70 protein-coding genes (1 of these 70 cut by a window edge) are annotated in these 56263 nt (G+C 32.1%); 33 read left to right on the forward strand and 37 right to left on the reverse strand.

Annotated features, from left to right (window positions below; translation table 11 throughout):
- The first annotated feature begins 825 nt into the window (after positions 1-825).
- The 11 genes from ASJ80_RS07685 (at position 826) to ASJ80_RS07735 (ending at position 10092) form a co-directional block, all read left to right on the forward strand.
- Positions 826-1278, forward strand: a complete 453-nt coding sequence (locus ASJ80_RS07685; protein ID WP_069584848.1) for a hypothetical protein — start codon at positions 826-828, stop codon at positions 1276-1278.
- A gap of 143 nt (positions 1279-1421) precedes the next feature.
- Complete coding sequence (locus tag ASJ80_RS07690; protein WP_069584850.1) at positions 1422-3164, forward strand: DUF2341 domain-containing protein; 1743 nt, start codon at positions 1422-1424, stop codon at positions 3162-3164.
- A gap of 259 nt (positions 3165-3423) precedes the next feature.
- Positions 3424-4248, forward strand: a complete 825-nt coding sequence (locus ASJ80_RS07695) for an outer membrane protein assembly factor BamB family protein (protein ID WP_048080195.1) — start codon at positions 3424-3426, stop codon at positions 4246-4248.
- Between the two features lie 68 nt (positions 4249-4316).
- Positions 4317-4889, forward strand: coding sequence for a hypothetical protein (locus ASJ80_RS07700; protein WP_069584853.1), 573 nt, complete (start codon positions 4317-4319; stop codon positions 4887-4889).
- 32 nt (positions 4890-4921) lie between these two features.
- Positions 4922-5680 carry a transglutaminase-like domain-containing protein gene (locus tag ASJ80_RS07705; protein ID WP_069584855.1) on the forward strand — a complete coding sequence of 253 codons (759 nt, stop codon included), beginning with the start codon at positions 4922-4924 and terminating at the stop codon, positions 5678-5680.
- The gene (gene hjc / locus ASJ80_RS07710) at positions 5677-6105 is read left to right on the forward strand and encodes a Holliday junction resolvase Hjc (protein ID WP_069584857.1); all 429 of its coding nucleotides are present in this window, start codon (positions 5677-5679) and stop codon (positions 6103-6105) included. Before ASJ80_RS07705 ends, hjc (ASJ80_RS07710) begins: the two co-directional genes overlap by 4 nt.
- Before the next feature lies 1 nt (position 6106).
- Positions 6107-6730 (forward strand): hypothetical protein, encoded by a 624-nt coding sequence (locus ASJ80_RS07715; RefSeq protein WP_069584860.1) that lies wholly within the window; start codon positions 6107-6109, stop codon positions 6728-6730.
- Between the two features lie 14 nt (positions 6731-6744).
- Positions 6745-7767 carry a metal-dependent hydrolase gene (locus tag ASJ80_RS07720; RefSeq protein ID WP_069584862.1) on the forward strand — a complete coding sequence of 341 codons (1023 nt, stop codon included), beginning with the start codon at positions 6745-6747 and terminating at the stop codon, positions 7765-7767.
- On the forward strand, positions 7764-9029 hold the full coding sequence (locus ASJ80_RS07725) for a CARDB domain-containing protein (protein WP_069584864.1): 1266 nt from the start codon (positions 7764-7766) through the stop codon (positions 9027-9029). The genes ASJ80_RS07720 and ASJ80_RS07725 overlap by 4 nt, the downstream gene beginning before the upstream one ends.
- 322 nt (positions 9030-9351) lie before the next feature.
- A complete protein-coding gene (locus ASJ80_RS07730) occupies positions 9352-9747 on the forward strand; it encodes a hypothetical protein (protein WP_069584874.1) in 396 nt (131 codons plus the stop codon).
- 27 nt (positions 9748-9774) lie between these two features.
- Positions 9775-10092: a hypothetical protein gene (locus ASJ80_RS07735; RefSeq protein ID WP_069584876.1), complete on the forward strand. Its 318-nt coding sequence runs from the start codon at positions 9775-9777 to the stop codon at positions 10090-10092.
- A 63-nt stretch (positions 10093-10155) separates the two neighbouring features.
- Here the strand turns inward: ASJ80_RS07735 and ASJ80_RS07740 are convergent, their stop codons facing one another.
- Complete coding sequence (locus tag ASJ80_RS07740; protein WP_069584878.1) at positions 10156-11286, reverse strand: phosphoadenosine phosphosulfate reductase domain-containing protein; 1131 nt, start codon at positions 11284-11286, stop codon at positions 10156-10158.
- 326 nt (positions 11287-11612) lie between these two features.
- On the opposite strand from ASJ80_RS07740, the gene ASJ80_RS07745 reads away from it, so the two are divergent.
- The 8 genes from ASJ80_RS07745 to ASJ80_RS07765 all read left to right on the forward strand — a co-directional run bounded on the left by ASJ80_RS07745 (position 11613) and on the right by ASJ80_RS07765 (position 16358).
- The gene (locus tag ASJ80_RS07745) at positions 11613-11960 is read left to right on the forward strand and encodes a hypothetical protein (protein ID WP_069584880.1); all 348 of its coding nucleotides are present in this window, start codon (positions 11613-11615) and stop codon (positions 11958-11960) included.
- Positions 11924-12082: a hypothetical protein gene (locus ASJ80_RS17030; protein WP_176720308.1), complete on the forward strand. Its 159-nt coding sequence runs from the start codon at positions 11924-11926 to the stop codon at positions 12080-12082. Before ASJ80_RS07745 ends, ASJ80_RS17030 begins: the two co-directional genes overlap by 37 nt.
- Positions 12079-12300 carry a hypothetical protein gene (locus ASJ80_RS07750; protein WP_069584882.1) on the forward strand — a complete coding sequence of 74 codons (222 nt, stop codon included), beginning with the start codon at positions 12079-12081 and terminating at the stop codon, positions 12298-12300. Before ASJ80_RS17030 ends, ASJ80_RS07750 begins: the two co-directional genes overlap by 4 nt.
- Positions 12301-12545: 245 nt before the next feature.
- Complete coding sequence (locus ASJ80_RS17665; protein WP_255360711.1) at positions 12546-12674, forward strand: hypothetical protein; 129 nt, start codon at positions 12546-12548, stop codon at positions 12672-12674.
- Positions 12675-13144: 470 nt separating this feature from the next.
- The gene (locus ASJ80_RS17670; protein ID WP_255360712.1) at positions 13145-13267 is read left to right on the forward strand and encodes a hypothetical protein; all 123 of its coding nucleotides are present in this window, start codon (positions 13145-13147) and stop codon (positions 13265-13267) included.
- 134 nt (positions 13268-13401) lie between these two features.
- Positions 13402-13809: a Holliday junction resolvase Hjc gene (gene hjc / locus ASJ80_RS07755; RefSeq protein ID WP_069584884.1), complete on the forward strand. Its 408-nt coding sequence runs from the start codon at positions 13402-13404 to the stop codon at positions 13807-13809.
- 267 nt (positions 13810-14076) lie between these two features.
- A complete protein-coding gene (locus tag ASJ80_RS07760) occupies positions 14077-14457 on the forward strand; it encodes a CARDB domain-containing protein (RefSeq protein WP_095652057.1) in 381 nt (126 codons plus the stop codon).
- A 284-nt stretch (positions 14458-14741) separates the two neighbouring features.
- Positions 14742-16358 (forward strand): B12-binding domain-containing radical SAM protein, encoded by a 1617-nt coding sequence (locus tag ASJ80_RS07765; RefSeq protein WP_069584888.1) that lies wholly within the window; start codon positions 14742-14744, stop codon positions 16356-16358.
- Positions 16359-16371: 13 nt separating this feature from the next.
- On the opposite strand, the gene ASJ80_RS07770 is transcribed toward ASJ80_RS07765, so the two are convergent.
- Genes ASJ80_RS07770 through ASJ80_RS07780 form a run of 3 tightly spaced genes read right to left on the reverse strand, consistent with a single transcriptional unit; the run spans position 16372 to position 19260 of the window.
- Positions 16372-17451, reverse strand: coding sequence for an AI-2E family transporter (locus tag ASJ80_RS07770; RefSeq protein WP_069584890.1), 1080 nt, complete (start codon positions 17449-17451; stop codon positions 16372-16374).
- Positions 17452-17506: 55 nt separating this feature from the next.
- Complete coding sequence (locus ASJ80_RS07775) at positions 17507-18301, reverse strand: dihydroorotate dehydrogenase electron transfer subunit (RefSeq protein ID WP_069584892.1); 795 nt, start codon at positions 18299-18301, stop codon at positions 17507-17509.
- A 56-nt stretch (positions 18302-18357) separates the two neighbouring features.
- Complete coding sequence (locus ASJ80_RS07780; RefSeq protein WP_069584894.1) at positions 18358-19260, reverse strand: dihydroorotate dehydrogenase; 903 nt, start codon at positions 19258-19260, stop codon at positions 18358-18360.
- A gap of 505 nt (positions 19261-19765) precedes the next feature.
- Between ASJ80_RS07780 and ASJ80_RS07785 the strand changes: the two genes are divergently transcribed.
- The 3 genes from ASJ80_RS07785 (at position 19766) to ASJ80_RS17035 (ending at position 21928) form a co-directional block, all read left to right on the forward strand.
- Entirely contained in the window at positions 19766-20977 is a 1212-nt protein-coding gene (locus tag ASJ80_RS07785; protein WP_069584896.1) for an NOP5/NOP56 family protein, read from the forward strand.
- A gap of 76 nt (positions 20978-21053) precedes the next feature.
- Positions 21054-21719 carry a fibrillarin-like rRNA/tRNA 2'-O-methyltransferase gene (locus ASJ80_RS07790; protein ID WP_069584898.1) on the forward strand — a complete coding sequence of 222 codons (666 nt, stop codon included), beginning with the start codon at positions 21054-21056 and terminating at the stop codon, positions 21717-21719.
- A gap of 65 nt (positions 21720-21784) precedes the next feature.
- Positions 21785-21928: a hypothetical protein gene (locus tag ASJ80_RS17035; RefSeq protein ID WP_169740457.1), complete on the forward strand. Its 144-nt coding sequence runs from the start codon at positions 21785-21787 to the stop codon at positions 21926-21928.
- A 34-nt stretch (positions 21929-21962) separates the two neighbouring features.
- Here the strand turns inward: ASJ80_RS17035 and ASJ80_RS07795 are convergent, their stop codons facing one another.
- Positions 21963-22412 (reverse strand): DUF6773 family protein, encoded by a 450-nt coding sequence (locus ASJ80_RS07795; protein ID WP_069584900.1) that lies wholly within the window; start codon positions 22410-22412, stop codon positions 21963-21965.
- Between the two features lie 2 nt (positions 22413-22414).
- A complete protein-coding gene (locus ASJ80_RS07800; RefSeq protein ID WP_245837527.1) occupies positions 22415-22633 on the reverse strand; it encodes a helix-turn-helix transcriptional regulator in 219 nt (72 codons plus the stop codon).
- 319 nt (positions 22634-22952) lie between these two features.
- Between ASJ80_RS07800 and ASJ80_RS07805 the strand changes: the two genes are divergently transcribed.
- Entirely contained in the window at positions 22953-23255 is a 303-nt protein-coding gene (locus ASJ80_RS07805; protein WP_069584903.1) for a DUF3892 domain-containing protein, read from the forward strand.
- A gap of 245 nt (positions 23256-23500) precedes the next feature.
- Here the strand turns inward: ASJ80_RS07805 and ASJ80_RS07810 are convergent, their stop codons facing one another.
- The 3 genes from ASJ80_RS07810 to ASJ80_RS07825 all read right to left on the reverse strand — a co-directional run bounded on the left by ASJ80_RS07810 (position 23501) and on the right by ASJ80_RS07825 (position 26439).
- On the reverse strand, positions 23501-23887 hold the full coding sequence (locus ASJ80_RS07810; RefSeq protein ID WP_069584905.1) for an FxLYD domain-containing protein: 387 nt from the start codon (positions 23885-23887) through the stop codon (positions 23501-23503).
- A 378-nt stretch (positions 23888-24265) separates the two neighbouring features.
- Complete coding sequence (gene coaBC / locus ASJ80_RS07815) at positions 24266-25414, reverse strand: bifunctional phosphopantothenoylcysteine decarboxylase/phosphopantothenate--cysteine ligase CoaBC (RefSeq protein ID WP_069584907.1); 1149 nt, start codon at positions 25412-25414, stop codon at positions 24266-24268.
- A 527-nt stretch (positions 25415-25941) separates the two neighbouring features.
- Positions 25942-26439: a transcription elongation factor NusA gene (locus tag ASJ80_RS07825; RefSeq protein WP_069584912.1), complete on the reverse strand. Its 498-nt coding sequence runs from the start codon at positions 26437-26439 to the stop codon at positions 25942-25944.
- A 441-nt stretch (positions 26440-26880) separates the two neighbouring features.
- On the opposite strand from ASJ80_RS07825, the gene ASJ80_RS17675 reads away from it, so the two are divergent.
- Positions 26881-27009, forward strand: coding sequence for a hypothetical protein (locus tag ASJ80_RS17675; RefSeq protein WP_255360713.1), 129 nt, complete (start codon positions 26881-26883; stop codon positions 27007-27009).
- Positions 27010-27057: 48 nt separating this feature from the next.
- Here the strand turns inward: ASJ80_RS17675 and ASJ80_RS07830 are convergent, their stop codons facing one another.
- The 19 genes from ASJ80_RS07830 to ASJ80_RS07920 all read right to left on the reverse strand — a co-directional run bounded on the left by ASJ80_RS07830 (position 27058) and on the right by ASJ80_RS07920 (position 43310).
- The gene (locus ASJ80_RS07830) at positions 27058-27759 is read right to left on the reverse strand and encodes a PsbP-related protein (RefSeq protein ID WP_069584914.1); all 702 of its coding nucleotides are present in this window, start codon (positions 27757-27759) and stop codon (positions 27058-27060) included.
- 139 nt (positions 27760-27898) lie between these two features.
- Positions 27899-28465 carry a PsbP-related protein gene (locus ASJ80_RS07835; RefSeq protein WP_069584916.1) on the reverse strand — a complete coding sequence of 189 codons (567 nt, stop codon included), beginning with the start codon at positions 28463-28465 and terminating at the stop codon, positions 27899-27901.
- Between the two features lie 178 nt (positions 28466-28643).
- Positions 28644-29189 (reverse strand): PsbP-related protein, encoded by a 546-nt coding sequence (locus ASJ80_RS07840; RefSeq protein WP_069584917.1) that lies wholly within the window; start codon positions 29187-29189, stop codon positions 28644-28646.
- A 228-nt stretch (positions 29190-29417) separates the two neighbouring features.
- Positions 29418-29648, reverse strand: coding sequence for a hypothetical protein (locus ASJ80_RS07845; protein WP_095652058.1), 231 nt, complete (start codon positions 29646-29648; stop codon positions 29418-29420).
- A gap of 497 nt (positions 29649-30145) precedes the next feature.
- On the reverse strand, positions 30146-30991 hold the full coding sequence (gene pheA / locus ASJ80_RS07850; RefSeq protein WP_069585109.1) for a prephenate dehydratase: 846 nt from the start codon (positions 30989-30991) through the stop codon (positions 30146-30148).
- 486 nt (positions 30992-31477) lie between these two features.
- Positions 31478-31813: a hypothetical protein gene (locus ASJ80_RS07855; RefSeq protein WP_069584919.1), complete on the reverse strand. Its 336-nt coding sequence runs from the start codon at positions 31811-31813 to the stop codon at positions 31478-31480.
- 301 nt (positions 31814-32114) lie between these two features.
- On the reverse strand, positions 32115-33140 hold the full coding sequence (locus tag ASJ80_RS07860; RefSeq protein WP_069584921.1) for a hypothetical protein: 1026 nt from the start codon (positions 33138-33140) through the stop codon (positions 32115-32117).
- 491 nt (positions 33141-33631) lie between these two features.
- Positions 33632-34768, reverse strand: a complete 1137-nt coding sequence (locus ASJ80_RS07865; protein WP_245837528.1) for an RNA ligase — start codon at positions 34766-34768, stop codon at positions 33632-33634.
- A 117-nt stretch (positions 34769-34885) separates the two neighbouring features.
- Positions 34886-35710: a CBS domain-containing protein gene (locus tag ASJ80_RS07870; protein WP_069584923.1), complete on the reverse strand. Its 825-nt coding sequence runs from the start codon at positions 35708-35710 to the stop codon at positions 34886-34888.
- A gap of 42 nt (positions 35711-35752) precedes the next feature.
- The gene (locus ASJ80_RS07875; RefSeq protein WP_069584925.1) at positions 35753-36595 is read right to left on the reverse strand and encodes a CBS domain-containing protein; all 843 of its coding nucleotides are present in this window, start codon (positions 36593-36595) and stop codon (positions 35753-35755) included.
- A gap of 49 nt (positions 36596-36644) precedes the next feature.
- A complete protein-coding gene (locus ASJ80_RS07880; protein WP_069584926.1) occupies positions 36645-37586 on the reverse strand; it encodes a CBS domain-containing protein in 942 nt (313 codons plus the stop codon).
- An 85-nt stretch (positions 37587-37671) separates the two neighbouring features.
- Positions 37672-38484, reverse strand: a complete 813-nt coding sequence (locus ASJ80_RS07885) for a CBS domain-containing protein (protein ID WP_069584928.1) — start codon at positions 38482-38484, stop codon at positions 37672-37674.
- A complete protein-coding gene (locus ASJ80_RS07890; protein WP_069584929.1) occupies positions 38481-39056 on the reverse strand; it encodes a CBS domain-containing protein in 576 nt (191 codons plus the stop codon). The genes ASJ80_RS07885 and ASJ80_RS07890 overlap by 4 nt, the downstream gene beginning before the upstream one ends.
- A gap of 11 nt (positions 39057-39067) precedes the next feature.
- On the reverse strand, positions 39068-39769 hold the full coding sequence (locus ASJ80_RS07895; RefSeq protein ID WP_069584931.1) for a 7-carboxy-7-deazaguanine synthase QueE: 702 nt from the start codon (positions 39767-39769) through the stop codon (positions 39068-39070).
- A 26-nt stretch (positions 39770-39795) separates the two neighbouring features.
- Positions 39796-40278: a 6-carboxytetrahydropterin synthase gene (locus ASJ80_RS07900; RefSeq protein WP_069584933.1), complete on the reverse strand. Its 483-nt coding sequence runs from the start codon at positions 40276-40278 to the stop codon at positions 39796-39798.
- Between the two features lie 239 nt (positions 40279-40517).
- Positions 40518-41090, reverse strand: coding sequence for a DUF366 family protein (locus tag ASJ80_RS07905; RefSeq protein ID WP_069584935.1), 573 nt, complete (start codon positions 41088-41090; stop codon positions 40518-40520).
- Positions 41091-41132: 42 nt separating this feature from the next.
- Positions 41133-41513, reverse strand: coding sequence for a PPC domain-containing DNA-binding protein (locus ASJ80_RS07910; RefSeq protein ID WP_069584936.1), 381 nt, complete (start codon positions 41511-41513; stop codon positions 41133-41135).
- Positions 41514-41629: 116 nt separating this feature from the next.
- Positions 41630-42379 carry a hypothetical protein gene (locus tag ASJ80_RS07915; protein ID WP_069584938.1) on the reverse strand — a complete coding sequence of 250 codons (750 nt, stop codon included), beginning with the start codon at positions 42377-42379 and terminating at the stop codon, positions 41630-41632.
- A gap of 4 nt (positions 42380-42383) precedes the next feature.
- Positions 42384-43310, reverse strand: coding sequence for an ABC transporter ATP-binding protein (locus ASJ80_RS07920; protein WP_069584940.1), 927 nt, complete (start codon positions 43308-43310; stop codon positions 42384-42386).
- 251 nt (positions 43311-43561) lie between these two features.
- Here ASJ80_RS07920 and ASJ80_RS07925 point away from each other — a divergent pair, with 251 nt between their 5' ends.
- The 4 genes from ASJ80_RS07925 to ASJ80_RS07940 all read left to right on the forward strand — a co-directional run bounded on the left by ASJ80_RS07925 (position 43562) and on the right by ASJ80_RS07940 (position 47692).
- A complete protein-coding gene (locus ASJ80_RS07925) occupies positions 43562-44572 on the forward strand; it encodes a DNA polymerase subunit beta (RefSeq protein ID WP_069584942.1) in 1011 nt (336 codons plus the stop codon).
- A gap of 87 nt (positions 44573-44659) precedes the next feature.
- Positions 44660-45949, forward strand: a complete 1290-nt coding sequence (locus ASJ80_RS07930; RefSeq protein ID WP_069584944.1) for a homoserine dehydrogenase — start codon at positions 44660-44662, stop codon at positions 45947-45949.
- 256 nt (positions 45950-46205) lie between these two features.
- Positions 46206-46475, forward strand: coding sequence for a hypothetical protein (locus ASJ80_RS07935; protein WP_069584946.1), 270 nt, complete (start codon positions 46206-46208; stop codon positions 46473-46475).
- Between the two features lie 407 nt (positions 46476-46882).
- Positions 46883-47692, forward strand: coding sequence for a Dna2/Cas4 domain-containing protein (locus tag ASJ80_RS07940; RefSeq protein ID WP_069584948.1), 810 nt, complete (start codon positions 46883-46885; stop codon positions 47690-47692).
- 260 nt (positions 47693-47952) lie between these two features.
- On the opposite strand, the gene ASJ80_RS07945 is transcribed toward ASJ80_RS07940, so the two are convergent.
- From ASJ80_RS07945 to hcp, 4 genes are all read right to left on the reverse strand, one after another.
- Entirely contained in the window at positions 47953-48273 is a 321-nt protein-coding gene (locus ASJ80_RS07945) for a cupin domain-containing protein (protein WP_069584950.1), read from the reverse strand.
- Between the two features lie 17 nt (positions 48274-48290).
- Complete coding sequence (locus ASJ80_RS07950; RefSeq protein WP_069584952.1) at positions 48291-48506, reverse strand: ferredoxin; 216 nt, start codon at positions 48504-48506, stop codon at positions 48291-48293.
- A 28-nt stretch (positions 48507-48534) separates the two neighbouring features.
- Positions 48535-48723, reverse strand: coding sequence for a hypothetical protein (locus ASJ80_RS07955; RefSeq protein ID WP_048082067.1), 189 nt, complete (start codon positions 48721-48723; stop codon positions 48535-48537).
- A 92-nt stretch (positions 48724-48815) separates the two neighbouring features.
- Positions 48816-50300 (reverse strand): hydroxylamine reductase, encoded by a 1485-nt coding sequence (hcp, locus tag ASJ80_RS07960; protein ID WP_083241034.1) that lies wholly within the window; start codon positions 50298-50300, stop codon positions 48816-48818.
- A gap of 285 nt (positions 50301-50585) precedes the next feature.
- Between hcp and ASJ80_RS07965 the strand changes: the two genes are divergently transcribed.
- The 3 genes from ASJ80_RS07965 (at position 50586) to ASJ80_RS07975 (ending at position 52018) form a co-directional block, all read left to right on the forward strand.
- A complete protein-coding gene (locus ASJ80_RS07965) occupies positions 50586-50876 on the forward strand; it encodes a hypothetical protein (RefSeq protein WP_069584954.1) in 291 nt (96 codons plus the stop codon).
- A 360-nt stretch (positions 50877-51236) separates the two neighbouring features.
- The gene (locus tag ASJ80_RS07970) at positions 51237-51536 is read left to right on the forward strand and encodes a hypothetical protein (protein ID WP_069584957.1); all 300 of its coding nucleotides are present in this window, start codon (positions 51237-51239) and stop codon (positions 51534-51536) included.
- A 197-nt stretch (positions 51537-51733) separates the two neighbouring features.
- Complete coding sequence (locus tag ASJ80_RS07975) at positions 51734-52018, forward strand: hypothetical protein (protein WP_069584960.1); 285 nt, start codon at positions 51734-51736, stop codon at positions 52016-52018.
- A gap of 7 nt (positions 52019-52025) precedes the next feature.
- On the opposite strand, the gene ASJ80_RS07980 is transcribed toward ASJ80_RS07975, so the two are convergent.
- The 4 genes from ASJ80_RS07980 to ASJ80_RS07995 all read right to left on the reverse strand — a co-directional run bounded on the left by ASJ80_RS07980 (position 52026) and on the right by ASJ80_RS07995 (position 54610).
- A complete protein-coding gene (locus tag ASJ80_RS07980; protein ID WP_069584962.1) occupies positions 52026-52682 on the reverse strand; it encodes a DUF5612 domain-containing protein in 657 nt (218 codons plus the stop codon).
- Between the two features lie 250 nt (positions 52683-52932).
- Positions 52933-53748, reverse strand: coding sequence for a DNA-formamidopyrimidine glycosylase family protein (locus ASJ80_RS07985; protein ID WP_069584964.1), 816 nt, complete (start codon positions 53746-53748; stop codon positions 52933-52935).
- A gap of 31 nt (positions 53749-53779) precedes the next feature.
- On the reverse strand, positions 53780-54379 hold the full coding sequence (locus tag ASJ80_RS07990) for an NAD(P)H-dependent oxidoreductase (protein WP_069584967.1): 600 nt from the start codon (positions 54377-54379) through the stop codon (positions 53780-53782).
- Positions 54380-54388: 9 nt separating this feature from the next.
- Positions 54389-54610, reverse strand: coding sequence for a pyridoxamine 5'-phosphate oxidase family protein (locus ASJ80_RS07995; protein ID WP_069584969.1), 222 nt, complete (start codon positions 54608-54610; stop codon positions 54389-54391).
- Positions 54611-54938: 328 nt separating this feature from the next.
- Between ASJ80_RS07995 and ASJ80_RS17040 the strand changes: the two genes are divergently transcribed.
- Positions 54939-55091 carry a hypothetical protein gene (locus tag ASJ80_RS17040; RefSeq protein WP_176720310.1) on the forward strand — a complete coding sequence of 51 codons (153 nt, stop codon included), beginning with the start codon at positions 54939-54941 and terminating at the stop codon, positions 55089-55091.
- Position 55092: 1 nt separating this feature from the next.
- Here ASJ80_RS17040 and ASJ80_RS08000 read toward each other — a convergent pair whose 3' ends face one another.
- Complete coding sequence (locus ASJ80_RS08000; protein ID WP_141705207.1) at positions 55093-55359, reverse strand: hypothetical protein; 267 nt, start codon at positions 55357-55359, stop codon at positions 55093-55095.
- Between the two features lie 486 nt (positions 55360-55845).
- Between ASJ80_RS08000 and ASJ80_RS08005 the strand changes: the two genes are divergently transcribed.
- Positions 55846-56263: the 5' portion of a TetR/AcrR family transcriptional regulator gene (locus ASJ80_RS08005; RefSeq protein ID WP_069584974.1), read on the forward strand. It continues 224 nt past the right edge of the window; the window shows 418 of its 642 coding nt (coding positions 1-418); its start codon is at positions 55846-55848; its stop codon lies beyond the right edge, outside the window.

Consider the following 56263-nt stretch of genomic DNA (forward strand, 5'->3'; position numbering starts at 1 on the left):
TAATTAATGGTTTAATGAGAAAAAAGAGCCTATTCTATAAGAAAAAAATAGAGTTGATTCTTTAAAAAAACCATAATAAAAGATGTAGGAGGATAAGAATTTATTAATTTTACCACGGGACCTGACATATAATTAAGGTAGTTTTATTGTAATAACGTTTTATCTTTAAAAAAGGGTTAAATAGCAGGTACACAAGTATTTAAGACCAATTCAAGTAAGTTGATAAAAAAAATAAATTCAAGGTGTTTGATAGATAACTTATTCTTTAATAAAAAGGTAAGAAAGTCTTTTTTAAAAATTGCAATCTGTTTAATAAATATAAATGTTAATATATCCCCTAAGAGCTATTTTTTATCTCCGTTAGCAGTTAAACAGGAATATTTTTTTATGAAATCCAAATGAACCAATTAATAGAGTAAATAAATGATATTTACCTTTTAAAAAAGTTCCATCGGAACACACACCCCATCTTTATAAAAAAAGCTCATTAAGCATAATATTAACCCCTTACGGGGTTAATAATATTGCAAATGACCTTTAGAAAAATTATAAGATGGGGCGTAGGCTTATACCGATGAGAACTTAAATTTTTTTTTGTAAATATCGGATAATTAACGATTTCATTAATGAAGCCATAAACGAATTCTAAACAAAAAGGGTTCATTCTACGTAATGGGGCATAAACTTACCCAATGAGAACAAAGAAAGGATCAAACAAGTATATAAGCGTAACGGAGGACATAAAAAGAGTTAAATATATAAGTAAGAACTTACATAATATTAAACAGAGTAGGAATACTCTAAAAAGGTATAATTGGTGAAAACATGAACAAAAGAGATATAAAAGCCGAAAGACTTTTTAAAAATGGTGGAGTGAAAAAAATAGGTAAAGACAAGTACGAAGTACAGGGAAGCAGAAGAGTACACACAGTTAAAAAAATAGCGGGTTATTGGATCTGTCCTTGCGAAGACCATCAGTTTAGATTTGAAAAATGTTATCACATCAGAGCCTGCATACTTTACGAAATAGAAGAAAAACGCCGAACCAGTCACGGAAATTTCTTTAATAACAAATATAACACACTAAAACTAAAAAAAAGAGCCATAGAAGAACAAATAAACAAAATAATAAATCAGAATAAGGTCTATATGAAAGTAAACGGGTTCAAGGATGAGGAACTAAGGCAAAAACACCACAGACTAAACAATACGTTATCAGAAGTCGAAAAAGAGCTTAAAAAAATGAGTCCAGCACCCAGAACTGTAATAATAGGATAATTTTTTAGGGTATAATTGGTGCAACATGAACATTGCACCATCATTTATTATGAATTCTATTTTTATTTAAATTTTTTGTAAGGACAAATCAACACCCATGATCCCCCTGAATATTTAATCAAAAATAAACAGGAGGTGAAACGGTGAAGATTAAAATAATTCTACTTTTATGTATAATAGCAAGTTCTATAATTACAGTTGGGGCAATACAAGAAGTTTGGCACTCTGGAAACAGTGAAATAAAATCATTAAGCAGTGATGGAATTAACATATACGCTGCAACACCTGATAACTTAAAATGTTTAAATCCTGACGGATCTCAAAAATGGTCAAAAACTTATACAATTAATGATAATGGACAAGCCATAAAACTAAGTAAATACGCATTAATAGGAACAGATAACGATTTAAGAGCTTTAAATTTAAGTGATGGTTCTCAAAGATGGATAAACTATGAAACATTGGGAGTAAACCAAGTAATTAAATATGTTTTCGCAAAACAAGGGTATGTAATAGCTTCAAATGATAATAAAGCAATAGTTATTGATAGAGAAACAGGAGAAAACAAAACACAAGTAATAGAAGCTAATACATTATGTAAACCTTATTCAACACAAGGACTTTATTTAACAGGCACAAGCGAAGGAATACAAGCATATAAAAGTATTTTATTACCTGATTTATACATTAAAAATACTAAATTAGAATCTGGAAAGGTTACAGCAACAATAGAGAACAAAGGATTAAGCACAGCAAAAAACGTAGTAGTAAAATTCTTTTATAGAAAATCTGATGGATCTTTAAAAACACTTCATAGGAATTTAGGAGATATTCAAGAAGGACAATCAAGAGACACACCACTTTATGGAAATATAACTGCTGGTTATGTGAATGTAGACCCTTATTATACAATTAAAGAACTAAACGAAGATAATAACCAGAAATATTTTACATACAATCAACAAAATAATACAAACCCTGGAGATAACCAGTCAGAGAATACAACAACACCAGAGGAAGAATTTTGGCTTGAAGGATTTAATTATAAATCAAATGCAAATATACAGTATTCAGGAACAACCGATTTAATTGATTATACAATAACAAAGATATTAGTCAATTTTGAAGCAGGGAAAATGAAAACTAATTTTGATGATGTAAGGTTTGTATCAGGAAATCAAGTATTAAATTATACTTTAAAATCTAAAATAGACAGTGATAAAGCATATTTTGACGTAAAAGTACCAGTAATTAAAGGAAATTCAGGAACAAATATAACAATGTTTTCAGGAAATGCAAACGCAGTAAGCTTGTCAAATCCAGATAACACATACTTATTATATGATCACTTTGAAGGAACAGAATTAAACTCATCAAAATGGGAAATAACAGCAGGAACACCAACAATAAGCGATAGTATTCTAACATTATCAGGTACAAGTTCAAAAGGAATATGTTCTAAAAACACATTTAACGCACCAATATACCTTGAAGCAAAAAGTCACATGTCAGGAATCTATTCACAGATAGGAATAGGACCAGATAAAGATTTAAGCAGTAAATTAATAGCTATCTATGGAACAGTTCCAAGCTCAAGCGCAGTATTATACGTTGCTAATGGTTCAGGTTACAACATGATAGGTTATAATTCCTTAGGTGGAACAGAAAGCATACGGGGAATAGGATATTATAATCATATAGTAAAAGGTTATGAGAACGGAGAACTAATAAATGGACAGATAGAAGGATTTGACCCAAACGGACCTTATTACATAGAAATAACTGGAACTTATGCAACTCAATACGTAGATTACATCCTTGCAAGAAATTACATATACCCTGAGCCAACTTTGGGAAACTGGGGATCCTGGATTTCAAAAACTTAAAACTCTTTTTTTTTAAAATTTTTAATTTTTAACAGGTGCTAACAAGTATTTTTAGTTTATTCAGGTATTTTTACTTTAAAACTAATCAACAGGTACAAAACAAGTATTTTTAATTGATTTAAGGTAATTGATTTTAGATTTATTTTACTCCGTATGACCTGCGAATCTTGGAATTTGAGTTTTGTTAGGACAAAGTAACACCCTATCATCTTAGTACAGAATAAAACGTCTTTTAAAAAAACAGTTGGAGGTGATAAGTGTGCAAATTAAAAGACAAGGTTTGTTTATAGCCCTAGTTATCTGTTTAATAGCATCAATGGGTAGTGCTGCAGCTTTTACACAAGCTTGGAACAGCGGAACTGGACAGCCTAAATACATAACCTCAGACGGTGTCAACATGTACGCCGCAGAAGGAAATAATTTAGATTGTGTCTCTCCAACAGGTTCAAGCATATGGACTGTAGCTCATGCAGTAGCAGACAATGGTTCATGTTTAAAAGTTGGTAAATACGTCTTTTTAGGTGAAGGAAACAACGTATTAGCTTTAAACAAAGCTGACGGCTCAACTAAATGGACAGCAACTGATCCTTTAGGAAGTGGTCAGGCACCTAAGTACATATTAGTAAAAGGAGCTTACGTAATTGTTTCAAATGATAACAAAGTCGTTATACTCAACAGAGAAGACGGAACTAACGCAACACCAATAACAGACGCAGCTACAACTGCAAAACCAATGTTATTTGGTGGATTATACATAGGTGGAACTGCTTCAGGTGTACAAGCTTATAACGCTATTATGTTACCAGATGTCAGAGTTAAAGCAATCAACAAACAGGCTGACAAAACCACTGCAACCATTGAAAACATCGGTTTAACCAATGCAAACAGCTTATTAGTCAAATTTGTTGTAAGAAAAACTGACGGTACATACAGAACAATACACCTAAACGGAGGAACTGTAAACGCTGGATCAACTAAAGACGTGGTAATTAACGGAGCTTTCAGTAAAGGATACGTCATAGTAGACCCTTACTACAAAATGCCAGAACTGAACGAAGGAAACAACCAGAGATACTTTAGTTAAATAAAAATTTTAAATTCTCCCCTTTTTTTATTTTTTTGGGAATTTAAATAAACATTAAGGTGATATAAATGAAATTACCAATAGCTAAACCTTTATTAATAGCAATGGTCGCTATCATTGCAGTAATAGGGGTTGGTGCAGGAGTAATGTTAAGTACTAATCAAGCCCCTCAAGGCCCACAAATAGCCCAATCTGTACCCAGTCAAACACAAGATCAGTTAAATGATAGTGAAATGATGGATAATTTAAATAAAAGTTCCGATGAGCTAACAGAAGACCAAAAAGGATACCAAGGAACTGAAGACATTAGTAGTGAATATCAAGGACCTGAATTAACACAGGCATTAAATGTAATTAAAAAGCATCCAGCACACCCAACTAAACCAACCGTAAAACCACACAAACCACCAGCAAACAATAATAATAACAATAATGTAAACGATGACGATGATAACGGGAACGATAACAACCAGAATGATGATCAAAGCGATGACGATGATGAAACCGTAGACCCTGGAGATGAACAAATAGAAGAACCTTGGGATCCCCTTGAAGACCCAGGAGATAACCCAGACGCTGATGATTACGACGATGACGGAAGCGACAGCGGAGAAGACCAAGACACAACTGGCGGACTTTAAAAAATCTTTTTTTTCTTTTTTAAGGTGATACAATGAAAAAAATCACTATTCTTCTTTTTGTAGTATTTTTATGTAGTATAACTGGAGGCTATTTTTTAGGAAATAGCAGCCACGCTGGCATAAAAGAACAAAAAGTAATGAATGAAGCAGATAAACAAAACAGTTTCGATGAATTAAAAGATGTCAGAGCTTACGCAAAAACAGAAATAGACATCTATAATACACCATACGGAGATGAACTACTTTTACCAGATGAAGAAATCGAAGCAATGGCAAGCGAGTATAATGTATCAATTCAGGAAGTAAAGGATAATATAGACTATTATAATTGGCAATGGCACCAAGACCACCCAGTTATAGAAGGATACACAGAAGCAGAAATCAATAATTGTAAAGTATATTGTAATAATGAAGAAATAAGCACAATAGACCCTGAAATAGAGAATTTAGAAGGATTTAAAGGTTTATGTAGATTAGCCAACTGGATTAGAAAAAATTTTGATTATCAAAGAGGCTCTGCAACAACAGCCCAAGGCGTAATTAGTACAGGTAAAGGCGATTGTTGGGGTTTAACAGATTTATCAAAATTGATTTTACTCAATGAAGGATACAATTTAAAAGTTATACAATTACATACAAGCGAAGCAAGTAACCACAGAGCTTTAGAAGTAAAAATTGATTCAGAACATTGGATAAGATTTGACCCTTCATTAATAACAAAACATTATGGATGTAAACCCTTTTATCACAAAGTAGGAATTAAAACAGGAATATTAGAGGTTTATCAATGAAATCAGAGCTTATGACGCCCAAACAAATAAAAAGAATGGGAATAAAGCATGAGCAAGATTTAGTGAAATTGTTTAAAGATAATGATTTCTCAGCTTGCAGGCTTGTAGCCTCTGGAATTTCAAACCCCGATATATTTGCAGCAGACGGAGAACAAACATTAATTTTAGAAGTGAAAACAAGCCATACAAGTTTAATAAGAGTTAGAAGTAAGCAGGTTTATACATTAAGGACATTTGCACAGAGATTTAAGGCAAAAGCATACATAGCAGCTAAATTTTTAAATAGGTCAAATTGGCGATTTGTAGAACTTCAATATCTAAATGTGGGGATTAAAGGGTTTTCTTTAGATTATAACACTGCAGAATTAAAAGGAATAACTTTTAACGAGCTAATAAGTAATGAATCACAAACAAAATTGATCTAAAATGGAAAAAGAAGAGATTTTAGAAAGGATTTTTGAAAATATTAAAAATGGAAAAAATAGCTTAATTTGGAAAAAAAACACGTATGAGTATGCAGATTTAATAAAAGAAAAATATAGAGCAGTTTATATAAACGAAACAGACCCTATTAAGTCTAAAATGATTAAAATAATCAGAGAAGTTTCAAAAATAGAAAAAATTAAAAAAATTGAATCAGAAGAACAATTATCAAAAAAAACAAAAGACCAACTAAAAGCACTTTTACACAAAAGAAACCGTAAATACAAGTTAATTATTATTTTTAATCATTTCGAAAGGTTAACAAGAACATCAGCTCAGTATTGGATGAGTTTAACAGGAAACCCATATATAATAATGGTGGGTTCTACATTTGGAACTCATAAAAAAGAAGCTTATGGATTTTATAAAACTTTTAAACTCATAAATAAAGAAGAACAGGAAGAAAGCAGAGCAGAAATAAACATTTCAATACCATTCATTTTAATAATAGGAGTTTTAATTTTTCTTTGTTTATATAAACTAAGCTTAATTTCAAGTGATAAAGTAATGACAGCAGTTATAATGTCTATTTTGGTCACGAGAACAATTTTATATTTTGTAAAATAAAACAGGTGGTTATCATGAGGTATTATACTCATATAACTTTAGGAATTTTATTATACGCCCTGTTAGTTTGGTTATTAGATCAACCTTTTACAATAGCAGGGATATTGTTCACAGCATGGATCTCTATAATGCCTGATTTGATTGAAAGAGCAATAGGAGAACATCGAAGCTGGGGACATTCTATAATTTGGTTAATTCCAGTTATAGCGAGTTTTTTATTTAATATACAAATGGGAATAGCATTTGCAAGTGGATTTCTAGGGCATATACTGTTAGATACAATTACAAAAAAAGGAGTAGCTTTTCTATACCCTTTCAAAAAAACAAGAATGGTAATGCCTAAAAAAGAAAAATCTAGAATTCAAACAGGTGGAAAACAAGAAAAAGCCTTATGTTTAGTACTTTTATTATTATTAGTACCCTTGGCATATGGTGTAGTTTATGGAATGCCTGAATATGGTATTTTAGCAGATGGAAATAATTCAACTCTTAAAAAAACAAACAGTAGTAATGCTTTAAGTGATTTCATAGATAAAATTACAGGGAATTTAAAAAATAATGGTACTAAATCATCTAATTATAAAACAGGAAGCTCAAATTATACACCTTATACAAAAACAAACGCAGTAGATAAAACAACAGACAAAGTAACCGATAATACAAACAATAATGATAATAACGACGATACATACAGTTTAATAGATTGGTTAACAGATAATCAAGACAATAACACAAATAACAACCAGAATACAACAAATCAAACTAATCAGACTAACAATGAAACAGACAATAATCAAGATTTACTAGATATGTTAGACCCTTTATTCGATGATTTAACAGGTGCAGCAGGCGGAGATGACATAGAACAGAATATAACAATGGAAGACGACAGTCAAGATTACATACCAGATAGTTACGACCCAGGATATAACCCGGACGCTGATTATTGGGATGATTCAGGAGATTATTCAGACAGTGAAGATGATGGAGGATTCTTTTTCTTCACAATAGCACCATTAATTAAGGTGGTATTATGAATAGGTATCAAGGAATAGCGGGAATAATAGTATTAACTCTATTAATAACCGCTTTTTTTAATTTTCCAGAAACTAACGCAGCTTATACGCCAGATTTAAGCATTGTAAAAGTTTCACCAAACAATTATGAAGGATTTAGCACTTATCCAAAATATGTTCCGGGTTATGCTGTTGAAATAGCTAATTATGGTTCTGGAGCTTCAAAAAATACAACCCTTGATTTTTACATAAAAACATTTGATAACAAGTATTTAAAGAAAACAATAAAAGTACCGGCCTTAAATGCAGGAAAAGGAACCCGAATAAGGTTTTCAATGTCAAATCAAACAGATGGAAGCTTTAAAGAAGGTTACGCAGTAGTAAATTCAAATAAAGCATTTAAAGAAATAAAATTCACTAATAACGCCCGGAAATTTTCATTAAAAGAAGCAATGTTATCTGCAAGCAATAAAACAGTAACTGAAGTCTATCAAACAGCAGGCACACCCACAACATGGACAGGAACAACATTAAATTATACTTCTCCACTTTCAGGAAAAACAGGAATAACAAGGATGTATTGTAAAATTAATTTTGACAATACAAGAGATATAAGTATCTGGAATATAACGGCATCAATACCTGGAAATTTACGTGATAATGTAACAATAAAATCATTTGGAGAATATCAGCAAGACTCAGGACATCCAACAAGCTGGAATGATACATCATGCACTTTTAATATAGACACATACTACAACAGATTAGAATATATTGAAATAACAGTTACCGGACAGAATTTAGAAAGTAAAAACGTATTTAAAGAGCCAATTCAAGTATTTAAAATGGATTGGATCAATACAGATGAAGAACCAGACTATGGATATTGGGATTATTCAGACATAGCCGAAGGCTTAACAAGAAACATTCAAGAAGATTATTCGGGAGTTGTAACATCAAATCAAACTTATACAACAACAAACGCAAAAACTTACACAGTACATCATAATAATGTAATAGAGCTAATAGTAAAAGGAAATACAGGCGGATACTACACAGCAGGATGGTTTATAACTCCAAAAGGTACATTTAATAATGTAACTGGGTTATATGGAAACAGTGAAAAACCAGCTATTTTAATAAGTAATGGACAGTACGGTATAAGTCAAAAAATCAGAAGTATTCAAGAAATAGGGTTCAAAATAAAAGGTTCAAATATTTCAGGCTTCACAGATTTTAAAAGTTTAGGATTTAGATCATGGACATGGAAAGAACAATATTAATTTTATTATTTTTTTATTTTTTCCAGGTGCAACAAGTATTTTTAATTTGTCCAGGGTAATTTTATTTTGAAATTAATCAGCAGGTGTAAAACAAGTACTTTAAATTTATTCAAGGTTTTTGATTTTTAAGATATCCTGGTAAAAATGAAATTTTGATTTTCTAGAATTTAGTTAAAAAGAATTGGAACTGCTGCGCATACCTATGGATCATGAAATAATGTCCTTAAAAAAATTGAAATGAGCATTTTATGGAAAACAATGTTAAACTTATCCAAGAATGGTAATAAAATATTAAATAGTATTTTTTCTAATAATATTATTCATGACCACGGATAAACCAGATCTAAGTAAGATTGAAGAATCATTTATAGATATGATAAATCATTTTGAAGCGTCTGCAAGTACTTCATTTATAAAAGGCATGGTGGATCCTAATGTTATCAAAAAAGGAAGTTTAAAAGAAATTGGAAAATCGCTGCAGGATGTATCTGATTTTTTAATGATCAAAGCTAAGACCCTGGAACTTTTGCCTTATGAATCTGAAGAAGGCGAAACAAAAATGAGATTAGACTATTATATACAAGCTCTTAATGATATAGGAAAAGAATTAGAGAAATCTGAGGCTAAAGAGCTTCATGATTACCACTGGTCCATAATAGGAATGTTCATTATAATTATATTCAGTTTATTTGACCATATTGAACATTATAGAGAATAAATTAATTAAATATTTAATGTGATAATAATGTTAGAATATAATGGAAGAATGGGAGAAAAGCCTATTAAGCTGTGTTTTGTAGATGAAGAGTCCCCTAAAGAATGGAAAGGTATAATTAACGATAAATTATCAGAGTATTATGAAAAGGCTTACATTGATATCAAAACTGAAGGAAGTAAAGATATATTAGTTATTTTAGAGTTAAATCCTACTGATATGGAATTGAAAAATGAGGAATATATCCATAAACAGAAGGATACATTTGAAAAATATTATGATAATATTTTAGAAGAAATTGGTTCATCTAATCAAAGTCTAAATGAAAATTATGCAAGAAGATCTTAAAATGTATATCCTAAACTAATTTTTTATTTATTTAATTGAGTATGTCTATCATATACATTATTTTTAAAAAACAATTGATAAACGTTCTTTTTTATAATTACGAGCAATACAACCCATTTTCAATTTAGAATCTATTTGTTTACAACAGGCAAGGCAGCCAACACAAAGATCTTTATTTACGTTAATTGTCTTAGAATCATCGAGATATAAAGCATTAACAGGACATAAAACAGTACAAACACCACATCCAACACAATTGAGGCACTTTTCAAGTAATAAGCGTATCTGTTGATTTTGAAGGTTCATTTCAAGTGTAAAAGTAAGTTCATTATTATTTATGGAATAGTTGGAAGCTAAAATAAACAGTAAATTTTCAAGTTTATGTAAATGAATATTATCTCCTTTTAAAGTATAGTGATTACTAACATTATGCATTTTAATGACAGGAAATTTCAAATATTTAAAAGCATAAGATCGCCAGCCATTTTTGATATATTTTCGCCTATATTCTGCAGTGACATTGGAGACAGAATAGACATTTAGGATTTTTTTAAATTTTTGAAAACCTTCAGGCTCCAGCTCTCTGGCAAGATCCCATTCATTTTTTGTAGAGAAAGGACAACACCAGCAACCTACCCTGTCAATATAACGATATAATGGATTGAATTTAAGATTATTGTGACGTATATAACGCCAGATATCCTTTTCAGACCAATCAAAAACAGGATTAACTTCAAAGAAATGATATCGAGGATTTGCAAAAAGTAAAGGATCACTTGTAATTTTATCGTATTTCGAACGCCTTAAAGATTCATCACCTCTTATACCAGTTATATGATAATATTTTTTATTTTTGATACTGTATTTCATGGAAGTAACTAGTTTTAAAACATTACAGCACCATTTAAGACGTTTTGAAGGAGGGGAAAGCAAATTACAAAATTCAAAAAAATCATTTTCAGGTTTAAGATCTTCAATAAAATAGTATTTTTTCATTTTTTCAACATAGTGCCTGGAAATAGTGTATTCAAGTTCAGAATTTATGTATACTGCATGATTTAAACCTGCTTTTTTAGCTAAATCCATAGCTACAAGACTATCTTTACCACCTGAAAACATAACAACTGTTTCATCAAAATTACAGCTTTCTTTAATAAATTCGATTGCTTCTTTTTCTAAATTAACAATGTTCAAAATACCACCTTTACAGCTGCATAAATTCCCATGAAAAACACACTAAAAATTCTAAACAATGTAACAAAAATTAAGTCTGGACCTGCAAAAATCTTGTTATTTTGTTCAATTTCATAAAGACGATTTAATACAACTTTTTGACTAAATTAGGGTGAACTTCGCTAGATTTTGGTATAACGAAGACAGGAAACCTCTATTTAAATTTTTCTATTTAATCATTTTATAAAGACATTTAATACATTATTACCATAGGATACATTAAATACTTTGTGTACGTTGAAGACATTCAAGACACTACGTATTTAAAAAGAAAAATTGGTGATAGGTTGAATAATTTCAAAAGACTAGCAAACCTGAAAGATTTGAATAAAGCAGTAGAACAGCTGGATAGAACCAAAAGAGAAAAAGAAAACAAGATATTTAAAAAACAAATACGATTTGACAGGGTACAGGACTCTAAATTAACTATAATTAGTTTTTTAGAAGGAAAATACCAGGGAGAACTAGTAAGAAACACAGTCGATGAATACATTAAAAACTATGAAAAAGAACACGGAAGCCTAAAAAACATAGCTAACACTATTTTAGAGAATAAAGGAAGTCCTAAATTAAGTAAAATTGTAAAAAGAGGTAAAACATGCTTAGAAGTTGCAAATGGGCTTCAACATGTATAAAAGAATGTGAACCATGTCACTGTGGAGCAGGAGTAAAAGAAGTAAATGAAAATTGTAAAAGCTGTATGGCATGTGAAGAACCATTTTACAACCTTAAAAAGGTTTTGGAGAAATTAGAATGATAAGAAAATGTTTAGCAGCACAAGAAGGTATATGCACAGAATGTAATTACGCATGTCCAAAATGTGGAGTTAAGAAATGGAGTATAAACGAAAAGTGCCAATTATGTATAGATTGTGAACAAAAAGAACTAAAAAGAGCTAATATAGATATTAATGACTTAAAAAACGCTACTGTAGTAAAAGAAGAAAATCCAGTAATCTTAATTTTTGGGGAGTGATCATGTGAAATGTGTTTTTAACCATGAGGAATGTTGTAAATGTAAAATCTGCTATAAAGAAAACGGAGAACGCAGAGGATAAAAATGCAAGTCAAAAACTTTAATTCAGGAGAAGAAATGATAAACTTCATGGATACATTTTTTAATGAATATGAATGTTTGTTATATCATTCTAGAGACTATAAAACCGAATTAATTAAAAATGATTTATCTTAGGTGATAAAATGTCAAAAAATAAAATAGAAATGAATATAATCGACATTGAACTTGTAAGAGATAGTATAGGACAAATAGAGCTAATTGGAAATAAATATAACATTCCAGCAAATGTTCTATTTGAAAAAGTCAGTAATCTGGAAAAGGTGAAAGTGTAAATGCAAAATAATAGAGAAGTAATTGCCTACAAAAAGCAGTATTGCATGATCAATCATAGAATATTGTTCTCTCAAAGCAATGACATAAAAAACGTAAAAAATGAGTGTGTGTGCTTGGGAAATCATTCAAAAGTCATTTCAAAATTCCAAAGAATCATCGAAAATCAATCATGCTTAAAATCAACTTTATCAAATAAAAAGGCATATTTGCTTTTATTTTTGCATAAAGAACACTTAAAATGCTTTTTTTCTCATTTATTCTTCTCTTATTTATTATATTATAATAATATAGTATATAATAAATATATAAAAAGTAATACAAAAATAAAGAAAATTAATTTAGTAATAAAAAACAGTCAAATGTGTATAACAAAATGTTTAACAAAATGTATGACGTTTTGTAAAATTTAGTAAATTTGTATAACAAGATGTGTAACACACTGTAATCTTAAATTGAAAGGGGTATAAACATGTCTAAATTCATTGATTCGCTTGTAGAATTTTACAATGATGAAAAGGAAAAAGAATCATCTGAAAATTATCTCAAATCAATAAAAAAACTATTGGATTTCTATGGGGTTAAAACAGAGTAGTTTAAATATATTTAACTTCTAAGAATGAACTAAGCAAGTCTTAAACAAAATAATTTTATCAAGAAATTACATTATTACTAATCAGCTGGGAGTTATGTCAAAAAAAGGCATAAATGATACATAGAAGTGAGAAAATGGCCAACAAGGGTTCACGTGTAGAAAGAGAATTAGTTAAAATGCTATGGGATGCAGATTGTGCAGCTATGAGGGCTCCAGCATCGGGAGGAGCAACAAAAAAACCACTTCCAGATATTATTGCAGGTAACGGGAAAATTTATCTTGCAATTGAGGTTAAATCAACTTCTGCAGATCATATTTATATTAACTCTGAAAAAATAACTGGCTTAAAAGAATTTTCAGAGATTTTTGGTGCAGAACCTTATTTGGGAGCTAAATTTAAGAATAAAAAATGGCGTTTTGTGCATTTACATGATCTTATTAAGACCCGTGGGGAAAATTACAAGGTTGATGTAGATCTGGCTTTTAGTAAGGGCCTGGAATTCGATGAATTAATCAGGAGAGATAAACAGGTCAAATTTTGATGAATTAATTTTTGTAATAGTTCTTTCTATTTTTAAATAAACCAATTTGAGTTGTCTATATCTCTAAAAAACAGTGCTAAATGAGTAAATTATATATGCTCATAAGTTTACTAATAATTATTCATATATCGTATAACCTTGATAGGAGGAGTTTAAACGAATAAGAAAATAGGAGTAGCATTAATAATTGTTGTTTTAGCAGCTGTAGTTTTTGTTTCAGGATGTACTCAACCAGGAAATAACACTACTCAACAAAATAACACTACTGTGCAGCAGAATGTATCAAATACATCAAGTGCTAAGGCAGTTGATGTAGTAGCAGCTCAATCAGGACCTACAACAGCTAAAAAAGGTGATAATGTAACTATTACTTATAAGATTACAAATAATGGAAATGAACAGGTAGCTAATGTGAAAATTAGCAGCCAGGACTTTGAACAAACTGTTGGAACTTTAAATCCTGGAGAAACCAGAACATTCACTCATCAGATAAATATACCTACTGATAAAGAAGTTCAAGAGGATTTCGGTGCTAATGCTACAGTTTCAAACCCATTCTATATTGGTGGATTTAGCGTAAGTTTCACTGATACTAGCGGTGCTAAACATTCCGTACTTTCTAATTCCATAAACATAAACTTGAGTTAAGCCCTGTAGATACAGGGATATATTTTTTTAATTATTTTTTTTAATTATTTTAAAAAGTTAGTTATGCTGTATACTTTATTGGATATTTTGTAATGCGACTTTTTGGCGCTTGATCTCATTAAATATGCTATTTGCAAATTTCTATTTTTGTAAACTAATTGCCAACAATTATTGTATTACTTATAATGGATATAATTATTAAAATGGATTAATTATAAAATGAATAGTCAGTACTTGGAAATTTGACAGGTTGTTTATCTTTAAAAATTGGAAGTGATTGCAGGATGAAAATGGCGAAAAATAAAGGCTATAAAATTGTTTTAACGGCTAATAGGACACTTATGAGTCATTATAATGGATTAGTGTTTCTGGGATTTGGGGCATGTGTGTCTAAGGGAGTAATACCTGATAAATTATATTTTTCGGCATTTTGTCCATCCATTGGAGTAAATAGGGATGGTTCAACTACGAATGCACCGTGTGGAACCAGAAAAATTGAAGCTGCACTACTAAACAATGGTTTTAAAGATGAAGATATAATAGTTGCCCATCCTGACCACTTAGATAAAGTAATTGGTCCAAATACTCAAGTTTTATCTATAACAGAAATTGATCCCCTCGGAATAGCCCCTGCAACATCTATGTTTCGAAATATGTTTGGGGGAAATGCCTACATGTCAATAAAGTTCGAAGAACTACTGAATCACCCTAATGTACAAAAATACAAACCTAAAATTATTATAGGTGGGCCTGGGGCATGGCAGCTTGAAGATGCTGAGATCAGGAATAGGTTTGGATTGGACAGTGTCATTATTGGAGATGGCGAAAAAGTGGTGGGTAAACTTGTTGAAAAAGCAGTAAACAACAAGGAACTGCCTGGAGTTGTCCATGGAGAAGTAGTAGGAGAGGAAGAAATACCTCTAATTAAAAACCCAACTATAGATGGAATTGTGGAAATTTCAAGGGGATGCGGACGCGGATGTAAGTTTTGCACCCCAACTCTTAAGCGATTCCGGTGTTTACCTGTTGAACATATTCTTAAAGAAGTGGAATTGAATCTACAGTCTGGAAGACAGCCATTACTCCATGCAGAGGATATTCTTAGATACAAGGCTAAAGGTTTTCATGTTAATACAGGAGCTGTAACTGACTTGTTCAGACAAGTTTCAAGTTACCCTGAAGTTGATCAAGTTCAAATTAGTCATTTTGCTTTATCATCTGTTGCTAGTGCTCCAGATGCCGTGGAAGAGATATCAAACATTCTAAATCTTGGTGAAAATGGTAAATGGTTAAGTGGTCAAACAGGTATAGAAACTGGCAGCCCTCGATTAATCAATGATATTATGGGTGGCAAATGTAAACCTTATACGCCTGAAGAATGGCCTCAAGTTGTAGTGGACGCGTTTCAGGTATTATCCGATAATTCATGGGTCCCTGTTTCCACTTTAATTATTGGAATTCCTGGTGAAACCGAGCATGATGTACAGTTGACAATTGATCTGGTTCAGGAATTAAAAGAGTTCAAAAGTATAATTGTTCCTTTGTTTTTTGTTTCTCAAGGGGGCTTGAGGAAAAAATCAGAATCATTTTCAATGGATAAAATGACGCGTAAAGAATGTGAACTTTTAATGGAATCATGGCGCCACAGCTTAAATTGGGCAGAAATATTACTTGATGAATATTTCAAAATGGCAAAGGGTAACCATGTGAAATCATTCCTTGCAAAGAGAATTTTTGCTTTTAGCAGCCGTAAAGCCAAAGATATGGTTAAAATGTGCGAAAATGAGTATGACTATAACATGCCTGCCATGGTAAACGATGCAAGAAATGGGGATGTAAAACTACTGCCACAACCCCTGCATTCTATTTATAATTATTTCATGCTCGAAAAAAGACAATAATGTCTAGAATACTCTATTTTTCTAATTTTCTATCTTCAGCAGACTTGTTTTTATCTTCTTTTGAACTTGTATCTGGATTCTCTTTTTTAAATGAAATAACCGCAGCATATGTAACTCCTAAAATTAGGGGGCCTAAAACGAAACCTACTAGTCCAAATACAAGAGGTCCACACAAGAATCCAAGTATAAATATCAATGGATGAATATCTGCGTATCTACCTGATAATTTAGGCCTCAAGTAGAAATCAGCAACTATGCTCATGATAAGTCCAAGCATTAGTACTGCAACGGCTTTTATATAGCTTCCAGTTAAAAATCCATATGCAGCAAGTATTAATGGGATTGGCCAGTGTCCTATAAACGGTATAAGCTGGAAAAATCCAGTTAATATCCCTAAAAGTGAAGCAAATGGGTATCCTATAATTGCAAATCCAACACCTGCAAGTACACCTATTATAATACTTGTAAGAAAATGGCCCACAAATATGCTTTTTAGGACCTTTTCTACTTCTTTAAAGAGAGTATCAAAGTAATGTTCTCTCTCACTGGGGATTGCATATGTAATGTATTCCCATAACTTGTCTCCATCCTTTGCTATATAGAAAGTGGACGCGAAGAATATGAAAAGTTCGAATAAAATGTCTGGGACTGATTTTAATTTTTCAACAAGGTAAGTTAAAATACTCTTTAAAATATCTCCCAGTGCTGCATGAGCAGTGTTTAAAAATGAGCCAACATATGTTTGATACCCTGAAGGTACATACTGCTGAATTGTGCTGTCATTTATGTTTCCTAAATTAGCGTTATTTGCTATTCCTGTTAGTAAAGGAATGGATTCTATGGATGAATTTATGATGATTATAATAAGAACAATTAAAGGTAGAATCACCAGTATCATGGATAATATAATTGAAACAGTCTCAAATTTTAAATAAGGAAGCATTTTTTTTGATATTGGCCGGATTCCATATGCAAATACTGCACCTAGAATAATTGCACTAAATACGGGGGTTAGCACGAAAAATGACATGAGGAGCAAAACTGCTACAACAAATATTGCCGATGTCAATGTACCTTTTATTCTGTAATTCATGTTATCTACTTTGTGTTAAATATTCAGATTGATTATTTTTTGAATTTAAGATGGTCTAAATATCATGTTTGATACCTGATGCATCTCTTTTGTATTTTCCAAATTCGGTAATTAACCTTACTTCATCTGTCCAGAAAACCGGACCTTCTGCACATATCCTCCATCCAGTATCATCAACGCAGCACTGCCCGCATATTCCGATACCGCATTTCATATAACGTTCCATTGAAAACTGAGCCGGGATTTTTAGTTTATCTACTATTTCAAAGACCCCTTTCATCATTATCTCAGGGCCGCAGGTCACCACCATATCGTAGTCCTTTTCTTTAATGATCTCTTCCATAAATTCCGTGGCAAACCCGCAGAATCCAAAACTCCCGTCATCGGTACATGCATAAGTCTTGACATCAGCTGCCCTAAGTTCATCCATGAATAAAAGTTCATTTTTTGTGGTGGCTGCACTTATAACATCCACGTCTACGCCTCTATCACGTGCTTCGTTCACGAAAGCTGATATTGGCGCCATTCCAACTCCTCCTCCCACTGCAAGGATTTTAGATCCAGTTATTTCAAATCCGCGTCCATAAGGTCCTCTAAGGCCGAGTTTATCTCCAACTTGGAGGGAGTGGATAGCTTCTGTAAATGGGCCTATATTTTTAATAGATATACCTATTTCTTCTTTTATTGGGTCAATTAATGATATTGACATTGGTTTTTCATCATGAAAATTCCATAACATCATGAACTGCCCTGGCTTTGCAGGTTCGCCGTCCCAATTGAAAATGAACGTTTTAATGGTATCAGTTTCTTCAATTATCCTTTTGATTTCAACAACTTTTGGAGCATGCATGTTATCTGCCTTAAAAATGTGTTTAAATTTAATAATCTGTTAAGTTTATTTATGAATTATTTGTGGGCTATTCCCACCATTTCATCTATGGATTCATATCCTCTGTTATACATAAATTTTTTCATCCCATCGGTGATCTCTTTGAAAATATCCAGTCCTTTATACGTAATAGAGGTACCAATTTGAACGCACCTTGCACCGGCAAATATAAATTCTATGGCGTCTCTGTAATCTGATATACCGCCTACGCCAACTACTGGAATTTCAACTGCATCATACACATCAAAGACACACCTAAGTGCAACTGGTTTTATGGCAGGTCCTGATAATCCTCCAAATTTGTTTGAGAGAATAGGATTTGCAGTATCTAAATCTATTTTTATTCCAGGACCGAGGGAATTTATGAGTGTAAGCCCATTACAACCTGCTTTTTCAGCACTTAATGCAATTTCAACAATATCTGTAACATTAGGTGTTAATTTTGCAATTACTGGGATTTCCACAGCATTTTTAACAGCTTTTACTATTTCTCCTGTTAATTTGGGGTCTGCACCTATTGAAGCGCCGCACCCCTTTTGGGCATGTGGACATGAGACATTTAATTCAATTATGTCCACCAGATTTTCCACTTTAGCTGCAATTTGTGAGAATTCTTCGGCAGATGCACCATAGATAGAAGCGATTGTAGGCGTTGTTTTTTCAATTTTCTCTAATTCACCGTAAAATGTATCTACGCCTGGATTTGAAAGTCCTATGGCATTTATAATGCCTCCTGTAACTTCAACGGTTGTGGGGTTAACATAGCCTTTGTTTGGATGTAAACCGAAAGATTTTGTTACAACAGCCCCTGCACCACTTCTTGCTGCCCAGTTAAGTGAGGCTGCGGTACTTCCAAGCACGCCTGCTGCCAGCATTGTTGGATTTTTCATCTTTATGTCACATAGTTCAACTTCTAACATATTAATTACCTTAAGAAATTTTTTTTTTGATTAATGGAGAAAATTTATGATTTGATTAACTTTTAGAATAACTGTTGGTATGAATTTTTAAGTTATTATGTATGAAATTTGGTTTTTTATAGTTATGTAAGAAGTTTTGACCACCGCTCGAAAATTCATAGAATTTTCGGTGTCCCAAACATGAAATGTTTGAGGACTTTTTCTAAAAGCCGTCGAAAAATTTTCAACTTTTCGGGCCTTCAAAAAAAACCACTGGTTTTTTTGATGCCTCAAACACTTCGTGTTTGAAGGCCGCAAAATCAAAGCATTGGAAAATCGTAGATTTTTTATGTCCTCAAAATCTTTGATTTTGGGACATCACAATCTCAGATTGTGAATGCATCAAAACTTTTAGTTTTGATAGTTTGCAAAAACTATATGTTAGTAGCGTCAAAATTCTTCAAATTTTGACAGATTTTGCCGGGTGGAAAGAAACTTTAAAACATTTTATGATCAGATTAATTCTATGAAATGTTATCTTACAAGTTGTTTTGTGGGTTTTATTATCTTGGATGAAGATTTTAACCTTATGGATTATGAACTTTTCCCAAAAAGGGATCTGATAAAAAGACAGATTGAAGTCAGCAGTGGTAATTTAACCCGTGAAGAGGAAGCTATACTTAAAAGGAATGTTAAAAATTGTGATTCAATTATAATAGAAACAAACCTAAATATTTCAAATTATAACAATTTAAAGGGAGCGTCTAAATTTAAATTTGAAACTCCAAGTGATGGAGGAAAGTTTCTAAGGTCGAATATGGGCCTTATTTTAAAGGAAACTGGATTCATAGATTCTGAAGATGATTTAAATCAGGTTTTACACAGCGTATCTTTAGAACTTACAAATTACAAACTCAAAGAAGCATCAAAAGCGCGGGACATGTTTTTAATTCAGGCTATAAATGCAATAGATGAAATTGACGAAGCTACAGGTAAGTTAATCGAAAGAATAAGGGAATGGCATGTACTTAACTTCCCTGAGCTTGATAAAATAAAAAATAATGAAAAATATGTCAAATTAATTGCAGAATACGGTGACAGAAATACTATAATTGAAAATGAACTTTTAGATGAGATAAAAATATCAATTCAAAGCACTGGAACTGAAATGGAAGGCCCTGATCTTGAAGTGCTTCAGGGATTTGCCGGCTCTGTAAAATCGCTTCAGGATACCAAAAAATCCCTCACGGATTATGTGGATCAAAAAATGAGTGAAATTGCCCCAAATTTAAGCAATCTAATTGGCTCATCACTTGGTGCAAAATTGATAGCTCATATTGGCGGCATTGAAAAGCTAGCATTACTCCCATCAAGCACAATTCAAATTATGGGTGCAGAAAAAGCGCTTTTCAGGCATAAAAAAACTGGGGAGAGACCTCCTAAACATGGACTTATATATCAGCATCCTGAAATTAGAAGTGCCAGATGGTGGCTCAAAGGGAAAATTGCAAGGGCACTGGCAGCTAAAATATCCATTGCAGTTAGAAAAGATGTTTATTCTGGTGAATTGGACCCTGTTTTAAAAGAAAATTTCGAGAAGAAACTTGAATCCATTAAAAAAGAACATCCATTCCCTCCAAGGCCCAGTAAATCAAAAGAAGATAAGAAAAAAGATAAAGGGAAGAAAAAGAAGAAAAAAAGGGAAAAATATAAGAAAAAGGTCAAAGATTATTATTAAACCTTAATTTTTCAAATTATGACTATTATCACACAGGATATTGAATTAATTATTATGAATTTGAGAGGGAAAACTAATGGAAATGACTCCAGTATTTAATGGTATTTATGAAACAGATGGTCATATCGCCACGGAAAACCTTAATCGTGGAATTAAAGTTTACGGGGAAAGATTGGTCGAAATCAAGGATAAGGAATATAGGATATGGGATCCAAGACGTTCAAAGCTTGGAGCTGCAATTTTAAATGGCTTAGAAACATTTCCATTTAAAGAAGACTCAAAAGTGCTGTATTTAGGTGCATCGGCAGGTACAACCCCTTCCCATATTTCAGATATATCAAAGAACGGCTTGATATACTGTGTGGAATTTTCACCTAGAATGATGAGGGATCTAGCTGAAGTCTGCAATCAGCGCCAGAATATGATTCCAATCCTTGAAGACGCCACAAAACCAAAGAATTACATGAATATTGTTCAAAAGGTTGATATTGTATATTCTGATGTGGCCCAGCCTAAACAATCAGAGCTTTTCATGGATAACATGCGTTTATTTTTAAAAGGCGATGGAATAGGGATTTTAATGATAAAGGCAAGGAGTATCGATGTAACTAAATCTCCAAAAAAGATATTTAAAGAAGAGGAATCAAAATTAAAAACAGCAGGGTTTAGAGTAATCGAGAAAATTAATCTCGAACCCTATGAAAAGGACCACATGGCTTTTGTATGTGAACTTAATTTTTAGATCATGCCCCAAAATTATTAATCATAGGTACGTAAAAAATGTAAAATAAATATGAGGGTAATGATATGAGAAAAATTAAAAAATGCCCTAAATGCGGCTCCAGGAATATAAAATGGGTTTTACCACAGATGTGGTCCATGTGGGAGTGCTATGATTGTGGATATCAGGGCGCCCTGGTAATTGAGGAATGTGAGGACGAGGAAGAATAATTTAATGTTTTATTTTATTTCTTAAAATTCCCCTCTAATTTTCATTAAACTGTTTTTGTTCCCCTCTTTTAGATAACCATTCAAAAACTGCCCATGCAGCTGATATAAGAATAAATGCTTCTACTGCTAAAATTGACATGCTGACCATGGTTAACCCATTAAACTGTCCGTTTTGATACCTGAACATATTTATAAGTCCTATTAAAACACCAAAAACGACAGAAGTTACAGCAAAAGAGATAATAATATATATTTTGCTTTCTTTGACCGTATGGAATAAACCTGCATTTGCAATTCTAATTGCGTAATATCCTGTCCCTATTAAGAATATAATGGTTTCTGTGAGATACTCTTTAAATGGTAAATTTAAGATAAGTGATTTAAATAGTGCAGATGAAATTAATAATGCAGATATTATTATAAAAGCATGTGCCCCATATTTATTTTCTATTTTTTCAATTCTTTCATCTTTAACTGCTTTCATGGTTATTCCTCCCAAAATAAATCATTTAATGTTTTTCCTAAAGCTTTACAAATAGCAGCACATAAATTTAAGGAAGGATTATACTTTCCTAGTTCTATAAGTCCTATTGTTTGCCTTGCAACTCCAACAAGTTCCGCAAGCTGCTCTTGTGATAGATCTTTTTCGACTCTTGCAATTTTCATCCTCTTATTTTTCACACCTTTTGCCTCCGGACCATCCATTATGCAATATATATGTTGCATAATATTAGTTATATATTGCAACATATAAAAGCTGCGGTTAATTAATTTAAGTTTAGATTTTTTTATGGGATATATCGATAATGTATTACCAATTTTAAAGCAAAATAAGCAGTTATTCTCTCTTTTTAGATTTTCAATTAAATAATTTTTAAAATAATAAATTTATAAATTGCAATATTAAGTTATTTATAATAGTATACCTTAATTCTTTCTATTTGAGTATAGTAGCAAATAATAAATATTATTATTTATCTAATACGAGTAGTATTAACTAAAACATAAAAAGAAGGATGATTAAATGACAGAATGGGGTGACTATGGTATATCTGCCGTCAGATATGATGGAGAAACCCGCATCGATCAGGTGAGGGTTCATAAAAATAATAAAGGTATAATGGATAACTCTGAAATATGGCCTCGAAGAGACGTGATTGCAGCATTAAAAATGAATTTTGAGCTTATAACGCTCATTGACAATGATCAAGGTCAATGGGTTATGGGATCTAAAGTTGTAATCGATGATGTTGGTGGAACTGACTACATCAAGACAGTCAAAGACGGTACCACACGGGATAATTTAGATAATCTTCCTAGGTTTTAAGGGATTCTAATCAGGTTATTGTGTTTTTTTAATTTAAGATATTTAAAGTGTCTTTTTACTAGAATAGATTGCTTTATAGTATTGGAAGTGCTTTGCAAGTATCTGTGCCTAGTAATTGGGGAATGTAGGAAAAGGAGGAATTAATTAATTTATTTTTTTGGGCAAATCTAAAATTTCAAATAAAAGAAATGAAAAACTAAAAAAAATAAAAAAATTTTAAAACAATTCACATTTTAGATTCAAAATTATGTTGATGTTGCATTTATAACTGTAGCGGATGCTGATGTACCTTTTGGTATTGCTTTTTCGGTTACAACAAAATAGCCAAGTTCTTCACCGGGTTTTAGTTGGCCAATGGTTTTTGTTTCGTTCCCAACTAAATTACCATCTTTATCGTAGATATCAAGTTCGATTTTAACCTTTTTATATGTAACATTACCATTATTTTTTACATCACAACCACCAGAAGCACTACCATCTTGTGAATAATAATCATAGGTTGCTGCACCTACTTCTATATCATTTTTATAAGCTGGTGTTGAACTTTGAGTTCCTGAATCAGTACATCCTGATATTGCTACTATCCCTGCAATTAGTCCTAAAACAATTAAAATAGGCATTATTTTTCTCATCTCTTTGAACCTCCCTTTATTATAAAGATAATTATGGATTTTAATATATAGTAATTACTATTACGATTAAATAGAAAAATTTAAATTATTTTTACTGAATAAATAATTATTCTAGTTTTAAATTAGTTTAAATGGATTAATAATGTTTTTTACTAATTCAGATAAATAAAAATTAATTGTATATTATCCATGATTAGATATAGTATTTTCTTCAAAATCTAAGGAGTAAATCAACATTTAATTGGAATTATAAAGCTAAAAGTAGTTGAAATATTGTATTCTTCAAAAAGAATAATTTATTTTAATTATTTCCTGTAAGTCACTATTTAAAATAATAAAATGAGTATTCTAAAATCCAAAATAAGAAAAAATAGGGAATTATAAGCTTTTGGTTACGATCCTATCGACAATTCTCTTTGCAATCTCTCGTTTAGGGCTCAAAGATATCTCAATGATCTCATCATCCATCAAAACGACCTGATTATCGTCAGATCCAAATCCAGCACCTTCCACTGCAACATCGTTTGCAACCATGAGGTCTGCATCAGATTCTAACATCCTTTTCTTTGCAGCATTGAGCAGTTCTTCATCAGACAGGTTGTGGACTGCTTTAAACCCGACAAGGAAAATGTCCGGGTTGATTTCCTTAACTTCATTTAATATTTTAGGGGTCCGTTCAAGTTCTATTGTTATGTCTGTATCTGATGAGATTTTAGCTGCTTCTGCGTTTTTAACTTTGAAGTCGGAAACTGCAGCAGAAGAAACAAACACATCACTTTTAGATGCTAATTTGGACACTGCATAGTGCATTTGGGATGATGATTCGACTTCAACAACGTCAAATATATGGGGCACGTCTGCAGTCATCTGGCCTTTTATGAGTGTAACATCGGCACCCCTGATAAAGGCTTCTTTGGCGATTTCAATTCCCATTTTACCTGAACTTCTATTTGTAATGCCCCTGACTTCATCGATCTTTTCATAGGTAGATCCAGCGCTTACAAGCACTTTTTTACCTCTTAGTTCCATTTTTGAGGTCTCTCGCATCACATGAAGAACAATGTCATTGATATCTGGGAATTTGGCCTTTTTCTCTTCAACTTTAGGTTTTACAAATGTAATTCCTTCGCCTTTAAGAGTTTCAATATTTTCTTTTACAGCTTTATACATGGAATTATGCATGGATGGAACCATTAAGATGGGCGTATTATACCCAAAGGCTGTGATTAAGAGGGTGTTAATTGGGTTATCTGCAATTTTATAGGCAAATTTACTTATTACGTTGGCAGTAGCAGGAGCAACCAGAATTAAATCTGCATTTGCATATTTAACATGCTCTATTTTGCCTGTAATTTTGGTAACGGCATCCTGGCCTGTTGCAAATTCCATGGCGTATGGGTGGATTATTTCACATGCACCGTCGCTCATGAAGCATTTTACATTAATTCCGTGTCTTGCAAGTTCTCTTGCGAGTTTAATGGATTCTATAGCAGCTATACTTCCTGTAACACAAAGCACAATTTCCATATATATCATCTACACATTGGGTTTATAGTGAATTGGTTATATGTATAATAAATATGATGGCTTTAAAGCCAGTTTTTAGTAATAAATATCTAAAAAAAATTATTTGGATTAAGAGCAATTAAATGTTTGAAAAAATGTGTCTGTGATTTTAACACTGTAGGAAATTATGATTTCCTCAGCCCAACATTCTATGTTCGAGGGCCATGAAGATTTTCAATTTTCACAGGCTTTGTTTTTGCATGTAAAAAAAATGCAAATCATTTTTCTAAATTTGGTTTTGTGCATTCAAAATCCTCAAAAATCTCCGATTTTTGGGACTGTCAAACGCGAAGCGTTTGAGCATGTAAAAAATCTCCGATTTTTTACGGTTGCAAATTTTCAATTTGCAAACATTGGAAATCGAAGATTTCCAAAGGTTAGAAAATACAAGGTATTTTCTAAAATTCGTAGAATTTTGAAAGTTTTTCCTCGTGTCAAAATTTTCAATTTTGACAACATTTTTCGAACCTTAAAAATTCGTAAAATTTTTAAAGGTCATCAATAACAATAACAGTTTTTTCATGGGTTAACTGTTTCATGATATCGTTTAGTACATCTAATCTTGCAGGAAGTCTTCTTGAATCTTCTCTCATGACCCTAATTTTGTATTTTTCTTCTCCATCAGTTCCATAGACTATGTTAATTCCTGAGATCCTTGCAGGGGCTAAAATATCCTTTGCCACTTCTTTAAAGTCAGAGCCTTCTCCTATAACTCTTACTTTCTTCCCTATTTTCTTTGATATTGCTCTTACTATTTTTCCACTTTTGCCTATGATTTTACCAACTTGGTCTTTCTCTGTTACTATTATAACGACATCCCCTATTTCAATAGTCTTTTTAAAGCCTATTGTACCTTCTCCAAGTTTGTAAAGTAATTTTGCAATGTCTAAATCCAGTTGGGTTATTTCACCACTTTTTAACTTGTTTTCACACCCCTGACATAACATTCCACTTTTTAAGCAGACATCGCATATTGGCAATACCATTTTCTATTCCTCCTTCTGTTTCTTTGAAAACCAATTTGATTTTCATGCCTCAAAAACCTATTTTCGAGGTTGGCGAATTCTGATCCGCAGCAGTAAAATCTTGTTGATTTTACTGGAATTGATAACTTTAAAAAATTATATATATTGCAGATTTAACCTTAATAGATCTAGTGACCTTTTATTTAGCAAATAACATATACTACCAGCGTATTTTTTAATATTGCTCCCTTTAATTCCCCAAAATTTGTTATATAGTTATATCACTCTTTGGGTATAACATTTATATTTTTCATTTTAGGGTGCAACTAAAATAAAAAGCAGTTTTTATGGTAGCCCTTAGGTTTTTCTCTCTGTCAAATATAATACCAGAAATATATTGTATTCTATTCATTAATATATATTATACATCTATATAAAGACCTGATTTAAAACCCTTTCTCTTTGTACATAATCGCTGTATTAAATATGATTTTAAATAATTCATTTAATACACTCAAAAAGGATATACTGGAAATAAGAGTAATTGGATGGCTTTATTTAACTGGATGGCCTGAAATAGAAAAAATATAATGTAAATTTGAAAGCATATTTGATGGAATATCCAGTTAAATAAAATAATTACTGGATTTTAAAACTATTTAATATTATGCTGAAGTACGGATCTTGACTTTGTAAATCCATTCCTTTGGTAAAGAATCCCAGTATATAAAAAATACCATTTTGCTCAAGATATATTACTTTTAATTGTATTTTATTGTACTTGGGGTCATTCCCTGTGTATAAAGCTTCTGTAGCATTTATACCATTTACAGTAATATTTGAAGTATTTGTAAGCGCTATATTGGCGCCAGAATTTGTAAAACTTTGGATAAAACTATCTTTTCTCTGTTCTAATGTTTCAGATCCATCATTTTGCACTTTAAATATAGTAAAAGCTGCGATTTCTGTGCTTTGAGGATTATTTGCTGAAGTAGGGTCCTGAATTACAATCTGTGTATTGGTTGCATTGATTTCATCAGTTGTAATGTTCCATGAAGAGGGATATTGAAGTGATATTCCTCCAGCTGAGTAGATTTTTGTGGGTATTTCAGTTGTTTGGTTAACTGATTGGTTGACCTGCTGAATCTGTTCAGTACTTCCAGTTGATACATGGGTTACTAAAAGTACCAGAAGCGCTATAAGAATTGCAAGACTAATTGCAAATGCTTCTTCCTTATACGGACCCTTAAATGGGTTACGGCTTTTATTCTTATACTTTTGTTGTGAGCCGCTTAGTAAATTATTACTTTTATCTTTACCCTTTCTCAATGGACCGTTCATCGACTACCTCATTTGTTCTATGTAGTATCATCTAAAAAACAGACTAATATAGTTTTTCTTTTCAAAGAAGAGGTAATATGCCTAAAAATAAGGATAAATCCTTAAAAAATAGATAATTATAGTTTAAAATCAAATTAAATCACTGTACTTTAAAACTATTAATTATTATATCAAAATTTTCCTCTTCATCGCTTAAATATGTTGGAGCTCGTGTTCCACATGCTATCATGTATATAAATCCTTTCTTTTCAAAAAGAACTATATCAAACTGTTCTTCAACGTTGCTGTCCATGGCTCTGGCCGTAAATTCGTAAGCTGTTACATTATCTACTGTAGTTGTTGTCTCTGACATCACTCCATAACCCGGCACATTTGATGCTTCTCCTTTAACATCATCATAAAATCTCTTTAATGGAACACCATTGGATGTTCTTTTCATAACTTCTACTACAGCTCCGGGTTTACCATCTGAACTGTTCAGTTTGGGATCTTTAACATAGGCAATTAAATACTGTCCTGTTTTATTACCTTCTTCCCAGTCTGCAGAGTAATTAAAAGAAATTCCATTTGCAGAATATGTTTTTGTTAGAATAGAGGGGGATGTCTGGTTTAATGTTTGATTTGTATTGGTTACATATTCAAATGTTACAACTACAGATAAAATCACTGCAATTATAAGAATTATTGCAAACGTGTATTTTTTCAATTTATCACCGAGTCTACTTGATTAAACTTAAACCTTATAACTTTTAATTTACTGTCATGATTATGATATACATTAATTGTGTTGACTGGTTAAAGTTACTTTTGCTTAAAATTTAATTTATAAAAAGAGAATAAGTTATGTTTAAATAGGAAAATTAAGTCATTTTGCTCTTATATTGCTAAACTAACTTAAAGCTGCTGATTATGGCATTGAAAGTATCTTGTTGATCGTTATATTGCGAGATAGGGGCGCTGCAGAGTATTATATAGATAGTATTTCCATTTTGAAGCCATACTGCTCTTTGCTCTTTAGATACAGAACTTAATATATAAACATTCTCAAGAGCAGTTTTTCCGTTTACAGTGATGGTTCCATCTGATAACTGTTTATAGCCTAAATTTTGAGCAGCAAATTGAGCATATGTTGAATTGTAATAATCCTGTATTGTTACATTTGATGGTTTAACTGCAGTTTGGATTTCAACGTTTACCTGAACATTTCCGCTGTTGTCTGCCGAAGTCGGGTCTCCGACTGCAATGGTACTGTTTTGTGCTTGGCTTGTTATTATCTGCCAGCTGGAAGGATAATTGAAGTTAAACTGGTCTCCATTGTATGATTTCATGCCTGTAGATGTATTGGTGGCTGTTTGATTTCCAGAAGTTGTACATCCAGATATTAAGACTATAGATAGTAAAAGAATTATTGCAAGCAAATATTTTTTCAATTTATCAACCTCTTCTATTATTATCATTTTGAAAACTAAATATATAGTTTTCTATTTCATTTACTGGTGCAAAGAGGAGACATGTAAACTATTTCGGAGGATTTTATTTTACTTGAATTAAAAAGCAGTTATTAGCCGTAATTTATGAAAAATAAATTAAAATGAGTAATTGGCAAGCATTTAATAAAAAATAAGAAAGTTAAGGTAATATTAAAGCTTTTATATACATTAATAGTACCCATACTCTTTTAGAATTTCATCAACATCGTTATCATTGTTTTTTGTACTTGTATTGGTTTTTGTTTTGTTACTGTTTGTCTTAGTTTTTGTTTTATTAGTAGTCTTAGTAGTATTTGTGGTCTTGGTTATGTTTTTGGTAGTGTTTGTACTGTTTGTCATGTTGGTGACATTTGTTGAATTATTGGCAAAAGGGGGAAATGCAGTGTCATTTGTATACAATGAGGAACTGGATACCTGTTGAGGTATAAATCCGTATACTCCAAATACAATACCTATAAAGAATGCTGCAACTAAAACGCCTATTCCAATTTTGGTGTTTACTGATCTTCCCTTTGGGTTTATGTTTTTTTCCTTAAGGCCGGGAGGTGTAATGAATTTTTTAAATAATTCTCCATTTTCATCCTCGCTGCTTGTTTCTTCGTTAGTTACATCTGTAGTTTCTTTACCCTGGAGTTTTCGTACCCTATCTGCGACGTTAAATGCTTCAAGCTGTTCTCGTAGTTTCCTCTTTTGGAAGTCATAATGGCTTTTTGGTATATTACCTTTGTTATACTCTTTTTCAAGTTCTTTAAGGTTTTTTATGACCCTTTCCTTTTCAAGACTTATTTCAATCAGCTCCTTTCAGGATATGACCCTTAAAAATTATTTTTAAGATTTATTTTGATCATTTATTTTATTGTTATAATGTCCTAATAATTTATTTTCAAACTATTATTTTAATCATTATCTTCAATTGGGTATGAACCTAATAGCTTTATGTATGATATTTTTGTTTTTATGGTATTTATTTTTATGGTATCTAAAATGTTCTTTACTTCTTCATCCTCTCTATGTCCCTCTAAATCGATGAAAAAGATGTAAGTTCCCAGTTTCTTCTTGGAAGGCCGTGATTCAATTTTGGTTAAATTTATATCTCTTTTTGCAAATTCACCGAGGACATCATATAATCCTCCAGGTTTATCTTCAATCAGTGAAAATACAAGGGATGTTTTATCATGGCCAGTAAGGGCGTGATCTTCTTTACCTACAACAACGAATCGTGTTGAATTATTTTCAAAATCCTGTATGTTTTCTGCAGCTATTTTAAGGCCATATATGTCTCCTGCTTTACGTGTTCCAATTGCAGCAGCGTTTTTCTTGCCTTTTACCATTTCTGCAGCTCCAGATGTGCTTGGAGTTGCTACTGGTTTTGCACCCATTTTTTCAATAAATTTACGGCATTGTGAAAGCGCCTGCATATGGGAATATACTATTTCTATATCTTCTGCAGATGATCCTTCATTTATAAGGAGATTATGGCTTATTGGTAGTATAATTTCATTTTTAATTTTTAGATCGTAATCATTTGCAAGAAGATCAAGGGTCACGCCTACAGGGCCCTCTATGGAGTTTTCTATTGGAACAACTCCACTATCAATGATATCTTGATTAACAGCATCTATGACTTCCATTATGGAGCCGAATGTTATAAGCTCTCCCTGAATTTTAGATGCAGCTTCCTCTGCATATGAACCAGAGGGGCCTAAAAAACCTATTTTGCATGTTTTTTTGGAGTTTGACATGATTTTACCCATGATTTTAATCCTATGATTAATTAATTTGTTTAAACATAAAGTTTGTATGTTAATTTACATGATTTTTACTTTTTTTAAGTAAAAATTGGAAATTATTTTTTTTTATTAATTTGCATGATTTTTACTTTTTTTAAGTAAAAATTGGAAATTATTTTTTTTATAATTTACAGTATCCCTGTGATACTTTGATTTGTGTGGTCATTATATTTAAATAAAAATAGTCCATTTTTTTTACTTTTTATCAGGTTAAAAAATAGATACAAAAATTATGTGAATAAGATATAAAAGAATATTTTTGATATATTTGTACTTTTTATTTGATATATTCAAGGCAATAAATGTTTGTCATGCATTTAAATTATTGATACCTAATCAAGTAGTTTACTTGTCATTTCAGTGGTTTTTTCGGTGGTGTTTTGTTTTGAATCTCAAATGTGGGGTAACCTTCATTTGCAACAGGATCTGAAACTCTTGTTAGGAAGGTGGCTTTATGCATGCTGTTTTTGGAAGATTGATAATATTTAAAGGAAGGCAGTATTTTTTTAACATTTTTGGCAAGTTCCGCTGATTTATTGTCCATAGAATGTGTTGCAATATAAAAACCATCTCCATAACCTGCTGGTGGGCATGGAATATAATTACAAGCTTATAATCTGATTTTTTGACATTAGGGACTATATACTGTGCTGCAAGCTCTTCTCCGTTATTTTGCCTTGCAGTAAAGTTTTCCGGTTGGTCTAAAACATGTATGCTGTAGTCGGTTATTTCGATGTCATGTGTTGATGCATAATTTTTGATTAAAGATTCCATTGGGGATATTGCTATTTTTTCGCGGGGATATATGCCGTAATTACGGCTATTTTGGGTTGCTTTGGGTTATTTGAGGCATAGACCTCTTTTGTAACATAACATCTATTATCGGAACCAATAACTGCACTGTTGGAGTTTACTGATAGTAGTTAATATATATGGGGCTCCGGCTATTTGATAATGCTAAAACAGATTATAAATACTAAAAGCTTGTATTTGTCCATCCACGATGCTCTAAACTTATAGGGCGAGTATTAGGTTTAATAAGCTTAAAACTTAAAAAAATTATAAAATAAATGAATTAAATGTTTAATTGAGCTAAAGAATCCTTTACATTAACGTTGTTAAGTGAAGAAGCTATCTTTTGATTACTGAATACTGAATTAACATGGGGGCTAATGTTTAAATCCTCTTCTCCGAGGAATCTTTTGCCAGGAATCACTGGTAAGTCATTACCATTTATTTTAGTTTTTATGTACTGAATATCATCTGGATTTCCTTTATATCCTCCTAAAAATGCTCCTCCATCGAAAGAAGCCCAAATATTGACTTTTGCAGAATTGTAATCGTAAGTAATGACATCTCGACGAGATTGTCCATAGATATCATTACCTATTATTTTTATTGCTGCCTTATCGGGATCACTGCTGAACCGGTTGAATTTACCTTTATCATAATATCTGGGATTATTGGGCACTTTAATGTAATCTCCATTTTTCATTTTAAATAGTTTGGTTATGCTTTTATGAACCCTGTAATCACGTGCAGTTATTCCCACTTTGTCATCAGGTGATTTTATTAGGAAATGTCCCCATCCATTTCGTTCTATGATACTATTTGCCATGTTCATATCTCCCTTTTCAATATGGCCCTTTGAAATTATATCACTTGCAAGTTGTTCTAGATGTTTAGTTGTATCAGGGTCATCTTTTCCTCCAATGCCAATTATCCATCCATTTTGTGTAATTATAGTATGGGTGAAATATCCTCCTTGGGTTTTATACTCTTTAATTGCAGTTTGACCGTTGAAATTTATTTTATCAATCAGTATATTTGCAAAATTAACTGAATCTCTTCTGTAGGACAGTACATCATGCCCTGGCCCTGCATGAACTAAAACAGAACAACATCCAGTATCATTGAAGGTATCATTTGAACCAAGTTCTGCATCTTCATTTGTGGAATTTAATTTAGAAACTTTATTTAAATCAACTATATTTTGTAAGTTAGATTCGTCTATTTTGGCTGATAAATCAGATGCTATTATTGAAAATAGTAATAAAAAGGATAGTATTCCTATAATGAAGTTTATAATTTTACCTTTCATATGATACGACCTAATTAAGTAAATTTGACCAAAAATTTGATATATTCGGACTTAATGAGTGAGATGTTTCTAGAAAATATCAGTGATATATTATTTTAATTAACTTTATTATTACTAATTTAAATAATAATGGGTTTTTTATAAGTCAAAATTGCAGAGTGGAGTTAAAATACTAAAAAAATAGAGTTTAAAGCTAATTTTGCTATTATGTAAAAAATACTGTCTTTTTTAATTTCATATTAATATAATGAAAATATTAAACTTTTATGCGCATAAGTCGTTAAAAACCAATTTTTATCGTCACTTATCAAAAATAAGATTAATTAGTCAGTGATGAAAACTGTAACTTGTGCATTAATTTTGAAATTAACAGTTAATAGTACTATTAATTAAACAATATTATTAATTGCATGTTTAATTTATAAATTAAAATAGGATTTATGAATTAAACTTAATTTTTTAAAATTTTTAGGCTTTAAAACTGAAAAATTTTAGTAAAGTCCTCCATTTATATAATTGGTAATTTTATCTGTTGTAGATTGATGTATTTTCCTTATTACAGCTTTATTACCTTCAAATTTAAGTATAACTGCAAACACTCCAAGATCATGTAGATAATGCAGGAAATCTTCTGCTTCCTCCTCGTTATCAACATCAATTATTAGATCTTCGCCAGCGGTATCTCCAGAGGCCACGTTTTTAATTGTATCTACCATGGGGTATAAAATTGCTTCTCCAAGCCTACGTGCTCTTTTTTCAAGTTCTTCTTTGTTCTCTTTCATTTCAAATGCCTGAAAACCTTCTCTTATTACTCTACTGAAGAAAAAATCTCTTCCAAAGTCAAAGGGATATGTAAATGCATAGCGAAGTTCATCGGCATGTGCCTCTGAAGAAGTATATTTTAAGGGGGGAACTTCCATAGATGGATCTTTAATTACAATTCCTTCTCTGCCGACGCTTCCTATTTCTTTAATTACTTTTTTAATGATAGGGGACGCCTCATTAACTTCATATATTCCAATAAGCCGTACAACAGGCAAATTATACTTTTCAAGTAATTCTGTTTTTTCTTTAATGGGCATTGGTTCATTTGAGACTTTTTTACGTATATCAAATACCCTAAACCCTATATCGCCGATTTCTTCATAATAATGTGCCACGTATGGATTTTCAGTACCTAACATTTCTCCACATATGACTAGATCTGGGTTATCGTTAAAGAAATCTTTCAAGTTCATAATTTCTAACGCTTTTTTTGTAGTATATGGACATACATATCCTCGCCTTGTTATGGCAATTATTTCGTCGCCTATTGATGCTATACGTACGTTATATCCATTCATTTTTTCTTCAAGAGCGATTTTACCCTTAAAATGATTTTTTATAGTCGGTGAAAGCATTAATGTTCTTCTTATTTTGGGAAAGCCTCTTATTACTTCGATCTTATTCCTAAAATAAATTACAGTTCCTGTCTCCATCACGCCAACGTCTTTTTTAAACTGCATGGCGGGAAATCCATGGAATTCAAAAAATTTAATAATGCCCGTTTTAATTCCATGATCTAGTTTCTCTACTTTCACGTGTAGGAGCTCTTGAAGCTTTTTATCTAAAAAATTTTCTATAACCACTTTAGATTCCAGATCACATGTAGAACAATGAAAAAAAAAGTTGGTGAGGGAGTTATTCCTCCTCCAATCTATGTTCATATTTTTATTGCAGTTGGGGCATTTGACTTCAGGTAAAATTCAGTAAACCTCCTCTAATTCTGCAATAAAGTTCATAATGTCTGTTTTAGTGATCATGCCTGTAATTTCCCCGTTGTCGTTTGTAACTGGTACTCCACTGAAGTCTTCATCTATCATAAAGGTTGAAGCATCGGCTATTGTTTTTTCTTCATTGATGGTTCTTACATTTTGAGTCATTATATCTTCTACGATGAGATTCCTTATCCTTGCAGCTTGATACCTGTCAGGGACAATTTTTCTAAAGGATATCATTGAATCTGCTATGTCTTTAGCAGTTAGAATTCCTTCAATTTCATCGCCGTTCATTACGGGCAGTCTTCCAATATCTTCATCAATTAGTATTCTTCTTGCATGAACCAGCCTATCTCCAGGATTTACAGTCATCACGTCTGTCTGCATCCTGTCTTTTATGTAAGTCTTATTGTAAGGTATTCCCTGGCATGTTTTAATGAAGTCAGTTTTTGTAATGATGCCTACGATTTCTACGTCGTCTATAATGGGTATTCCGCCAATTTTGTTTTCAATCATTATTTTGGCAGCTTTTCCCAGATTTTCAGCAGCATTTAAAGTTATAGGATCTGGAGTCATAACTGTGGATACATGGAAATGTGAAGGGGGCATATTGCCATATCTGGATGAACCAAGCCGTAATGCAATATCTTTTTCAGTTATAATTCCTACTAATTCTCTTTTATGGTCGTTGTTGGTGTTTATGACAGGCAGCCGTGAAATTTTATGTTTTTTCATGAGTTTTAATGCATCATTAAGGTTCTGGTCTTTATCTACTACAACAACTTTAGAACTCATTATATCTTTTATGTGCATACTATTCACTCCGCTTTACAAATATATAACTAAACTTAAGCTTTACTGAATCCCTTTAATTATATCTGTTTTTGTGATTATTCCAACAAGAGAATCGTCCTCAACAACAGGAAGATGACTTATATAGTTGTTACACATCAATTGGGCAGCTTCTGCTGCATCTATATCTTTGCTGATTTTTACAACATCTTCGGTCATTATATCTTCTGCAGTTAACATGGATAGGTCTCTAGCTTTTCTTTTTTCTTCCCCTTCTACTCCCTGTCTTACAAAGTAGACCCTTTCAACACTCACACCGGTATCAGGATCATTTACCTCAGCAAAGGAGATATTAGCTGGAGTTATAATGCCTGCAATTTCATTATCAAACATTACAACAAGTCCATCTATGTTATTTTCATTCATAACGCTTATGACGTGAGTTATAGTATGGTTTTGATTTACAGTTACCACATTTTCAGTCATAAGATCTGAAACTTTCCACCTGCTATTGAATTTGGATGCATAAAATTTCATGAGGTCAGTTTTTGTAATAATTCCTGCTAAACCTTCATCATCTACAACTGGAACTGAACTTATTTTATCCCTCAGCATGGTTTCAACGGCTTCTTTCAGGTCGCTGTCGGCATCTATTGTTATAAGGCCATTGCTCATAACTCTTCTGATGGATATTGTATCTATGGGCCTTCTTTTCCATGTAGGGCCATTTCCTCTTAATTTACGTGTTAAATCTTTTTCTGTAACAATTCCGATTGGATTAGCATCTCTGTCTGTAACTATGACTCTGCTAACTCCGTGTTTTAGCATAATTTTCCTTGCGTGGGCTACCTGTTCAGTTTCCTGAATTAAAAATACTTCGTCATTCATTACATCTTTTACTAACATTTTACCACCATGAAGCTATTAATCCTGTATTTATAATGCGCTGAGAATTTCATCCGCTTATCGCCCTTAAAATATCGCTTTCTGTTATTATACCAATTAAATCACTATTTCTAACTACTGGGAGCCCTCCAATACCTTTAGTCTCCATTATACTACATATTTCACCTAATCGTGTTTGGGAATTGGTAGTGACCACGTCGTTAATCATGATGTCTGAAAGTGTGGTATTCAGGATTTCTTCAGCATCATTTGTGACTAATTTTTCAAATGCAGTATTATTACCTAAGAATTTTAAGATGTCTGTTGAAGTAACAATTCCAACAAGCTTATCATTTTCAGGGTGAGGTGTTTTTCGTTCTTCTCCAGTTACAGGGATTCTTCTAAGTTTATTTCTAACCATAATTTTAGATGCCCCTTCAATTCGGGTTCCAGGAGTGGTTGTTATAAGTGATGTTGTCATGAAATCTTCCACAACTTCATCAGTTAAGACTCCTGAGAGGAGAAATACAAAATCTCTTTCAGAAATTATTCCTACGATTTTTTCATCTGAATCTACTATTGGGAATGCACCGACTTTTTTTTCCAGCATTTTGGAAACTGCATTACCAATGGAGCTTTTATGACTTAAAACTTCTACCTTAGTTGTCATAATTTCCCTTACAGGGTCATTTATGGCGGATAAAAAATTACCGTCGTGTTTTTTTTCTAAAATTTGATACTTGTCTCCACCACCTAAAAAGTCAAGTATATCCATGGCTGTCACGATTCCACGGATTTTTCCGGTCCCAGGGTCTGTAATTGGGAGCCTTCTAAATTTGTTTTTTACCATTATTTCTGCGGATTCTTTGATTGTAGCGCTTTGAGGCACTGTTACTACTTCTCTTTTGGCGATGCTCATAATATCGCCTTCGTGTTCTGTTATATGGGTTTCAAACTCCAATGGAGCTCTTTCTCTAGATTTTACTATATTTATTAGTTCTTTTCTTCTCATGAGTACACCTCATATGAAACTAAACCTGAAGTAATCTCTAAAAATAAATTTGAATTATTTAAATCATGTAAATAGTATTTTAAAATCAATTTATATACGACCCCAAAACATCTTCCCTTGTTATTATTCCAACAAGTTCTGCTTCTCTTACTCTTTCGGGTTCTTTTTTAATGTGTACTGGATGATCAACTACAGGTAATCTTCCAATATTATATTTAACCATCAATTTTGCAGCCTCTTTAATGTCCTTATCTTCGGTGATGACTACGGGAGGGGTTTTCATAATACTTTCTACCTTTGTGGGCTTTTTAACTCCCCCTTCTTTAGAAAGTCTTACATGGCCTGAGTTTATAATGTCTTTTCTGGTTATCATGCCTATTATTTTCTTCTTTTTAATTACTGGGAGCCCAGAAAATCCAGTATCGTCCATTTTATCCCATACTTTTGATAAAGGATCATCATATTTGCATGTAACAACATTTCGTGTTGTTGATTCGCCTACATTCTGCTTTTTAGGCTTTACTTCTCTATCTAATAAATTTTCAAGAATATCAGCTACACTTATCATTCCCACAACAGTCATATCATCATCTGATTTAACAACAGGTGCTTGGATAATATCTGCATTTATTATTTGTTTTCCAATTTCGTTAATATCTACTTCCGGTGTTGTAATGACCTTGGGGTGTTCCATAATCCCGCGGGCTTCAATATTTGATTTTGTTGCAGAGATGCGCATCATGTCTCCACGAGTTATTGTTCCTTCTAAATGCTTTCCAGAGACTACAGGAACACATCTAAAGCTTTCATCTCTTAATATAGATCTAACCTTAGTAACACTCGTATTTACAGAAACTGTGACAGGATTAGGTGTCATAACATCTCCAACATTGTTCAAATTAAATCACCTTCTAAATCTTCTTTACAGTCTTCACAAACAAATTTTCCATCAATTTCGTCTAAATCATCCATAAAGTTTCCACATGCCTCACAAACTCCAGGTACTGGTGGATTTATATTTTCATGATCCATCTGATTTTTTTGGTTTTCCATCCTTGCATTTTCAACAAGAATTTCAGTCAGTTCTGGAGAAACGGCCATTATGTCTTTTGCAGTTAATATACCTTTAAGAACTCCATCTTTTACCACAGCTAACCGTCTTATGTTCATTTTTGACATGAATCGAGCAGCTTCATTTAATTCTCTTCCGGGGTCGATTTTTATAAGGTTTTTAGTCATTATTGCATCGATGGATATCTCACTGGCTTTGATATCATGGGCAACAACTTTGTTGATGATATCTGTTTCTGTAACTATTCCTTCTGGTTCGTTGTTGTTTTTTACTATTAAACAACCCACTTCATTCTGGCTCATTAAATAGGCAGCATCTGCAGCGCTGTTTTCAGAACTTACGGTGACTACATTTGATGTCATTGCATCATTTACTGTGACTTTTGTTTCCATTTCCATTTTTAAACACCTTAACGTACTTTCAGAAGTTTATGAACTTGAGGTATTGTGAGTACATCTAAATAGTTTCCTACCGCTTCAGAGAATTCAAATAATTTTTCATTGTTCTTTATCCAGTGATTGAGGGGATATGCGGGTTGAATAACCATTGATAACTTGGAAGCATCTGAAATTTCATCAAGTATCCTTGAAGCTATCAGTTTTATTGCATCAACTTTTGTAGAGGGCAGTATAACTATCTTACAATATATATTTGTTTTATTATCTATTAATAGATTTAGTGATTTTAATTCATCTTTAAATAGGTTATCCCAATTAGAAGTTGAACGATGCTCCGGTAATTTAATGTCTAAAGAAGCATATTTGATCAACTCTGCTATTTTCTCCATTTCGTCGGGTAATGAACCATTTGTTTCCAGCAGGCAGTTAAAATCATATTTTTCTAAAAATGATCTTATAAAATCTGCATGTAGTAATGGCTCTCCTCCTGTTAAAGAAATAGAATGAAAATCAGGAGTTATTAAATTATTTACAGAATTAAAAAGTTGTTCTTCTGAAAAAGAGGATCCACTTGTAGGATCTAATCCTTGTGGGGTATCACAGTAATTGCAGTGAAGATTACATCCAGAAAATCTTACAAAAATTTGCCTTCTTCCAATTAGTTTGCCTTCACCCTGAATGCTTGAGAAAATCTCATTTATATGGGCTTTCATTTATGGTCACCACATTAGATATGTAGTTATTCACATGTCTGGAAGTAGGCACCTTGTCCAATGCCTTCGTTTACACAAATTTGAACACTTGAGACACTATTATTTGATGCCTTTAAGTATTTAAATGTTTCTTCGGCAAAGTATTCCGCCAGATCTTCTGCAGAGGTTGATTTGAGCTCTAAAAGGTAACAATCTTCCAGAGGAAGTTTGTATTCTTTCTCACCTATTTTAAATTCTACAGATTTGTCATCTTTATGTGTAAATTCAATAACGTCGCTGTTGCATGGAATTAAAACCTTATGGTCAAATTTTGAGCAAATTTCTCTCACTATTTTTTTTGCCTGTTTAAAATCAACCACAAATCCGAATTCTCCACTTCTTTCTCCTTCTACAGTTAGATCAACGATGTAAGAATGTCCGTGTATTCCACCGCATGATTCATGTAAAGGGATCATGTGTGCTGATGAGAATCTTAAGTTAGCGTGTATTCCATTAATCTCTATTTTCATTATAATGTCCTCTTAAGTAATTTAAATTAAATGTATTAATTTTAAATGATTTATTTGATTAAATATACTGTTATGCTCTTAATTATGTTATTTAAACTTATTAAATGTATTTAATACTCTTAAATTTAATATTATGTAATGCAATTTTTATATAACTCATTTTTAAGTAATAAATTAAGCTGGTTAATACCATGCTTAATTAATGCATGATTTTTGCTGGATCAAAAATATTATCATATTTAGAATACTCTGGTCTTTGTGATATCTTCTTCAATAGATTCAATTTCATTAATATAACTTTCGCATATTTTATCAATCAGCTTATCTATTTTTTCATCATCCATATCTTCCAGGCATTCACAAAGTCCTATTGTTTCTATATCATCTGGAGTGCCTTTATTTATAATATTCATCCCGAAATGTATTTTCATGCTGCTGTTGGAGCATGTAGCTATGGAAATACTGAGCTTTTTACCTTCAAAATAGATGTCATCCCCTTCACGGGTTGTATTAATACCTAATTCACTTAAAACATCTTTAGTTATCATTACAAGTATCCTTTGCCTGTGGTAACATGTCTTCAAGTCTGCAGGCTGGCGGTCAAAATGTTCCACTATAAAGTGCATCATTTTATCAGCTTTTATTTCAAGGCCCACATCTTCGTAGTCTATGAGTTCTTCAGGTTCGATATTTAGAGGACCTATCCATGCTACAATACTTGATCCTTTAACTTTATGTTCTGTAAATGCCCAAAATGGTTGAATTGGGCTCCCATCATAAATTAAGCCTTTTTCTAACTTTTCATATTTCATGATTTCACTTTATCTTAATTGTTAATGTATATGCTCTTTTGTTTAATCATCAATAATTAACTCTTTATAACCTGTTTCTGGGTCAAATACTCTTATAAGAGTTTTATCTGATTTCAAGATACCAATTTCTGCAGTGGTATTGATTATACAACCATCACTTAGATGGCCTCCAAATACATGTCCTTCTGCATCTGAAATTGATATATGTACATGAATTCCATCTGCTGAAATGGTACCTTCAGCTGATACAATCTCAAATGGACCAGTAAATGTCTTATAATTACCATCTGCCATTCTTAACGTGGCTGAATTTAGACTGCCGACCATGCAGATTATAATGCCTGATTTGATTCCATTCTGCTTGGATATATTAATAATGCCTTTTTTAAGGTCTTCTTGAGGTTTTAGTCTTGAGATTATCATAATTTACAAATCTAATTTATAATGGTAATGAATTAAATTTATTATTGTCAAGTTTTAGAAAACAAAAATAAACTCCTAAAATCATAGATTAAGTAATTTAAACACTTAATTATTTATTAATGGTGTGATATAACCTTTTCTTTATCAAGATTTGACATCAAATAAAAGATTAATCCAAATAACGCAATGGATATGACAATACTAAAAAGTACTATCCGCCAATTTGTTAGGGGTTCTGTGTTTGTAGGCGTCAAAAAACTGCGGGATATAAAAAATATACATATGAATGCTGCAATTGCTATGAAAAATAGCAATTCCATTATTCTTTGCCAACTAACGAATCTTAAAATAGCCCAACCTGTGAATGCTGCATAAAGTATGGGAGTGATCGGAGCAACAAAGATTATCATTACCCATGAGGCTGTTGATGGAATGAGAATTGAACTTGAGTCGCCTAAAATCATCCATATCAAAGAAAAAGTAAGTATAGTGAGTATAGCTAAAGGATAACTGAGTAAAAAAATTGCAACTATTTTGCCTGCCCAAACAGTAGTTAATTTAACAGGGGTGGTTAATATTGTTTCAAATTTTCTAAACAATTTTTCATCAGCAAATTTCTCTTTAACAAATTGTTCATTAAACAACCACATTGCAAATGCAGGTAATATGATCAAAAATATTTCTAAACCAAAGTTTTTCATAACATTTGAGTCTTGAATTGGTGATTGATTAATAATAGAATAAAAAAGATAAACTCCTATGCATGAAAAAAAGACAGAATATACAATTAATCCTCCCCAATAATTTTTACGCTCTAAAACTTCAGTTATTTCCTTTAAGATAATTGTTATTAATTGTAGATTCATTTTTTCACCTGTTATTATCTGCAACCAAATTTAAATAAGCTTCTTCAAGGGAAGATTCAGATTTCCAAGTATCAACTATTTTTTGAGGATTTATTATTTCAAAAATGTTCAAGTCTTTTTTTGGATAAAAAGAAATTACCTGGCCATCTATTTTAATATTATATCCAAAATTTTGCAATTTTTTGGCGAATATTTGGGTATCTTCTACAGATATCAGACGTACCTGCAGTTTACGTGCTCCAAATGTGCTAAGAATATCATTCAAAGCACCATATGAGATCACTTCTCCTTTATTTAATATGGCAATGTTTGAGCAGGTTTTTTGCATTTCATCTAAGTCGTGAGAAGAAAAAAAGATAGTTTTATCATTTTGTGTTAACTCTTTCATCATTTCTCTAATTAAATACCGTGATTCTGGATCAACTCCAGAAGTTGGTTCATCTAATATTAAAATTTGAGGATCGGATACTAAAGCTCTTGCAAAAGCTAACCTTTTGCGCATACCATGTGAATATTTTTCAACTTGGACATTAGCCCATTTAGATAGGTTCATAGCGCCAATTACCTCGTTTGCAGATTTTCTTGCTCTTTGATTATTCATATTGTGCAGGTTGGCCCAAAAAAGGATATTCTGCAGCCCTGTTAATTTTTCATATAGTCCATCTATTTCTAGCATGGCCCCCACGAGATTTCTCATCTGCATTACATTATTGTTATTAATGTATGGATTTTGTTCTAATACTCTGACATCTCCTGAAGATGGTTTAATAAGACCTAAAATTAGTTTTATAGTGGTAGTTTTCCCTGAACCATTAGGACCAAGATATCCAAATATCTGTCCCTTTTTGACCTTGAATGAAATTCCATTTAGTGCTTTGAAGTCCCCATAAAGCTTATGGACATTATTCAAGCTCAGAACTATCTCTGACAATCTTTTGGGCCTCCTTTGAGATTAGTAATTAATAAAATAAGCAAACATATATATTTTATTATACTAATAAATTAAGTTAATACTAATTTTGTTCTAAAATAGATAAAACAAAAATTTAAGAACCTAATCTCAAAAATAATGTAAATTTAAAACAGTTTTAATATGTAAAATTAGTTTAAGTTTGGGATACAATTCATTTTTTCGAGATAAAGTGGTTATATTTATAATGCTTTAATTAATTAAATAAACTTATGAGAGCCAGAGCAAGAGATTTCATATACACTAAAGACAATCTATTCTTTGCCACAACTTCTTATCTGCATCCAGAAGACAGGATTCTTTCATTTTTAAGATATATCCATGATCCTAATGGTAACAGGTCCAAGAATGGCCAGAAATATTCTAAAGTGGACTCTAAACAGGCTTACGATTTTTTAGGCGGTAAGTATCCTGAATATCTTTTTGGGCCTGATGGGGACCTTAAAATGATGGGTGTCCCTTTAGATAAGGTTGAAAAGATATTAAAACCAGAAGAACGACTTAATGAAATATTGAATAACTTTGATAATGATATATTACTTAAGAAGGTTGTAAAATTGGCAGGTATTTTCCATGATCAGGCAGGTATTCCTTACTCAAAAATGGGAGTTTCTGGTTCAATTTTACCTGGCTTATATGATCCCGCTGTGTCTGATATAGATTTTGTGTTTTACGGGCTTAAAAACCACAGAAAAGCAATGGATACCTTTGGAGAAATCAAAGACAAGAGTGATTTGAAGAGTATAAGTGACGAATATTGGACGCATTTATACGAAAAGAGAATAAAAGACAATACATTAAGTTATGAAGAGTTCCAATGGTATGAAAAACGTAAAAATAACAGAGGAGTAATTGACGGTACACTTTTTGACATTCTTTCCACCCGTGATTGGGATGAAATAACAGGAAAATATGGGGAAGAAAGATATGAATCAATGGGTACTGTAAAGATCAAATGTAAAGTATCTGATGCCATGGCCGCATTTGATAACCCTGCTACCTACAAAATTGAAGATGTTAATATTTTAAAAGGCCAGGATGTCGATATAACTGAAATTGTCTCATTTACTCACACTTATTCTGGACAGGCAAAAGAGGGTGAAGAAATAATTGCAAAGGGTAAATTAGAAAAAGTTACTGATAAAAATGTGAGGTATAGGCTCGTAGTTGGTACAACTAGGGAAGCTTTAGATGAGTATATCAAACTGAGGGATAGAGTTTAGTTACTTAAAACTTTCAAATTATAACAATTGATATCTTTTACAATCATTTAAAAAATTAAAATTTTTATCTTGATAGGGAGGCGTTTGATGAAGGATATTTATAATGTTGGGCTCATTGGGTTTGGAACAATTGGAGCAGGAGTTGTAGAAACTTTTAACCGGAATCTAAACCTTATGGAGCAAAAAGTAGGTGCAAAAATAAAGCTTAAAAGAATCGTAGATCTGGATATTGAAACTGACAGAGGTGTGGCAGTAGATAAAAATGTTTTATCAACTGATATCAATGATATTCTGGAAGATCCAGAAATAGATATAGTAATAGAACTTATCGGAGGCTACGAACCTGCAAAGACGTTCATTTTAAAAGCTATGGGCCATGGAAAACACGTGGTCACAGCAAACAAAGCTTTACTTGCAAAGCACTGGGAAGAAATCTTAAAAACTGCAAATGACAACAACGTCAGGATTTGCTTTGAGGCCAGCGTCGGCGGAGGTATTCCTCTACTTGAACCATTAAATGAAAGGCTTGCAGCAAACCACATTAAATCTATTTATGGTATAATAAATGGAACTGCAAACTACATTTTAACTAAAATGACTGAAGAAGGCCTTGATTTTGATGAAGTGTTAAAAGAAGCTCAAGATAAGGGTTATGCAGAACAGGACCCTACTTTTGATATTGAGGGGCATGATACTGCTCAAAAATTGATTATACTTACTATTTTAGGCTTTGGAACATATGTTGAGCAGGATAAATTCCATGTTGAAGGTATAAGCAAAATCAAACAGGAAGATATTGAATTCATCAAAAATGAATTGGGATACTCTATAAAACTCCTTGCAATTTCAAGAATTGAGGATGGAAAACTTGAAGTGAGGGTTCACCCTACTTTAATTTCTTCAGATCACCTCATTGCATCTGTAAATGGTGTTTTCAATGGAGTGTATCTTATTGGAGATATAGTTGGGCCAGTTATGATGTATGGACCTGGTGCTGGAATGATGCCAACAGCAAGTGCTGTAGTTGGAGACTGTCTTGATATCATGGAGAATATGGAGAGGCCTAACATATACGGTCCAAAAGACACAGAAGTCCGGGAAATAAAAAATATTGAAGATATCTGTTCCAAATATTACATGCGTCTTACTGTACTTGACAAACCAGGAGTTTTACATGCAATATCTGGTATATTAAGCAGATATGATATCAGTTTAGAGTCTGTAAATCAGAGAAGGAAAAATGAAGGTAGGGAAGTCCCTATTTTCTTAATAACACATGAAGCACTTGAGAAAAATATTAGAAGCGCTGTTAAAGAAATTGATGAGCTTGATTTAGTCAAGGAAGCTACCCTCTTTATCAGGGTTTTAGAGGATTAATTCTCTAAATTTCTATTTTTTTGGAGATTAAATTGCTTGTATTTCGGTATTTTTTAATTTTTCTTTATTTTTTATTCGTTTAAAGTTTTTTGAATTTCTAAATGGATAAAATAACTTTTTTTAAGATTTAAATTACCTTATTTTGGCTAATAAAGTTGTATTTTATTTTTTAATATTATTTTTATTATTCTTAAGTAACTGTGTTAAATCATAAATGATAAAAATATAAGAACAGGGAATATCATAAGATATTACCATGTTAGAATTTGTTGGATCGTTTGGAGAAGACGGATTTGAACTCAATTTTGCAGACCTGGTTTCACCTAAAGAGTGGAAGGATGAAATAGAAGCTAAATTGGCAACCTATAAAGAAGAAGCACATGTTGTAGATAAGGGAAGATTAAATTTATTCATAGTTTTAAAATTAAACCCTTTAGATGGTGAAGAAGAGGATATTAGGTACATATCAAGACATATAAATGAATTTACTGAATTTTATCATGAAGCTATACGTGAAATTAAATAGATGCTCTTTTTAAGCTTGTTTATATTCTATTCATTCTTTTTAGATAGTTAGAATGAGGAATATGTTTTAATTTTTAATTTGTTTAAAGTTTTTCGCTCATGTTTATTATCGTGTGCATGGTTTTATTCATTAACATGTTTACTGGTTAATCTAAATTGAATTTATTTTAAAAAAATTCCATTTATTTAATCAAAAATTAATGTTAATTCAATAATATTTGCACAATACTCCAGACATGAGCGAAGTTTTTTAACAACATTTTAAGTGCTGTTTAATTTGAAATGGGGTTATATTTTGTTTATAAAAATTTTTGTATATCTCATACTATTTATACGAGTTTTATAAAAATTAATATGAAATTAATAGGGGGATTACACTTTAAAAAGTGAATATTATGGTGTTTTTTAATGATTAGCGTTTCTTCAATATCTGAATTTGTATACTGCCCTGTAAAAGCATTTTTAAACCAGACCCAAAAGGACAATATTCAAACGCGCGAAATGATACATGGAAAACTGGTACGTGAGATTAGAAGGGGTTATGAAGAGATTACAAAGCAGAACATGTGGAGCATAAAAGAAAACATTGAATTAGAATATATCTTTAGCACTATCTTTGAAGAAGTCACTCCTTTTATCAAAAAGGTCTCAAAGAAGTACTCTGATAAATATGAAATGGATTATTCAGTTTTAAAAGATATATGCAATGATTTAGAGGATGATTTAAAATTGGAATCTCAATTTTTATCTTTAAAGGTTAAAAAAATTTTGAACACCACCTCTAAAAGGGGTAATGAAATTGCAGAAATGTTTTTCCCGCAGTCCCTTTTAGAGTTTCCTTTAAAAAATGAAGAACTTAATTTAAGGGGAAAAATTGACAAAATTGAAGTAGTAAATGGTGTTTATTACCCTGTGGAAGTTAAAACTGGGATGCCTCCATCTAAAGGTGTTTGGCTGGCTGACGCGCTTCAGATTGCAGCTTATGTTGTTCTTATGGATTATGAACTTAATAAGGAAGTACTGGTCGGTTTTGTTGATTATATTAAAATATGTGAGCGGCGGCCGGTTGTGGTTAATTCAATTTTACATAATAAGCTCTTTGGAGTGCTGGATGATATGCTCACCATGTTTGAAAAGCAGGAAATTCCAGAATTCAAGTTAAACAAGAACAAATGCGAAAAATGTGAATATATGGATATTTGTGAGTATTATGGTTGAAATTCTAAAATTAAACCCTTGAAAATCTGTCAAAATTTATAATTTTGACGCGACAAACATTTTATGTTTGTCAGCTTCGATTTTGGGGCAGAAAAAATCAAAGATTTTGACAGTTTTGTAGGCATAAAAAATCAGAGATTTTTTAATGATTTGTTTAATTTCCTCGGCTCCAAACATGAAATGTTCGAGAGCCACGAAAATTGAAAATTTTCGTAGGCTTTGATTTTTGAGGATTTTGAGCGAAAGAGTTAATTTTAAATTTAAGACCGTATCATCGTCAGGACCATTTTATATTTTTCAAGTGCTGTTAGTGCATGGGGCTCGTTTGCAGGCATTATAATCATTTCGCCTGCTTCTAAGACATTTTTATTGCCTGAAATAGTGATTTCGGCTTTACCGTCTATAATTTGAACCATGGCATCAAATGGGGCTGTGTGCTCGCTTAGCCCTTCCCCTTTATCAAAAGCAAATATTGTTACTGTACCTGTGTCTTTCCTTATTATCTCACGGCTTACAACAGAACCGTTCTGGTATTCAATTAAATCTGCAGTTTTTAATACTTTTCCTTTAATATCTTCCATTTTTTACCCTCCTGAACTTAATCATAAACATGTATGATACTTACAGGGCAGAGCTCTTCTGCTTGTGTGCAGCAAGATGGGTCTTCAACTTCTATTTCTTCGGTTTCTTCTGTATTTTTCAGTGCTTTTAAATGGGAAAGCCCATCTCCAGCAAATTCAAAGAAGTCAGGACATATATCAATACAGTTTCCACAGGATATACACATCATCCTTTCCAGTTCTACCTTTGCCATTTTTTCACCTAAAATTTAATTAAAAATTTTATTTTGCACATTTAAAGCAAAATTCTGTATCTCTATTAGTTTTAAAGGTTTTACCACACTTTTTACATGTAACAGATCTGAGGGTGGATTCATTATCAACAATATCTAGAGAACAGGCACATTTCCAGCCCATTTTGCCTTTTAATTGGGCTTCAAACTCCTTGTCAATGTTTGGATCATCTGTCATTTAAATCACCTTATTAACTATTAAAACAGGTAATAAAAATATTTTTCGTATTGAATAGAACAAATTATAATGTAAAATGAAAGGTGGTATAATTACCCTAAAATCTCTTTAATGTCATTTTCAGGAGTACTAATTGGCATAATGTCGTAATTTTCAACAAGGAAATTCATAATGTCCTCATTTACCCATGCTGGAGCTATTGGGCCCAAATATATTCCTTTAATTCCAAGGTACAGTAAACTCCACAGGATCGCTGCTGCCTTCTGTTCCATCCAGCTTAAAACAATTGTAAGCGGAAGTTCGTTCACTTCAAGCCCGAAAAGGTCTGAAAGTGCAGTTACAATGTCAATACCGACTATTGCATCATTACATTGCCCTATATCTATTAAACGTGGAATTCCTTCAATATCTCCGAGAGGCAGCTGGTTCATTCTGAATTTACCGCAGGCAAGGGTTAAAACAACTGTGTCCTCAGGTAATTTCTGCACAAATTCGGTATAATATGGTGATTTTGCAAGTGGAGCGTCACATCCTCCAACCAGGAAGAACCTCCTTATTTTTCCTGCTTCTACAAGTTCTTTAATCTTCGGTGCGAGTGAAAGGACTGTTGAAGCTCCAAATCCGGTTGAATAAATTGTGTCTCCTGGTTCTTCTGGGAGTTCAGGTAAGGATTTGGCTTTTTCAATAAGTGACGAGAAATCGTAACCATCAATATGCTGCACGCCAGTTAATCTGGCAACTCCTGTAGTAAACATCCTGTCTCTATAATCATCTCTTGGAGGCAGTACGCAGTTTGATGTTCCAAGGATTGCGACAGGATATTTTGAAAATACTTCCCTCTGGTCAAACCAGGATTTACCAAGTTGACCTGCAAGGTGTTTATATTTCCTCAATTTAGGGTATCCATGTGCTGGAAGGAGTTCTGAATGTGTATAAACGTTTATTCCAGTTCCTTCAGTCTGTTTTAACACTTCTTCTAATGCTTTAAGGTTGTGGCCGGTTGCAACTATCCCTCGACCTTTTTTTGTTCCGGTACTAACCTGAACTGGGGTTGGTTCTCCATAAGTTTCGATTAATGCAGTTTTAAGAAGCCGCATTGTTTTAATATTCATTTTTCCTGCTTCAAGGGCCAGATTTATTAGCTCTGGAACGTCAATATTGACATTGGTAAGAGTTGAGTAAAAACCTCTTTCCATGAATGCATCTACTTCAGGGTCTGTGTATCCAAGTTCTCTTGCATGGTATAGATAGGCAGATATTCCTTTGATTGCAAATAATAAGTTATCTTGGAGCCTTGCAGCTGTAGCGCTTTTTCCACACACTCCTTGTATGGTACAGCCGGTTCCTCTTGCTGTTTGGGAGCATTGATAGCAGAACATTTCCTGTTCTTCTTTCTTAACTTCTTTCTCTTTTTCTTCTTCCATTGCTTCAAACTGATCCTTTCCCACCCCACATACTGGACATATCCAATCATCAGGTAGGTCATCAAAAGCAGTTCCTGGGCCTATTCCATTATCTGGATCTCCTTTTTCAGGGTCATATACATATTCACATGCTAAACAGCGGTATTTTTTCATTTATATTACCTCCCATATTATTTTATATGTAAATTTTATAGTATGGTAAGAAGTAGGGATTTTACTGAGCTATATATCATTTTTATTGGATAAAAATGATATAAAATGCTTTAATGTTTATTTAGATTGTTAAAATCATCTTTTCAATATAATTTTTGTTTTTAGTTGTATTTAGAATTTTTGATAAAGTATTAATCAGATGGTATGCTTTAAATAATAATATAATTTATAAAATAAGTATTAAATTTAAATCATTTGAGGATCAAATAGAATAGTGGTGGTAATATGGAACTGGATGAAAATGCATTAAAACTGATAAAAAAATGCGAAGATAAGGAAGTAGATACGAGCGTTATGGGCGCTTGCACGGTCCTTTTAGAAGAAATGGATAGGGGAGAGATAGATTTAGGTGAAGACAAACCAGATGAATCATATATTCAGATGGCTCAAAATATTGCACCTGAAGATGTACCAAAAGTACTTAAAATGGCATTCAAAATCAAAGAACGACCAAATGTAAGTCCTGAGATGAAAATTGCTGCAAACAGGTTAATTAGGGCTATAGAGCAGTTTTAACTCTATTTTTTAGTCTCTTTAATTGATAGTAACTGTAGATCATGCAGTGTAAAGAATTGCACATTGACAAAATGCTTGAGAAACTGATTGGAAAATGTGGAGATAAATAAATAGATGTATGTATTATTGTGCGTTTAGTAGTTCTTTTGAAGAAATTGATAAAATAAATTTCGATGATATTGTGCAGGGGTCTTAGCAGAAATGGTTCATAATATTAAACCTCAAGATGTCTCCTCAAATTAGTTATAATGACATTTAAAATTAAAGAATAAAATTGGGCCTTAAAATAGTGGCTAATAGGTTATTTGGGGAAACACTAAAATCTAATTACTATTTATTTTAAATTAAGGAAGTGATAATATGAAAAAGGTACCTCTTGATGAAAATGCTAAAAGCTTAATAAAAAAATGTGAAGATAACGAAGTAGATACAAGCACAATGGGTGCATGTCAGGTCCTTTTAGAAGAAATGGATCGTGGAAATGTGGTGCTCAAAGACGAGCCTGGAGAGTCATATATTCAGATGGCTCAAAATATTAAGAAGGAAGATGTACCTCAGGTTCTTAGAATTGCATTTATAGTAAGGGACAGTGGAGATATAACTGATACTGATGTAAAAAATGCAGCAGCAAGATTAATACGAGCAATAGAAATGTTTTAATGGGATAAAATTTAATAATTCTCTTTTTTTTGGGATATATCTTGTAAAAACTATTTTTTTCCTTTAATTTGGATAAATTAACTTTCTGTGAAGGCTAAATTTGGATAAAATCGTTATTAGTATTATTCAATTGCATTGTATGTAATAAATATCTATAAATCCAGTTATAACACAATATATATAATTGGTGATAAAAAATGGATTCCAAATCTGTTGAACTTGTGAAAAAATGCCAAGAAAGTGCCGGAAGTGGAGATGTAATGGGCGCATGCAAAGTCATGCTGGAACTGATAGATAAAGAAAAAATTAAAGTAGATACAGATAGGGATCAATCATATCTTGAAATGGCTGAAAATCTTAAACCTGATGATGTAAGTAAAGTCCTTAAAATGGCACTTGAAATACGAGAAAGTGGAGATATTAAAGATACGGAGCTCAAAAACGCTGCTAGCATACTGATCAGGGCAATAGAGATGAGCTAATCATTTTTTAAAATTTTTTTCCTTTAACTCTTTTTATATTAAAAACTGCAGTATCTGCAACAGCCATAACTGCCATAACGCCTGCTTGAACAGGGTCTGTTACCACTAAATCTGCATTTTTTGCAACACTTCCAGGCATATTAAGGCTTATTACAATTACGCCGTGATCTTCTTTAATTTCTGCAACTGCATCTGAAATTTTACCACCCATAAGCGATCCTGCTAGAACCAGTGCTTCTACCCTTGGAAGTCTTCCTGCCGCATACACTGCATCTGCAAGCTCTTCTTCTCCTACAAGTGGTATTGTATCGATACTAATGCGTTCACCCCTTATATTATGCCGATCTGCTTCGGTTATGGCTCCTTGGGCAACCTGAGCAACCTGGGCTCCTCCTCCAATTATTATGATTCTTTTTCCGTATATTTCAGTTAATGAAGGATGAATTTCAATGTGATCAACGGCTTCAAACTTCAAAATATTTTTTTTAAGTTCTTTCCTGTTCTTAACGTCTTCTAGTTCCATATATACTGAAGCAGATTCGTCTTTTTCTACAAAAAGGTGAGTATATATAATATTTATCCCGCATTTTGCCATTAAATCTGTAATGTCCCTCAAAACACCGGGTTTATTTACAGATTTTATTGTAATTGCAATCTTTTCCATTTGAATCACATAATAATGATGAATTTGTAATAAATAATTAAATTATTAGTTATAGTCTTGTTTTAAACGTGATTAAATCTATTTAACTAATTATATAAATTTTATAGGTTAATAATCATCTTGTTCACTAAAATACTGAATTTTAAACTAATTTTTTAAATGTAAAAAGTGTAATTTTTCAATTAATATTGAATTCTATCATTTATAAGTTAATAAATTACCCATGTTCTCTTTAGTCAGCACTAAATTTCTATAATTTCTGGCACTCTGGGCAGATATAAGAAGACGTACTTCCTGTTTTTATTTTTTCAATGATTTTGCCACAATCTGGACATTTTTCTCCTTCTTTGTATGCTACTAAAAAGTAATCTTTACTGAATTCTCCATTTTTCCCGTAAAAATCTTTTTCATATGCCAGCCCTTTTTTATCAAGTGCATATTTGAGATTTTCTACCATAATTTGGAATAAATTATCAATTTGAGATGATTCTAAAGAATTAGCTGGTTTTTTGGGATGGAGTTTTGCCTTAAAAAGGATATCATGAATGTAGACGTTTCCAATACCTCCAACCTTTTTTTGATTCAAAATTATATTTTTAATCATGGCACGGCCATTGCAGATTTTTTTAAAGTAATCAAGAGTAAAATCAGGATCTAACGGGGAAATTGCTATATCTTTAGTTGGCTTATGATCTGAAAGTTCATTTCTTGAAACTAGATCTACATGTCCAAACCACCAGAACTTGCATGTAAACCTTGAATTATCTGTAAAATTAAAGCGGCACTGGTATTCTCCTGCGGAACATTCATCAAAATTATGATATATGATGTCTGCTCCCATTCCAAGGTTCAATAAAAGATGGTAGCTGTCTGTAAGTTCAAAAAAGATCCATTTTCCTTTATTATATACTTTTTTAATAGTTTTACCAGCTATTCTCTCTTTAAAACTGTCAACGTCTATGTTCAGGCATTTTTCCTGTATTACATCAACTGATTTAATTTCTTTGAATTTCAGCTCATCATTCATCTGCCTGCTTAAAACCACAAGTTCGGGTAGTTCTGCCATTTTAATTCCTCATTTAATTTTGATGTAATTTTCATTTTTCTGGTGGAAAATACAGTTCAACAGTTTTCGCAACGTTTTCAAGCCATAAATGCCGTTTTTTTAGGCTGCTTGTAACAACAACTTGATACATTTCCCTGTAAAAGTTTTTAACTCCGCATAGATCGAATATGCAGTTTTTCCAGATGTTTTCGAGTGGATCACCAAATATTTCCCTTTCCCTTATCTCGGGTGTATTGGACGTGTTAAATACAAGGGCGGTTTCAGCTTTTAACAGGCCGTTGGGAACTCCTTCTCCATCATCACCTTCTAAAAACTCATAGGCCACACCTGCACGTATGATCCGATCTACATAACCTTTTAAAATAGCTGGAGGCTGCCCCCACCAGTTGGGGTGGATAATAATTATTCCATCTGCATCTTTAATCTCCCTGCAGTGTTTTTCAATAAGAGGATCTAATTCTGCTTCTTTAGGGATTTCTTCACCTGAAAGTAATGGATCAAATTTTTCAGCATACAGGTCATGGTATATAACTTCATGACCATTTTCACGCAGTTTGGATACAGCTGTATCTGCAATGACATGATTAAAACTTCCTTTGGTCGGATGACCTAAAATTACTATTATATTCATTTAATCACTTCAGTATCCTGATTTTTTCCCGGTTAAACTCTCTACCTCAACCTTAATTACAGTGGTTTTATCAAGAGTTGATTTTGAATATTCAAATGTTTCATTTGGTTTGTTACTGTATTTTTGCATTATAATATTTAATGTATCTTCTTTTTCACCATTATCTTCTATAAAATGAGTCTTTCCAAAACCAATTACGCTGTAATATTTTATTCCCCCAGTTACAGGCATTATCTGCAGTTACAATTTCTGTTTCAATATCTGCTTCAAAGCAGACATGCGAAAAATTTCGATTCACTCGAAAATTGAAGATTTTCGGGCAGGTAAAATAAAAAACTTGCAAAACTTTCAGGTTTGCGCTCCAAAAATTCATAGAATTTTTGAGAGTTTTGCAGACGTGAAAGAAATATTTTATTAGATTCAGGCGATCTTATACAAGAATTAGTAAATTATAAAGTGAATTTTGTTTTAAATGGACATAAGCATGTTCATAATACTGGGATAATGGAAAATATGGTATTATTGAATTCAGGGACAGCAACTACTGGAAAATTACGCGGTGATACATGTCCCTGTTATAATCAGTGATGAAGGGGTGGATGTATATCTGGTAATGACTGAAAAGGGGCAAAAACAGCATTTAGCTAAATATTCAGTTGAATTAAAAGATGAAGAATTTACAATCTGTTCCCATAAACATAAATCAGGCTAATTTATTTGGAATTCATCTTTAAAATATTAATTTGTTCTGATAATGTTAACAGATTGTTGGTTAATTTTTCAATCTTTTCTGCAACACTTAATTCGGTTATTTCTTCAAGATGAGGTTCGTAGGCGGTAGTATATACTTTTAACTGGTCATTTGTGTGATTTTCCCTATTATATTTACTTATTTGTTCTAATCCAAGTTGGAGTTCCTCATATGCCTTTAATTCCCCTAATATATCATTCCTTTTACTATTTAATTGGTTTATATCCATTATTTTGTTCCCTCCTAAACTTATTTTAGATGAATATGTCCCCATTGATTTTTTTCCTATTTTCGTGTCAATAATCAATTTTAGAATCAATTTTCAAATTTTACAGTTTTAATGAGGTATATCTAAAAATATTAAAAAAAACTACCTGATTACTATTATGTATCTTTTTATGTAAATATGTTTCCACTGACAATCTGGTAAATCCCTAAAATTGAGGATATTCAAATAATTTAAAGAGATTTATTCAATTTATTTCGTATATTTGGCATATTTATGGCTTTATTTTTGTATATAAAAATATTTAAACTTAAAAATAGGATTATAACTAATATTACTAATTTTTAGGCTAATTTAACTCTATTTATTCATTTTTTTATAGGTTCAACTGTGATGTACTAACGTTCGTTCGCTAGCTTTATATAGTAGAATATGTACATAATATATTCAAGAAACTAACGAACGTTAGTTAAATGGAAGGGAATTATTATGAAAAATCAAGCTAATGACTCAAAAACTGAAAAAAAATCAACTAAAGAAAAAATATTTGATGTATCCCTTGATCTTTTCTCACAAAAAGGTTTTGACGGGGTTTCAGTTCGTGAAATTGCAAGAGAAGTTGGAATAAGGGAAAGTTCAATATACAACCATTACAGAAACAAAGAAGCAATAATGGATGCTATCATTGACTATTTTATGTCTGAACTTCAGCAGAGCGGTCCACCTGAAGAAGTGGGGGAGTTATTAATGGATCAAGGTCCTGAAGTGTTTTTTGAGGTGGGGGCCAGAATGTATATAGAACAGGTTAATACTCCTAAAATGGAAAAAATCTGGCGTTTAGTTTCTGTTGAGATGTATCATAATGAAAAAATAAGGAATTTCTACAAAAAAGAACTTTTAGAAGGAC

Origin of the sequence: Methanobacterium bryantii (genome assembly GCF_002287175.1) — an archaeon.
Classification (GTDB): Archaea; Methanobacteriota; Methanobacteria; order Methanobacteriales; family Methanobacteriaceae; genus Methanobacterium_D; species Methanobacterium_D bryantii.

Excerpts from the sequence above, each read along its gene's own strand:
- ASJ80_RS07685 (WP_069584848.1), top strand. The coding sequence starts at position 826 with ATGAACAAAAGAGATATAAAAGCCGAAAGACTTTTTAAAAATGGTGGA.
- ASJ80_RS07700 (WP_069584853.1), top strand. The coding sequence starts at position 4,317 with ATGAAATTACCAATAGCTAAACCTTTATTAATAGCAATGGTCGCTATC.
- ASJ80_RS07705 (WP_069584855.1), top strand. The coding sequence starts at position 4,922 with ATGAAAAAAATCACTATTCTTCTTTTTGTAGTATTTTTATGTAGTATA.
- hjc (WP_069584857.1), top strand. The coding sequence starts at position 5,677 with ATGAAATCAGAGCTTATGACGCCCAAACAAATAAAAAGAATGGGAATA.
- ASJ80_RS07715 (WP_069584860.1), top strand. The coding sequence starts at position 6,107 with ATGGAAAAAGAAGAGATTTTAGAAAGGATTTTTGAAAATATTAAAAAT.
- ASJ80_RS07720 (WP_069584862.1), top strand. The coding sequence starts at position 6,745 with ATGAGGTATTATACTCATATAACTTTAGGAATTTTATTATACGCCCTG.
- ASJ80_RS07725 (WP_069584864.1), top strand. The coding sequence starts at position 7,764 with ATGAATAGGTATCAAGGAATAGCGGGAATAATAGTATTAACTCTATTA.
- ASJ80_RS07730 (WP_069584874.1), top strand. The coding sequence starts at position 9,352 with ATGACCACGGATAAACCAGATCTAAGTAAGATTGAAGAATCATTTATA.
- ASJ80_RS07735 (WP_069584876.1), top strand. The coding sequence starts at position 9,775 with ATGTTAGAATATAATGGAAGAATGGGAGAAAAGCCTATTAAGCTGTGT.
- ASJ80_RS17030 (WP_176720308.1), top strand. The coding sequence starts at position 11,924 with ATGCTTAGAAGTTGCAAATGGGCTTCAACATGTATAAAAGAATGTGAA.
- ASJ80_RS07750 (WP_069584882.1), top strand. The coding sequence starts at position 12,079 with ATGATAAGAAAATGTTTAGCAGCACAAGAAGGTATATGCACAGAATGT.
- ASJ80_RS17665 (WP_255360711.1), top strand. The coding sequence starts at position 12,546 with ATGAATATAATCGACATTGAACTTGTAAGAGATAGTATAGGACAAATA.
- ASJ80_RS17670 (WP_255360712.1), top strand. The coding sequence starts at position 13,145 with ATGTCTAAATTCATTGATTCGCTTGTAGAATTTTACAATGATGAAAAG.
- hjc (WP_069584884.1), top strand. The coding sequence starts at position 13,402 with ATGGCCAACAAGGGTTCACGTGTAGAAAGAGAATTAGTTAAAATGCTA.
- ASJ80_RS07765 (WP_069584888.1), top strand. The coding sequence starts at position 14,742 with ATGAAAATGGCGAAAAATAAAGGCTATAAAATTGTTTTAACGGCTAAT.
- ASJ80_RS07770 (WP_069584890.1), bottom strand. The coding sequence starts at position 17,451 with ATGAATTACAGAATAAAAGGTACATTGACATCGGCAATATTTGTTGTA.
- ASJ80_RS07775 (WP_069584892.1), bottom strand. The coding sequence starts at position 18,301 with ATGCATGCTCCAAAAGTTGTTGAAATCAAAAGGATAATTGAAGAAACT.
- ASJ80_RS07780 (WP_069584894.1), bottom strand. The coding sequence starts at position 19,260 with ATGTTAGAAGTTGAACTATGTGACATAAAGATGAAAAATCCAACAATG.
- ASJ80_RS07785 (WP_069584896.1), top strand. The coding sequence starts at position 19,766 with ATGAAATGTTATCTTACAAGTTGTTTTGTGGGTTTTATTATCTTGGAT.
- ASJ80_RS07790 (WP_069584898.1), top strand. The coding sequence starts at position 21,054 with ATGGAAATGACTCCAGTATTTAATGGTATTTATGAAACAGATGGTCAT.
- ASJ80_RS17035 (WP_169740457.1), top strand. The coding sequence starts at position 21,785 with ATGAGAAAAATTAAAAAATGCCCTAAATGCGGCTCCAGGAATATAAAA.
- ASJ80_RS07795 (WP_069584900.1), bottom strand. The coding sequence starts at position 22,412 with ATGAAAGCAGTTAAAGATGAAAGAATTGAAAAAATAGAAAATAAATAT.
- ASJ80_RS07800 (WP_245837527.1), bottom strand. The coding sequence starts at position 22,633 with ATGGATGGTCCGGAGGCAAAAGGTGTGAAAAATAAGAGGATGAAAATT.
- ASJ80_RS07805 (WP_069584903.1), top strand. The coding sequence starts at position 22,953 with ATGACAGAATGGGGTGACTATGGTATATCTGCCGTCAGATATGATGGA.
- ASJ80_RS07810 (WP_069584905.1), bottom strand. The coding sequence starts at position 23,887 with ATGAGAAAAATAATGCCTATTTTAATTGTTTTAGGACTAATTGCAGGG.
- coaBC (WP_069584907.1), bottom strand. The coding sequence starts at position 25,414 with ATGGAAATTGTGCTTTGTGTTACAGGAAGTATAGCTGCTATAGAATCC.
- ASJ80_RS07825 (WP_069584912.1), bottom strand. The coding sequence starts at position 26,439 with ATGGTATTGCCAATATGCGATGTCTGCTTAAAAAGTGGAATGTTATGT.
- ASJ80_RS07830 (WP_069584914.1), bottom strand. The coding sequence starts at position 27,759 with ATGAACGGTCCATTGAGAAAGGGTAAAGATAAAAGTAATAATTTACTA.
- pheA (WP_069585109.1), bottom strand. The coding sequence starts at position 30,991 with ATGTCAAACTCCAAAAAAACATGCAAAATAGGTTTTTTAGGCCCCTCT.
- ASJ80_RS07855 (WP_069584919.1), bottom strand. The coding sequence starts at position 31,813 with ATGGAATCTTTAATCAAAAATTATGCATCAACACATGACATCGAAATA.
- ASJ80_RS07860 (WP_069584921.1), bottom strand. The coding sequence starts at position 33,140 with ATGAAAGGTAAAATTATAAACTTCATTATAGGAATACTATCCTTTTTA.
- ASJ80_RS07870 (WP_069584923.1), bottom strand. The coding sequence starts at position 35,710 with ATGCACATAAAAGATATAATGAGTTCTAAAGTTGTTGTAGTAGATAAA.
- ASJ80_RS07875 (WP_069584925.1), bottom strand. The coding sequence starts at position 36,595 with ATGTTAGTAAAAGATGTAATGAATGACGAAGTATTTTTAATTCAGGAA.
- ASJ80_RS07880 (WP_069584926.1), bottom strand. The coding sequence starts at position 37,586 with ATGAGAAGAAAAGAACTAATAAATATAGTAAAATCTAGAGAAAGAGCT.
- ASJ80_RS07890 (WP_069584929.1), bottom strand. The coding sequence starts at position 39,056 with ATGGAAATGGAAACAAAAGTCACAGTAAATGATGCAATGACATCAAAT.
- ASJ80_RS07895 (WP_069584931.1), bottom strand. The coding sequence starts at position 39,769 with ATGAAAGCCCATATAAATGAGATTTTCTCAAGCATTCAGGGTGAAGGC.
- ASJ80_RS07900 (WP_069584933.1), bottom strand. The coding sequence starts at position 40,278 with ATGAAAATAGAGATTAATGGAATACACGCTAACTTAAGATTCTCATCA.
- ASJ80_RS07905 (WP_069584935.1), bottom strand. The coding sequence starts at position 41,090 with ATGAAATATGAAAAGTTAGAAAAAGGCTTAATTTATGATGGGAGCCCA.
- ASJ80_RS07910 (WP_069584936.1), bottom strand. The coding sequence starts at position 41,513 with ATGATAATCTCAAGACTAAAACCTCAAGAAGACCTTAAAAAAGGCATT.
- ASJ80_RS07915 (WP_069584938.1), bottom strand. The coding sequence starts at position 42,379 with ATGAATCTACAATTAATAACAATTATCTTAAAGGAAATAACTGAAGTT.
- ASJ80_RS07925 (WP_069584942.1), top strand. The coding sequence starts at position 43,562 with ATGAGAGCCAGAGCAAGAGATTTCATATACACTAAAGACAATCTATTC.
- ASJ80_RS07930 (WP_069584944.1), top strand. The coding sequence starts at position 44,660 with ATGAAGGATATTTATAATGTTGGGCTCATTGGGTTTGGAACAATTGGA.
- ASJ80_RS07935 (WP_069584946.1), top strand. The coding sequence starts at position 46,206 with ATGTTAGAATTTGTTGGATCGTTTGGAGAAGACGGATTTGAACTCAAT.
- ASJ80_RS07940 (WP_069584948.1), top strand. The coding sequence starts at position 46,883 with ATGATTAGCGTTTCTTCAATATCTGAATTTGTATACTGCCCTGTAAAA.
- ASJ80_RS07945 (WP_069584950.1), bottom strand. The coding sequence starts at position 48,273 with ATGGAAGATATTAAAGGAAAAGTATTAAAAACTGCAGATTTAATTGAA.
- ASJ80_RS07950 (WP_069584952.1), bottom strand. The coding sequence starts at position 48,506 with ATGGCAAAGGTAGAACTGGAAAGGATGATGTGTATATCCTGTGGAAAC.
- ASJ80_RS07955 (WP_048082067.1), bottom strand. The coding sequence starts at position 48,723 with ATGACAGATGATCCAAACATTGACAAGGAGTTTGAAGCCCAATTAAAA.
- hcp (WP_083241034.1), bottom strand. The coding sequence starts at position 50,300 with ATGAAAAAATACCGCTGTTTAGCATGTGAATATGTATATGACCCTGAA.
- ASJ80_RS07965 (WP_069584954.1), top strand. The coding sequence starts at position 50,586 with ATGGAACTGGATGAAAATGCATTAAAACTGATAAAAAAATGCGAAGAT.
- ASJ80_RS07970 (WP_069584957.1), top strand. The coding sequence starts at position 51,237 with ATGAAAAAGGTACCTCTTGATGAAAATGCTAAAAGCTTAATAAAAAAA.
- ASJ80_RS07975 (WP_069584960.1), top strand. The coding sequence starts at position 51,734 with ATGGATTCCAAATCTGTTGAACTTGTGAAAAAATGCCAAGAAAGTGCC.
- ASJ80_RS07980 (WP_069584962.1), bottom strand. The coding sequence starts at position 52,682 with ATGGAAAAGATTGCAATTACAATAAAATCTGTAAATAAACCCGGTGTT.
- ASJ80_RS07985 (WP_069584964.1), bottom strand. The coding sequence starts at position 53,748 with ATGGCAGAACTACCCGAACTTGTGGTTTTAAGCAGGCAGATGAATGAT.
- ASJ80_RS07990 (WP_069584967.1), bottom strand. The coding sequence starts at position 54,379 with ATGAATATAATAGTAATTTTAGGTCATCCGACCAAAGGAAGTTTTAAT.
- ASJ80_RS07995 (WP_069584969.1), bottom strand. The coding sequence starts at position 54,610 with ATGCCTGTAACTGGGGGAATAAAATATTACAGCGTAATTGGTTTTGGA.
- ASJ80_RS08000 (WP_141705207.1), bottom strand. The coding sequence starts at position 55,359 with ATGGATATAAACCAATTAAATAGTAAAAGGAATGATATATTAGGGGAA.